The 57,671-nt window shown below is 51.3% G+C and carries 48 protein-coding genes and 14 tRNA genes (2 of these 62 cut by a window edge); 25 read left to right on the top strand and 37 right to left on the bottom strand.

Translation table 11 applies throughout. The annotated features are described in order from the left end of the window. The 5 genes from Q8K39_RS12135 to Q8K39_RS12115 all read right to left on the bottom strand — a co-directional run. Positions 1–333, bottom strand: the 5' end (the start) of a protein-coding gene (locus Q8K39_RS12135) for an SDR family oxidoreductase (RefSeq protein WP_305260495.1). Its footprint begins 435 nt before the window's first position; 333 of the gene's 768 nt are visible here — the first part of the coding sequence; its start codon is at positions 331–333; its stop codon lies beyond the left edge, outside the window. A 632-nt stretch (positions 334–965) separates the two neighbouring features. Beyond that, positions 966–1,982, bottom strand: coding sequence for a TIGR00266 family protein (locus Q8K39_RS12130; RefSeq protein WP_305260493.1), 1,017 nt, complete (start codon positions 1,980–1,982; stop codon positions 966–968). Positions 1,983–1,990: 8 nt separating this feature from the next. Beyond that, positions 1,991–2,674 carry a TIGR00266 family protein gene (locus Q8K39_RS12125; protein ID WP_186955813.1) on the bottom strand — a complete coding sequence of 228 codons (684 nt, stop codon included), beginning with the start codon at positions 2,672–2,674 and terminating at the stop codon, positions 1,991–1,993. Positions 2,675–2,683: 9 nt separating this feature from the next. After that, a complete protein-coding gene (locus tag Q8K39_RS12120) occupies positions 2,684–3,343 on the bottom strand; it encodes a TIGR00266 family protein (RefSeq protein ID WP_186955814.1) in 660 nt (219 codons plus the stop codon). Positions 3,344–3,436: 93 nt separating this feature from the next. Next, a complete protein-coding gene (locus Q8K39_RS12115) occupies positions 3,437–4,660 on the bottom strand; it encodes a M48 family metallopeptidase (RefSeq protein WP_305260490.1) in 1,224 nt (407 codons plus the stop codon). Between the two features lie 213 nt (positions 4,661–4,873). Here Q8K39_RS12115 and Q8K39_RS12110 point away from each other — a divergent pair, with 213 nt between their 5' ends. Continuing rightward, positions 4,874–5,752, top strand: coding sequence for a LysR family transcriptional regulator (locus Q8K39_RS12110; RefSeq protein WP_305260488.1), 879 nt, complete (start codon positions 4,874–4,876; stop codon positions 5,750–5,752). 10 nt (positions 5,753–5,762) lie between these two features. On the opposite strand, the gene Q8K39_RS12105 is transcribed toward Q8K39_RS12110, so the two are convergent. Then, entirely contained in the window at positions 5,763–6,155 is a 393-nt protein-coding gene (locus Q8K39_RS12105; protein WP_305260486.1) for a hypothetical protein, read from the bottom strand. Between the two features lie 225 nt (positions 6,156–6,380). Between Q8K39_RS12105 and Q8K39_RS12100 the strand changes: the two genes are divergently transcribed. Beyond that, positions 6,381–8,705, top strand: a complete 2,325-nt coding sequence (locus Q8K39_RS12100) for a DEAD/DEAH box helicase (protein WP_305260484.1) — start codon at positions 6,381–6,383, stop codon at positions 8,703–8,705. 66 nt (positions 8,706–8,771) lie between these two features. Then, complete coding sequence (locus tag Q8K39_RS12095) at positions 8,772–8,966, top strand: hypothetical protein (protein WP_305260482.1); 195 nt, start codon at positions 8,772–8,774, stop codon at positions 8,964–8,966. On the opposite strand, the gene Q8K39_RS12090 is transcribed toward Q8K39_RS12095, so the two are convergent. The 4 genes from Q8K39_RS12090 to Q8K39_RS12075 form a co-directional block, all read right to left on the bottom strand. After that, positions 8,960–11,158, bottom strand: coding sequence for a C1 family peptidase (locus tag Q8K39_RS12090; RefSeq protein ID WP_305260481.1), 2,199 nt, complete (start codon positions 11,156–11,158; stop codon positions 8,960–8,962). The two genes, Q8K39_RS12095 and Q8K39_RS12090, sit on opposite strands and share 7 nt — an antisense overlap. A 186-nt stretch (positions 11,159–11,344) precedes the next feature. Next, positions 11,345–12,322, bottom strand: coding sequence for a peptidylprolyl isomerase (locus Q8K39_RS12085; protein WP_305260479.1), 978 nt, complete (start codon positions 12,320–12,322; stop codon positions 11,345–11,347). Positions 12,323–12,507: 185 nt separating this feature from the next. Next, positions 12,508–13,008: an SRPBCC domain-containing protein gene (locus Q8K39_RS12080; protein ID WP_305260477.1), complete on the bottom strand. Its 501-nt coding sequence runs from the start codon at positions 13,006–13,008 to the stop codon at positions 12,508–12,510. Continuing rightward, entirely contained in the window at positions 13,001–13,330 is a 330-nt protein-coding gene (locus tag Q8K39_RS12075) for a helix-turn-helix transcriptional regulator (protein WP_305260475.1), read from the bottom strand. Before Q8K39_RS12075 ends, Q8K39_RS12080 begins: the two co-directional genes overlap by 8 nt. A 268-nt stretch (positions 13,331–13,598) precedes the next feature. On the opposite strand from Q8K39_RS12075, the gene Q8K39_RS12070 reads away from it, so the two are divergent. The 6 genes from Q8K39_RS12070 to Q8K39_RS12045 all read left to right on the top strand — a co-directional run bounded on the left by Q8K39_RS12070 (position 13,599) and on the right by Q8K39_RS12045 (position 23,019). Beyond that, positions 13,599–15,260 carry a M20/M25/M40 family metallo-hydrolase gene (locus tag Q8K39_RS12070; protein WP_305260473.1) on the top strand — a complete coding sequence of 554 codons (1,662 nt, stop codon included), beginning with the start codon at positions 13,599–13,601 and terminating at the stop codon, positions 15,258–15,260. A 114-nt stretch (positions 15,261–15,374) separates the two neighbouring features. Further along, complete coding sequence (locus Q8K39_RS12065; protein ID WP_305260472.1) at positions 15,375–15,929, top strand: hypothetical protein; 555 nt, start codon at positions 15,375–15,377, stop codon at positions 15,927–15,929. 24 nt (positions 15,930–15,953) lie between these two features. Beyond that, complete coding sequence (locus Q8K39_RS12060; RefSeq protein ID WP_305260469.1) at positions 15,954–16,694, top strand: hypothetical protein; 741 nt, start codon at positions 15,954–15,956, stop codon at positions 16,692–16,694. Between the two features lie 328 nt (positions 16,695–17,022). Continuing rightward, positions 17,023–21,783, top strand: coding sequence for an NAD-glutamate dehydrogenase (locus tag Q8K39_RS12055; RefSeq protein ID WP_305260467.1), 4,761 nt, complete (start codon positions 17,023–17,025; stop codon positions 21,781–21,783). 112 nt (positions 21,784–21,895) lie between these two features. Next, positions 21,896–22,489 carry a hypothetical protein gene (locus Q8K39_RS12050; protein WP_305260465.1) on the top strand — a complete coding sequence of 198 codons (594 nt, stop codon included), beginning with the start codon at positions 21,896–21,898 and terminating at the stop codon, positions 22,487–22,489. A 77-nt stretch (positions 22,490–22,566) separates the two neighbouring features. Further along, positions 22,567–23,019, top strand: a complete 453-nt coding sequence (locus tag Q8K39_RS12045) for an SMI1/KNR4 family protein (protein ID WP_305260463.1) — start codon at positions 22,567–22,569, stop codon at positions 23,017–23,019. Between the two features lie 86 nt (positions 23,020–23,105). Here Q8K39_RS12045 and Q8K39_RS12040 read toward each other — a convergent pair whose 3' ends face one another. Together Q8K39_RS12040 and Q8K39_RS12035 are read right to left on the bottom strand one after the other, a co-directional pair. Further along, entirely contained in the window at positions 23,106–23,660 is a 555-nt protein-coding gene (locus Q8K39_RS12040; RefSeq protein WP_305260461.1) for a hypothetical protein, read from the bottom strand. Between the two features lie 274 nt (positions 23,661–23,934). Beyond that, positions 23,935–24,459: a hypothetical protein gene (locus Q8K39_RS12035; protein WP_305260459.1), complete on the bottom strand. Its 525-nt coding sequence runs from the start codon at positions 24,457–24,459 to the stop codon at positions 23,935–23,937. 132 nt (positions 24,460–24,591) lie between these two features. On the opposite strand from Q8K39_RS12035, the gene Q8K39_RS12030 reads away from it, so the two are divergent. Together Q8K39_RS12030 and Q8K39_RS12025 are read left to right on the top strand one after the other, a co-directional pair. Beyond that, entirely contained in the window at positions 24,592–26,211 is a 1,620-nt protein-coding gene (locus Q8K39_RS12030; protein WP_305260458.1) for a M28 family peptidase, read from the top strand. 192 nt (positions 26,212–26,403) lie between these two features. Further along, complete coding sequence (locus tag Q8K39_RS12025; protein ID WP_305260457.1) at positions 26,404–28,470, top strand: M13 family metallopeptidase; 2,067 nt, start codon at positions 26,404–26,406, stop codon at positions 28,468–28,470. A 12-nt stretch (positions 28,471–28,482) separates the two neighbouring features. Here the strand turns inward: Q8K39_RS12025 and Q8K39_RS12020 are convergent, their stop codons facing one another. Together Q8K39_RS12020 and Q8K39_RS12015 are read right to left on the bottom strand one after the other, a co-directional pair. After that, complete coding sequence (locus Q8K39_RS12020) at positions 28,483–29,277, bottom strand: LytTR family DNA-binding domain-containing protein (protein ID WP_305260456.1); 795 nt, start codon at positions 29,275–29,277, stop codon at positions 28,483–28,485. Then, positions 29,274–30,419 (bottom strand): sensor histidine kinase, encoded by a 1,146-nt coding sequence (locus Q8K39_RS12015; RefSeq protein ID WP_305260454.1) that lies wholly within the window; start codon positions 30,417–30,419, stop codon positions 29,274–29,276. The genes Q8K39_RS12020 and Q8K39_RS12015 overlap by 4 nt, the downstream gene beginning before the upstream one ends. A gap of 192 nt (positions 30,420–30,611) precedes the next feature. Between Q8K39_RS12015 and Q8K39_RS12010 the strand changes: the two genes are divergently transcribed. The 3 genes from Q8K39_RS12010 (at position 30,612) to Q8K39_RS12000 (ending at position 33,753) form a co-directional block, all read left to right on the top strand. Beyond that, positions 30,612–31,091, top strand: coding sequence for a (2Fe-2S)-binding protein (locus Q8K39_RS12010; protein ID WP_370868601.1), 480 nt, complete (start codon positions 30,612–30,614; stop codon positions 31,089–31,091). After that, positions 31,088–33,268: a molybdopterin cofactor-binding domain-containing protein gene (locus Q8K39_RS12005; RefSeq protein ID WP_305260449.1), complete on the top strand. Its 2,181-nt coding sequence runs from the start codon at positions 31,088–31,090 to the stop codon at positions 33,266–33,268. Before Q8K39_RS12010 ends, Q8K39_RS12005 begins: the two co-directional genes overlap by 4 nt. Positions 33,269–33,357: 89 nt before the next feature. Next, the gene (locus tag Q8K39_RS12000; protein ID WP_186956905.1) at positions 33,358–33,753 is read left to right on the top strand and encodes an MAPEG family protein; all 396 of its coding nucleotides are present in this window, start codon (positions 33,358–33,360) and stop codon (positions 33,751–33,753) included. Position 33,754: 1 nt separating this feature from the next. Here the strand turns inward: Q8K39_RS12000 and Q8K39_RS11995 are convergent, their stop codons facing one another. Further along, positions 33,755–35,263 (bottom strand): tetratricopeptide repeat protein, encoded by a 1,509-nt coding sequence (locus Q8K39_RS11995; protein ID WP_305260446.1) that lies wholly within the window; start codon positions 35,261–35,263, stop codon positions 33,755–33,757. Positions 35,264–35,303: 40 nt separating this feature from the next. Here Q8K39_RS11995 and Q8K39_RS11990 point away from each other — a divergent pair, with 40 nt between their 5' ends. Next, positions 35,304–35,570, top strand: a complete 267-nt coding sequence (locus Q8K39_RS11990) for a hypothetical protein (protein ID WP_186956907.1) — start codon at positions 35,304–35,306, stop codon at positions 35,568–35,570. Positions 35,571–35,575: 5 nt separating this feature from the next. Here Q8K39_RS11990 and Q8K39_RS11985 read toward each other — a convergent pair whose 3' ends face one another. Next, positions 35,576–36,124: a GNAT family N-acetyltransferase gene (locus tag Q8K39_RS11985; RefSeq protein WP_305260444.1), complete on the bottom strand. Its 549-nt coding sequence runs from the start codon at positions 36,122–36,124 to the stop codon at positions 35,576–35,578. Between the two features lie 155 nt (positions 36,125–36,279). Between Q8K39_RS11985 and Q8K39_RS11980 the strand changes: the two genes are divergently transcribed. The 7 genes from Q8K39_RS11980 to Q8K39_RS11950 all read left to right on the top strand — a co-directional run bounded on the left by Q8K39_RS11980 (position 36,280) and on the right by Q8K39_RS11950 (position 44,717). Next, positions 36,280–36,786 (top strand): low molecular weight protein-tyrosine-phosphatase, encoded by a 507-nt coding sequence (locus Q8K39_RS11980; RefSeq protein ID WP_305260442.1) that lies wholly within the window; start codon positions 36,280–36,282, stop codon positions 36,784–36,786. After that, complete coding sequence (locus Q8K39_RS11975) at positions 36,786–37,013, top strand: hypothetical protein (protein WP_305260440.1); 228 nt, start codon at positions 36,786–36,788, stop codon at positions 37,011–37,013. The genes Q8K39_RS11980 and Q8K39_RS11975 overlap by 1 nt, the downstream gene beginning before the upstream one ends. A 9-nt stretch (positions 37,014–37,022) precedes the next feature. Beyond that, positions 37,023–37,985 (top strand): M23 family metallopeptidase, encoded by a 963-nt coding sequence (locus Q8K39_RS11970; RefSeq protein WP_305260438.1) that lies wholly within the window; start codon positions 37,023–37,025, stop codon positions 37,983–37,985. Between the two features lie 122 nt (positions 37,986–38,107). After that, positions 38,108–39,259 carry a sensor histidine kinase gene (locus Q8K39_RS11965; protein WP_305260435.1) on the top strand — a complete coding sequence of 384 codons (1,152 nt, stop codon included), beginning with the start codon at positions 38,108–38,110 and terminating at the stop codon, positions 39,257–39,259. A 24-nt stretch (positions 39,260–39,283) separates the two neighbouring features. Beyond that, positions 39,284–40,057: a LytTR family DNA-binding domain-containing protein gene (locus Q8K39_RS11960; protein ID WP_305260433.1), complete on the top strand. Its 774-nt coding sequence runs from the start codon at positions 39,284–39,286 to the stop codon at positions 40,055–40,057. Positions 40,058–40,284: 227 nt separating this feature from the next. Beyond that, positions 40,285–41,475 (top strand): efflux RND transporter periplasmic adaptor subunit, encoded by a 1,191-nt coding sequence (locus Q8K39_RS11955; RefSeq protein ID WP_305260432.1) that lies wholly within the window; start codon positions 40,285–40,287, stop codon positions 41,473–41,475. A gap of 2 nt (positions 41,476–41,477) precedes the next feature. Next, the gene (locus Q8K39_RS11950; protein ID WP_305260430.1) at positions 41,478–44,717 is read left to right on the top strand and encodes an efflux RND transporter permease subunit; all 3,240 of its coding nucleotides are present in this window, start codon (positions 41,478–41,480) and stop codon (positions 44,715–44,717) included. Positions 44,718–44,929: 212 nt separating this feature from the next. Here Q8K39_RS11950 and Q8K39_RS11945 read toward each other — a convergent pair whose 3' ends face one another. The 3 genes from Q8K39_RS11945 to Q8K39_RS11935 all read right to left on the bottom strand — a co-directional run bounded on the left by Q8K39_RS11945 (position 44,930) and on the right by Q8K39_RS11935 (position 48,491). Beyond that, positions 44,930–46,459 (bottom strand): S41 family peptidase, encoded by a 1,530-nt coding sequence (locus Q8K39_RS11945; protein ID WP_305260428.1) that lies wholly within the window; start codon positions 46,457–46,459, stop codon positions 44,930–44,932. A 122-nt stretch (positions 46,460–46,581) separates the two neighbouring features. Then, complete coding sequence (locus tag Q8K39_RS11940) at positions 46,582–47,592, bottom strand: LLM class flavin-dependent oxidoreductase (RefSeq protein ID WP_305260426.1); 1,011 nt, start codon at positions 47,590–47,592, stop codon at positions 46,582–46,584. A gap of 80 nt (positions 47,593–47,672) precedes the next feature. Next, complete coding sequence (locus Q8K39_RS11935) at positions 47,673–48,491, bottom strand: nucleotidyltransferase domain-containing protein (RefSeq protein WP_305260425.1); 819 nt, start codon at positions 48,489–48,491, stop codon at positions 47,673–47,675. Positions 48,492–48,556: 65 nt separating this feature from the next. Here Q8K39_RS11935 and Q8K39_RS11930 point away from each other — a divergent pair, with 65 nt between their 5' ends. Both Q8K39_RS11930 and Q8K39_RS11925 read left to right on the top strand, forming a co-directional pair. Next, a complete protein-coding gene (locus tag Q8K39_RS11930; protein ID WP_305260423.1) occupies positions 48,557–48,919 on the top strand; it encodes a hypothetical protein in 363 nt (120 codons plus the stop codon). A gap of 193 nt (positions 48,920–49,112) precedes the next feature. Further along, a complete protein-coding gene (locus Q8K39_RS11925; protein ID WP_305260421.1) occupies positions 49,113–49,274 on the top strand; it encodes a hypothetical protein in 162 nt (53 codons plus the stop codon). A 37-nt stretch (positions 49,275–49,311) separates the two neighbouring features. On the opposite strand, the gene Q8K39_RS11920 is transcribed toward Q8K39_RS11925, so the two are convergent. From Q8K39_RS11920 to Q8K39_RS11840, 17 genes are all read right to left on the bottom strand, one after another. Further along, positions 49,312–50,367 (bottom strand): hypothetical protein, encoded by a 1,056-nt coding sequence (locus Q8K39_RS11920; protein ID WP_305260419.1) that lies wholly within the window; start codon positions 50,365–50,367, stop codon positions 49,312–49,314. 7 nt (positions 50,368–50,374) lie between these two features. After that, a complete protein-coding gene (locus tag Q8K39_RS11915) occupies positions 50,375–51,403 on the bottom strand; it encodes an RNA ligase (ATP) (RefSeq protein WP_305260417.1) in 1,029 nt (342 codons plus the stop codon). A gap of 86 nt (positions 51,404–51,489) precedes the next feature. Next, positions 51,490–51,565, bottom strand: a tRNA-Met gene (locus tag Q8K39_RS11910). Positions 51,566–51,866: 301 nt separating this feature from the next. Further along, a tRNA-Ser gene (locus Q8K39_RS11905) sits at positions 51,867–51,954 on the bottom strand. Positions 51,955–51,959: 5 nt separating this feature from the next. Beyond that, a tRNA-Asp gene (locus Q8K39_RS11900) sits at positions 51,960–52,034 on the bottom strand. A 5-nt stretch (positions 52,035–52,039) separates the two neighbouring features. Further along, a tRNA-Thr gene (locus Q8K39_RS11895) sits at positions 52,040–52,116 on the bottom strand. Between the two features lie 7 nt (positions 52,117–52,123). After that, positions 52,124–52,213 (bottom strand) — tRNA-Ser (locus Q8K39_RS11890). Between the two features lie 77 nt (positions 52,214–52,290). Next, positions 52,291–52,366, bottom strand: a tRNA-Arg gene (locus Q8K39_RS11885). 9 nt (positions 52,367–52,375) lie between these two features. Then, positions 52,376–52,451, bottom strand: a tRNA-Trp gene (locus tag Q8K39_RS11880). A 41-nt stretch (positions 52,452–52,492) separates the two neighbouring features. Further along, positions 52,493–52,569, bottom strand: a tRNA-Ile gene (locus Q8K39_RS11875). A 10-nt stretch (positions 52,570–52,579) separates the two neighbouring features. Continuing rightward, positions 52,580–52,654 (bottom strand) — tRNA-Ile (locus Q8K39_RS11870). A 4-nt stretch (positions 52,655–52,658) separates the two neighbouring features. After that, positions 52,659–52,734, bottom strand: a tRNA-Asn gene (locus tag Q8K39_RS11865). 50 nt (positions 52,735–52,784) lie between these two features. Next, positions 52,785–52,858, bottom strand: a tRNA-Lys gene (locus tag Q8K39_RS11860). Positions 52,859–52,935: 77 nt separating this feature from the next. After that, positions 52,936–53,011: transfer RNA gene (locus Q8K39_RS11855), tRNA-Ala, on the bottom strand. A gap of 140 nt (positions 53,012–53,151) precedes the next feature. Beyond that, positions 53,152–53,236: transfer RNA gene (locus tag Q8K39_RS11850), tRNA-Tyr, on the bottom strand. 304 nt (positions 53,237–53,540) lie between these two features. Then, positions 53,541–53,614, bottom strand: a tRNA-Gly gene (locus Q8K39_RS11845). Positions 53,615–53,906: 292 nt separating this feature from the next. Then, positions 53,907–54,164, bottom strand: a complete 258-nt coding sequence (locus Q8K39_RS11840) for a hypothetical protein (protein ID WP_305260415.1) — start codon at positions 54,162–54,164, stop codon at positions 53,907–53,909. Positions 54,165–54,913: 749 nt separating this feature from the next. Here Q8K39_RS11840 and Q8K39_RS11835 point away from each other — a divergent pair. Continuing rightward, positions 54,914–57,067 carry a carbohydrate-binding module family 20 domain-containing protein gene (locus Q8K39_RS11835; RefSeq protein WP_305260413.1) on the top strand — a complete coding sequence of 718 codons (2,154 nt, stop codon included), beginning with the start codon at positions 54,914–54,916 and terminating at the stop codon, positions 57,065–57,067. Between the two features lie 78 nt (positions 57,068–57,145). Here the strand turns inward: Q8K39_RS11835 and Q8K39_RS11830 are convergent, their stop codons facing one another. Further along, positions 57,146–57,671, bottom strand: the 3' portion of a protein-coding gene (locus Q8K39_RS11830) for a hypothetical protein (RefSeq protein ID WP_305260411.1). It continues 644 nt past the right edge of the window; only the last 526 of its 1,170 coding nucleotides appear in the window; the start codon falls outside the window, past its right edge — the gene reads right to left on this strand; the stop codon is at positions 57,146–57,148.

The raw sequence follows: 57,671 nt of genomic DNA, 5'->3' as shown, positions 1-57,671 counted from the left end.
AGTGGCAAATTCCACATCTGTGGTGCTGCCAAACTGATTGTGGATGGCGATGCCGGCATTGGCGAACAGGACATCAAGTTTGTCGCCGTTGGCGGCAACTTTGGTATGCAGGGTTTGCAGGTCGCTGATGCTGGCGACATCGGCCTCAACAGGGATTGCCCTGTCGCCGAGGATTTCTCTGGCTTTTGTCAGTCTGGCTTGTGAGCGGCCTGTGATGTAGACGCGTTTGGCACCGGCATTGATGAAGGCCTGGGCGCTGGCCAGGCCTATGCCTGAGGAGCCACCAGTGATGAGGATGACTTGTTCACTAAAATCATTGGATGTTGCTGACATTTCAGTTTCCTTAATAAGGGGTTGGAAATGGCAGTATCGTGGATAGGGATTGGTGAAACAATCCATGTTTTGTTCATGATATTGGTGAGTAAATTTCAGTAATTGATGCTTTTTTCTTTATGTGAATGTTATGCAAACATTTCACCGGGCTGGCGCCCTGTGGCTTTCATGGATATCGTGAAGGCATTAACTTCTGAATCGCAGCGTTTGGGATGACTTGATTTGCAAGTGTCGGTATCCGTATTCTAAGATTGCTGGCCGGTGGTAGACCGGCAGCTACCCACCTCTTTGCTTCGCCAAAAAGGTGGGCCAAAAAGGCGACCCAGGCGTCACCGCCTCCTAAAGGGGGGGCGTTTGTGCAGTACAACAAATGGGGCAGATCCGAAACTCGCTGCGGCCATGCCCTTAGGAAGTTGCGCTTGCAAGCCCATGTCGTTACGCAGGCGTGCAGCATGCGGCACGAAACCCCTGCTACACCTCAAACAGCGGCTCTTCTTAATCCATTTTCTGCACTGCACAAACGGCGGTTACACATGGGAACTGCTAAAGTCAAAAACAACTGCAACCGCAACTGCAACGTCATCACCACCATCTACCAAATTTCTTCGATCCTGGATGGTCAGAGATTGAGCTTACCCCTTTACCGGACGATATTGCTTCGCCCATCCAGCAAACGCGCCCACGCTGCGTGTCTGTATCCACAGCTTGCCTTCACCCTTGAAGCGGCAGACAAAGCCTTCGCCGGAGAAGAACAGGGATTTGTAGCCGCCGACTTTGCTGATGCTGTATTCCAGACCTTCGGTGAAGGCGACGATGTTGCCGGTGTCGACGACGTAGCCGTCCTTAACGTCGATTTCTATGATGGCACCATAGCTGTTGAGCCACAGGTCACCTTCGCCAGAGGCGCGGATCAGGAACAGGCTTTCGCCGGAGAAGAAGCCCTTGGTCAGGCCCTGCCATTTGGTTTCGATATTGATGCCAGGTGTACTGGCAAGAAATGCACCGCTCTGCAGGTACAGCGTTTCGCCGCGTAGGTAGCGGTGGATCAGGTCGCCGGGAGTAGCGGGGGCGATGCCGATTTCACCTGGGCCGTTTTCCGCAGTGAATTCATTGAGGAACAGGTTTTCACCAGCCAGCATGCGTGAGATGCCGCCTTTCATCTTGGTCTTCATGACCAGGTTGGTGTCCATGGTGGCCATGGCGCTAGCCTCCACTTTCAACATTTGTCCGCGTGGCAAATCGACTGTGACAAAGCCAAAATCAGGGCTGCCGTCTATCCTGAATTTCAAACCTGCGAAATCTGTCGCTGCGACTGGCTGAGGTGCCATGCTTGTGCTCGTCGTGGTGACATCGGGTTCTTGTTTGAGTATGGCAGGCGGTGCTGTGTCAGGAGCTGGCTTGCTGACGGCAGCATCGCCCTCATTTTGCAAGACTACCTTCAAGCCATTTTTTTCTATGGTCTGGCGGTATTTTTCGGCAGTTTCGGTGTCGAGGCCACGCTTGATAACGCGTGGCGCGGTTTCCAGTAATTGCCTGGCTTGTTCAGTTGGCAGCTTGAACAGTTTTTCTATAGCCGCGCATGCTTGTTCAAAGCTGACGCCTTCGGCCAGCTCACCGGTGAGGACGATATCTATCATAGTGTTATTCATGGCTGTCCTTAGCGTTTGCCAGCTTTGAGATTGGGGCCGAGCAGGCTGCCAAAGCTGCTTTCATTATGCGATTGGCACCATACTGTGCCACGGCCAGAAAATTTACAGACCATGCCTTCACCGCCGAGTATGGATTGCAGCCAGCTCTTGCCTGCCTTGGTGATGGAGAATTGCAGGGTTTCGCTGAAAGCGACTATATGGCCGGTATCGACGATGTAATCACCATCCACTTCTACTGGATAAATGGCACCAAATGAAGACAGCACGGCAGTGCCCTTGCCCTTTAATTTAAGCCAGAAAATGCTTTCGCCAGACAGTATGGATTTGAAACCCTGCCAGCCCAGATCAACTTCTATGCCTTCGTCGCAGGCCAGGAAAGAGCCGCCCTGAACGATCAGGTTATCGTTATCCAGCGGCATTACCAGCATGTCGCCTGCCAGGTCTGTACCCAGCCAGACTTCTCCCGGCGTATTTTGTGGTTCAAAATGGTTCAGGAACAGTGATTCACCACCGAGCAAACGCTTGGCTGCTTTCAACAGGGAGCCGCGCTGCTTTTTATGGGTGGTCGTGGTAATTTGCATATTGCTGCTCATGGCCAGCATGGCACCTGATTCAGCGGTGCAGACTTCACCAGGACGCAGGCTGACTTTGGCTGCGGTATTGCCTGGCTGATTGACTAATTCTACATGCATGATGCGTCCTTACAGTTTTGGATTGAGCCAGCCAGCCAGGCTGGAAATGCTGCGCGTCTGGATGATGATCTTGCCCTGACCACTGACGCGCGTTACCAGGCCTTCGCCGCCAAAGAAGCTGGAAAAAATGCCACCAGCCAGTTGCAGGTTGAGGCGCAGCGATGGGTCGTAGGCCACCAAATGGCTGGTATCGACGATGTATTCACCGTTCACTTCTTTTTCCAGCAGCGCACCATAAGCACCAAACCAGACCTTGCCATTACCGCTGACCTTGATACGGAATAAGCCTTCACGGGCAATCCAGGAAGCAAAGCCGGCAAAGCTCAGGCCTATATTGACGCCTTCTTCGCAGGCCAGGAAGGCACCGGGCACCAGGAAATACTCTTCATCTTTGAGTTCCCGGCACAGGATTTCACCTGGTGTGGGTTGCACAATCGTGAGGCGGCGTGGTGCAGAGGTGGCATTCTTGAAGCGGCTGATGAACAGAGACTCATCCCCCAGATATTTACGCAGCAAGCCCTTGATCACGCCGCCATTGAAATGCGCAGTCAAATCCAGGCTGGCATCCATGCTGGACATGGCATCAGGTTCCGTCATGATGCTTTCACCAGGCTCGAGTTCTACTTCGACATAGGAGAAGGCATGGCCTCCTTTGATATTGGTTTTCACTACTAACTCCTCTTGGTTTTGAATTCCTAACAGTTACCCAGGCTGCCTAGCAGCTAATTGCCGGGGCAATTCTGCGGACTTCTTATTTGCGCTTCAGGATTGCGTTGCTGGTGCTGGTGACGGTGTTGTCGGCGCAGGTTTTTTTATTTCGTTGGTCGTAGACTTGGCAACAAATTTTTTGACTGCTTCCTGCAAATCCTTGAATGCAGCGTCCTGATTAATGTAGGGTCCCTGGGATTTGACTATCAGTGTGCGCAAATGGGCCATGCGTTTATCGCTGGCAGGATGGGTACTGAGCAAACCCATGGCTTGTTTGTAGGCTTCGCGCGCCTGTTTATTATCGATTTTTTCCAGCGCGGCTTTTTCTTCAGCAATCATGCGCTCAAAGAAGACCGGCAAACCTGCAGGATTGATGCGGGCCCGAATTAATAGCAATACCCCTTTTTCATCGGCATCGGTTTCGAAACGACGCGAATATTGTTGACTCAGCAGCATAGGAGCCGCATTGCCAAATACCGCCAGCAAACCGCTGACATCGCCAAACACTGCGCTGGCAACCAGGTAAATCCCGGCATTGCCTATAATGCTGCGGGTGCCATGACGTTCTTCGACATGACTGATTTCATGGGCTAACACACCCAGCAATTCTTCGGCACTACCCGCTTTTAGTATCAGGCCAGAATGAATCGCGACATAACCGCCGGGCAGGGCATAGGCATTGGTGGTGCTATCGTTGACGATGTTGATGGAATAGCGATACGGTGAATCCGGCAAGGCTTGCAGCAGAGGTGCGGTTAGCGGCTTCAAGACCGCGTCAGCTTCGGCCTTGGGCATGCGCTTGTTTTTCAGGTCATCCTGGGCCGCGACACTGGCACCGAGTTTTTCTTCCCATTCCACTGGCACTTGCTTGGCTACATAAGCAGACAAACCATCCATTTGCCATATTAAACCTGCAGGCAATGCCAGCAGCAGCAAGCTAAAGCCAACAAGCAGACCCCAGCCGAGCATACGTTTGCGGCTCAGTGCTGCAATCTGGCGCGAGCACTCCGGATGGGCCAGTAATGCAGGGTTTTTCAGGATGCTAAGATCACTGGTGTAGAGCACCAGGTCAGGTTTATGGGCATGCTTGATGAAGACCAGAGTATTGTTGGAGCCACCCATGGTCAGCTCCATGTGGGCAAATGACAGCGTTCCCAGCAAGGATGCCACATGATAACTGAGGCCAGATTGCGACAAACTCAGTTCACCGACATCACGGCCACCTGGCAGGGATGCATGAAAAGCGTGGCAAGCATATTTACTGGAAGCTAAGTCCATGAAGGTCCTGGGGGTGATATTAAAATTTGGCCGCAGTTTGTCAGAGTGTGAGAAATTGCAAACAGGGCGACAGAATTATAAATCAGTGACCCATACTTTTTGATTAAGTTTTTTGCAGAACATACCTTGGTATCGGCATGGTGAGGAAATGGCAGACAATACTTGTATTCAAGGAAACCTTATAATGTCAGCAAATAATGAGCGAATAGCAGTATGTCACCAGACTTGAATGATTTATTGGCTTTTGCCCGTGTTGCCGAATGCCGCAGCTTTCGCCAGGCCGCTCAGGAATTGCAAATCACGGCTTCTGCCCTTAGTCACACGCTGACCAGGATGGAAAAAAAACTGGGCATGCGTTTATTGCAACGCACGACCCGCAGTGTCAGCCTGACCCCGGCAGGCGAACGTTTACTGCAGAGTCTGCAGCCAGCGCTGCAAGAAATCCAGGGCGCACTGGAAAGTCTGAATGAACTCAGGGATAAACCGGTAGGACGCCTGCGCCTGAACGTGCCGCGTCCGGCTGCACAGCTCACGCTGGCACCGTTGATGGCGGCCTGGCATGCCGTCTATCCTGAAGTGGAACTGGAAGTCGTCAGTAGCGATGCGCTCATTGATATCGTTGAGCAGGGCTTCGATGCCGGCCTGCGTTTCGGTGAAAGCCTGCAGCAAGATATGGTGGCGATCCCGGTGGGGCCGGAAGTCCGTTTCGTCGTTTGCGCTGCACCTGCCTATTTGACAGAGCATGGTATTCCTGTAACGCCACATGATTTGCTGCAACATCAATGCATACAATTTCGTTTTCCCAGCGGACAAAGGTATCGCTGGGAATTCCAGCGTGGACAAGAAAAAATGGAAGTCGCCACCACCGGCGCGCTAGTGGTTGATGATTTTTATGTGGCCACCCGTGCTGCCAGTGATGGTGCCGGGATATGCTATACCTACCGTGGCTATGCCGATGAACTGGTGCAGCTGGGGCAATTGCAGTATGTGCTGGAAGACTGGTGGCCAGCGGCCGAGCGTACTTATTTGTATTATCCCAGCCGCCGCCATCAATCGGCGGCTTTGCGGGCTTTCATCGATTTCATGAAATGAGCTGATGCATTTACTTTGGGGTTGTCGCTACGTCCCAGGAAAAACTGCCACTTTTTGATTTGACAGTTTCGTACAGGGTACTGACCTGATTATCTACATTATTGTCCTTAAGGTCGACTTTGTTGCTGGTTTTTAGTTTCCACTTTTTTGATGTGACTTTATTGCTCGCTGTAGTAACGCTGAATTCCATCTTGTAGGCAAGTCCCAGATCGGCAAGAGCCTTACGAAATGCGTCTATGGTTGCCAGGTCTTCAGATTCATATGAAATATTTAGTAGTACATCGACCTTGGCGTTTTTGGCATATAGACGGACGGCGTCAGAAGGTAAATCTGCGGCGCTGGCAATTGGCAGTGAGTTCATCGAGCAAATAAAAGCAGATACCAATAACAGGTATTTTTTCATGGTGTAGAGGATTCTTGAGTCTGGTTTATTCGGGACTACGCATTAGATAAAGTACTAAATACATAATGAATAATATCAAAAATATAATTTATAAGTAAGCAAAATTTGTATTTTTTGTCAAGTGTCGCTGGCAGGAAAATCCCCTGAGATTGGCGTAGAAGAGTAAACTATAGGGATAACCATCTTGTCGCATCCTGCGATACGAAAGAACGAGCGAGCATCGCCATGTCAGAAAACACACCTCCGATTACCTTTGAAGACCTGCAACTGAGTGCGCCTATTCTGCGCGCCTTGCAGGATGTAGGCTATGAAACACCGTCGCCGATACAGGCAGCAACCATCCCGATTTTGCTGTCTAACCGTGACGTCCTGGGTCAGGCCCAGACAGGTACAGGCAAAACCGCTGCTTTTGCCCTGCCTGTTCTGTCGCGCATCGATATTCGCCAGACTACGCCACAGGCGCTGGTGCTGGCACCGACACGCGAACTGGCAATACAGGTCGCGGAAGCCTTCCAGACCTATGCGCGCCATATCCCCGGTTTCCACGTCTTGCCTATCTACGGTGGTCAGAGCTATGGCCCGCAACTGTCGGCACTGCGCCGTGGCGTGCATGTGGTGGTGGGTACGCCTGGTCGCGTCATTGATCATCTGGACAAGGGCACGCTGGATTTATCCGCCCTGAAAACCCTGGTGCTGGATGAAGCCGATGAAATGCTGCGCATGGGCTTTATTGATGATGTAGAGCGCATCCTGCAAGAAACGCCAGAAGGCCGCCAGACGGCGCTCTTCTCGGCCACCATGCCTCCTGCCATCAAACGCATTGCCCAGACTTACCTGAACAAACCGGCAGAAGTAACAGTCGCTGCCAAGACTGGCACTGCCGACAATATACGCCAGCGCTACTGGCTGGTCAGCGGCATGCACAAGCTGGACGCCCTTACACGCATACTGGAAGCCGAGACTTTTGACGGGATGATCATTTTTGCACGTACCAAACTGGGTACAGAAGAACTGGCAGCCAGGCTGGGTGCAAGAGGCTTCTCGGTAGCCGCCATCAATGGCGACATCAACCAGCAACAGCGTGAACGCACCATCCAGCAACTGAAAGACGGCAAGATCGACATTTTGGTCGCGACTGACGTTGCTGCCCGTGGTCTGGACGTAGAGCGTATCAGCCATGTCATCAACTATGACGTACCGTATGACCCTGAAAGCTATACCCACCGCATAGGCCGTACTGGCCGTGCCGGTCGCAGTGGTGAAGCCATCCTGTTCATCACACCACGCGAAAAGAACTTGTTGAAAGCGATTGAGCGGGCAACCCGTCAGCCAGTGTCACCGCTGGAATTGCCGACTATCCAGACAGTTAATAATGTCCGTATCGCCCGCTTCAAGGACCAGATTTCTGCCACGCTGGCACAAGGTGGTCTGGAAGAATTCACTTCCCTGATCGAAGATTTTGAGCGTGAGCAAAATATCCCTGCGGTGGAAATTGCTGCTGCACTCGCCAAAATGGCGCGTGGTGATGAACCTTTGCTGCTCGATAAAAACCGTAAAGAAACGAAAAACGACGATAGCTGGCGCGATGAGCGTCCGGCCCGTGCTGAGCGTGGTGACCGTGATCGGGGCGACAGGGGTGACCGGGGCGATAGATTCGAACGCGCACCGCGTGAAGACCGTGGCGCACGCCGTGAACACAGTCCGCGCACACCAGAGCCTGGCATGCAGACTTTCCGTATCGCAGTTGGACATGATCATGGCGTCAAGCCCGGCAATATCGTTGGTGCGATCGCCAATGAAGCCAATATAGAATCCAAGTTCATCGGTCGTATCGATATCTATGATGACTACACCATCCTTGATCTGCCAGACAATTTGCCTGGCGACATGATGGAACATCTGAGTTCAGTACGTGTCGCTGGCCAGGCCCTGCGCATCAGTGCAGAAAAAGGCCACGGCAGCAGTGCTTCAGCATCCCGCCCTTCACCACGTGCGCGTGAAGAAGCGCCTCGTGAACGCGCCCCACGTGCCCCTAGTGTTGCCGAAGCAGCACCAGGCAGCAAACTGAACCAGGTAGTAGACCGCGCCGCCCGTGCACCCCTCGATGAAGAACGCCCGGCCAAGCCCAAGAAAGACAAGGCTGACGGCAAAGGCAAGGTCAGCATCCCCATGCTGACTTACCGTATCGAAGTCGGCAAGGCAGATGCAGTAACGCCTAGCAATATCGTCGGTGCGATTGCCAATGAAGCCGGTTTGGAAGCCAAGCACATAGGCCGTATCGATATTTTCGACGACTACAGCACGCTTGATTTGCCAGATGGCATGCCCAAGGAATTGCTGAAACAGTTGAAAGGTGTCTGGGTCGCAGGCAAGCAAATCCAGATCAGCCCGGTTGGTGAAGACCACGTGCGCAAGCCTCTGCCAGTCAACCAGCCATCCCCTTTCGGCCCCAAAAAAGCTGGCGGTGATCGCCGCGTGACAGAAAAAGCCAAGGGTTATGGCGCTGGTAAACCAGCAGCAGCCAAGCCACATCGCAAAGGCCCTAAATAAAGTCTGAGTGAGTTCTCATTGAGTTAACTCGCAAGCCAAACCCCGCTTTCATGCGGGGTTTTTTGCATGAAGGTCATCATAGAACAGGCGGTCAATCACTGCGCCTGGAATTCTTTGAGCGTGACACCATCCAGTGGCAAACCGTCCTTGCGTGGCAATTCATGCAACGCAGTTCCAGTTGAAGAAAACCAGTCAGGCTTGTTCACTGGCAAGAAAGAGGTTATTAAGCAAGATCGTCGCGGGGCGTTTCGATCTCAATAATCCAAATTCTCCACCGTCACTGGCAAAGCATCTGCTGATTCCATGCCCAGGACGCGTGCCAGGGTTTGCGAGATGACAGCTACATCATTATCAAAAGTGCCGTGGGCAACCCGTATCAATTCTTTGCCGTTACTGATGTGAGTGTCGTTGATGATGTGCAGATTGGCTTTTTGATCCGCCGTCAGTCCTGCGCCATTCTCTGCAAAATCACTGGGCAGGTCTTTGCCCCAGTAAAATTTATTCCAGCTTTTCAGCGTAGCGATGGTGGCTTCGTTCCAATGTCCATCCCGGGTTTTCTTGCCGATGAAATAGGCGGCATCCAGGCTGGCAGCCATGCCCAGCAAAGGCGTTTTGTGGCGGGTTTCAAAGGCGCGTGCGACCAGGTATAGCAAGGACTTGCGGTAGATGCCTGCGACATTGTCATCCCGCTCGCGCGCATCCGACAGCAGATGGATGTGGAAATTTTCGCGCGCCAGGATATCGTTTTCCATGGCGGGGCGATACGTGTTTTCAGCAAATTCCAGGCTGCAAGCCGGTGCATACAGGCTGCAAGTGCTGACGGTCAGCTTGCGCGTTGTCAGCAGGTTCAGCAAATGACCATGCACGATAGAGCCAGCCGAATGTCCAATCAGATGGATTTCGAGTTTGCCCTTGCCCAATGCCTTGTTCAAGTCCTTGAGCCGGTCGGCAATCGCCAGCAAGCCGCGTGGTGGGTTGTCATCTTCGATAGCCAGTGCAGCATTTTGCTTCATCTGCATCCATTGCGCTTTGCCACCCAGACTGGCAGCCATGCTTTCTACCGTGCGGTCCATGGCATCGACAGTGGCATTCTTGAGTTGCTGCAACCAGCCACGAGACAAAACAAATGCTGGCAAATGGTCTTTCAGCTTGTCTGTCAGGATATCGCCCATGGTTTCACTGAGCCCGGTCTTCCAGGTGATGAAAACGGGGTAAATGCCATTCGCCAGAAAGTAGGGGGCCATGGCTGCAATGCGCTTCAGTGAATCGTCTTCACTGTTCAAGCCACCATGGGCATACAGAGCCAGTTTCAATACCTTGCTTTTGCCTTGTTGCTTGAGCCATTCTTGCGGTGCCTGCAGCAAGACTTTGTCCACTGTTGCCGCAGCATTGGCAACTTCCAGCAATCTTTGTATCAGGCCACCATCATTTCCCATGACCACAGTCAGGCTATACGCCTGGTCCATGCTTAATGCTGGCTGTCCGGCCTTGCTGGATGCGCTGGCACTATTTGGTATCAGGGCTGAACCACTGGCTTTGAAGGCGGCAGAGGGTGGGATATCGGCTTGCGGTGCCAATAATTTTGCAGCTCGGGTACGATTCACGGCATCCACCTGACGCACTGGTACGCCCAGGGAAACAGTCCAGGCATCGCTGCCATTCACCAGCCAGTCGTCATAAGTGAGAATGGCAAAGCCTTGCAAGCCCCAATCCCTGCCCCAGGAATTCTGTACGACAAAACCCTGATCGGTATAGCCTAGCAAGGCAAAGGCATGGCCACCGGCCTTGATTTCACTGAAGTTGACGATGGGCAGTTGATCCAGCTTGCTAAGGCTTGCAGTCTTGGCTGGACTTACTTCGCCCCAGCCCCGGTGTACTTTGCAAGAGACATAGATGGCACCTATCTCAACGATGGCAGCCTGCATGTCGGTGATGGATTCTTTGTCTATGCGGTAATACACACCGAGGGCGCGACTAAGTGCATCTTTCTCCCAGCCTGGTTTGGGTGCTTCGAAATCGGGCACTTTGTCATTCTTGTCTACCGTGTAAGGCCAGAGTTCGCGGCTGCAAACACCGTGCTTGTGCCAGCCCTTGAGCGCGCCACGGCAACTGGAACCGACATAATCTTCCCCTGCCCACTCATCATACAATTGAGCCAGATGATAAATCATGCGGGGGCTGCTTTCCTTGCTGCTGGAGTCACGTAGCCAAAACAGATAATTGATGACGGCAGCCAGCCCAAAGCCGGTACAGGCACCATCCTTGCCCTGATTCAAGACCATATTTGACTTGATGTAATTGGCCAGCTGTTTTTTGACGAAATCCGGTTCGGGATAGGCAATCGGCAAATTCCGCACCCTGGGGGTGTACATGCGGTCACGTATATCCAGTCTATCAGGGCGGGCATCCAGTGCCAGTTCACTGCCGTTGAAGGGGATGGTCTGGGTTGGCATGAGAGCCTCCTGAGCTGGGCAAGGTAGGGGAAATTGCTTGCTTGTACTATTGATAATAATAGTGTCTCAAGAATTGCAATTATTGGCAATAATTTAATTATTTTGTGGTGCCAAATAGACGTTGCGGGTAAAGAAAAAGGCCATCAAGCCTGGCTTGATGGCCTTGTTACTCTGCAGGACCAGGACTTATTTTTTGGCTGCGTCAGCAGAAGCTGAAGCGGATGCAGATGCAGATGCTGCTGGTACAACAGTTGGTGTCACAGTCAGCGGTGCTGTTGCTGCCGGAGCAGAAGCTGCGGCTGGTGCTTCCTTGATTTCTATCTTGGCTTTTGCCTTCATGTCATCCAGCATTTTCTTCAGATTTTTTTGTTGCAATTGCTGAGTCAGGCCTGCTTTGACTTCTTCCAGTGGCGGGACGGCGACAGGACGGGAATCGTCAAGAACGATGACGTGGTAACCGTACTGTGATTTGACTGGCTCTTCTGTGAATTTGCCTTTTTCCAGTTTGGCAACTGCTGCGCCAAATTCTGGCACCATGCCGCGTGGATTGAACCAGCCGAGGTCGCCGCCGCTGACTTTGGAACCTGGGTCCAGGGATTTGGATTTTGCCAGACCTTCAAAAGCTTTGATGTCTTTTTTGATCTTGACGATGATGTCTTTGGCTTCGTCTTCTGTTTTTACCAGGATATGGCGTGCCTTGTATTCATTACCGCCATTCTTGGTTTTGAAGTCTTCGTATTCTGCTTTCAGGCCTTCATCAGTGACAGCTGCTGTCTTGATGTAATCCTTGACAAAGGCATTGGCCAGGATGGATTGACGTGTCATTTCCAGTTGGTCAGCAACGTCAGGGGTTTTTTCCAAACCTTTTTTGACGGCTTCTTTGGCAACCAGGAGTTGCATGGCCAGGTTGTCGATGATCATTTTGCGTGTTTCAGGCGTATCAGGCATGCCTTGGCCGGCTTGCTGTTGCATGATCTGGTCGAGTTGCTTCTTGCTGATCGCTGTGCCATCAACAGTGGCAGCAACTTCGTTGCTGCTGGCAGATGCCGAGGCTGAGGCTGAAGCAGAAGCTGATGCAGCTTTATCTGCATTTTTATCATTACAGGCGCTGAGTACCAACAAGGCAAGCGCGCTACCCAGGACTACACGGGATTTAATTGACATACACATTCCTTCAATATTGAGCTGACTTTGCAGCAGATATCATGCCTGTCGGCATACGACGATTTAAAAAATGACGCTGAATTCTACTCGCGATTTTACTTGTCATGCTAGTTATTCACTTTTACTTACTAAAATTCAGTAAAAATGTCTGCGTGTTCCCCTGTGAGACTGAAGCCCCGAAAATATTAGAGTCTGGCGAGGTAAGCCTGCAACTGATTCAGGGTGGCACCAAAACCCTGATCCATGCTGCCAAAGGTCGCGTGGAATATGCGTCTTTCTTCATCAGTGGCATTGTCGAGCAGGCTCCAGCGTATCGTCAGCAGGGTGCCGTCAGCATGTTCATCAAAACTGACCGTCGATAAAATCTCCAGCGGCCAGGTCGGACTCATGGGGTGATGGGACAGATTGCCTTCTTCGTCAGAAAAACTATGGTGATAAACCAGTTTTTCAGGACGAATTATTTCCTTGTAAACAAATTTAGCCCACATCATGCTGTCATCCGGGCCGCGCATGCCAAAGTGATAGCTGCCACCGACGCGCAAATCCATGCTGGACTGGACTACGCTAAAGCCTGTCGGCCCCCACCATTTCGCCAGGTGATCTGCTTCACTAAAGGCAGTAAATGTCAGTTCACGCGGCGCTTTCAGGACGCGGGTAATGACAAAATCTGGTTTGTTTTCATTCATGTTTGTTCTCCGGTGACGGTAATTGCTGCAGGTCTTGCAGATAAATTTCAAGCCTGTCGAGGCTCTGCTCCCAGTGCTGGCGGTATTGATCAACCCAGCCTGATGCTTCTTTGAGTGGTGCAGCCTGTAACTGGCAAGGGCGCCACTGGGCACTGCGGCTGCGCGTGATAAGGCCAGCGCGCTCCAGCACTTTCAAATGCTTGGTAATGGCGGACATGCTCATCTCAAATGGTTGCGCCAGTTCACTGACTGAAGATTCGCCCGTGGACAGTCGGGCCAGGATGGCGCGGCGGGTGGGGTCGGCCAGTGCCGAAAATGTCATGCTGAGGGCATCTTGCTGCATAGGATGGCGGTATTTCTTTATTTAACTAATTGGTAAAGTATGATAATTTTATTGCCTTGTCAAACTGGATGTCAGCAAATTTTTTTCAGGTATTCCTGTTAAATATAAGAAATATTTCCTAAATGCACGGAAATCAAGGAACAATTCCCGGTTTGCCTGCTCAAACCCCAGACAGCAAGTCCGGTATAAGAATGATAATTAAGACCCCTGCCGGCATTTCAGAAAAATATTCCAACAGGAGACATTAATGCGCATGCTTCAGGTTTTATGTAGTACCGCCCTCATCGCCAGCAGTTTTTCCGGTCAGTTTGCATTTGCTGCGACCGTCAATGAAGAAAAAATTGATCTCGACCTGATCACCAAATTGCGTGATGAGGCCATGAACCGCTCCAAGGCGCAAGAAATAATGGGCGTACTGACCGATGAAATCGGCCCCCGGCTGACAGGTTCGCCCGCCTTGCGCAAGGCGGGAGACTGGACCCGCAGTAAAATGAGTGAATGGGGCCTGCAAAACATCCACAGCGAGAGTTTTGCTCCGTTTGGCCGTGGCTGGACACTGGAAAAAACCACACTGCGCATGGTCGTCCCTTCACAAGTCGATCTGTATGCCATCCCCAAAGCCTGGACGCCTGGGACAGATGGATTGCAACGCGGTAAGCTGGTCATCGCAAAAATAGCGGCTGAGGAAGATCTCGCCAAATGGAAGGGCAAACTGGCTGGTGCCATCGTGATGCTGGATGATCCCCTGCCCATCAAACCACGTGTGAAGGCAGATGCCCACCGCTATTCCCATGATGAGCTGGGTGAGCTCAGCAAGATTGATTTTGACCCTGCTCCTTCACGCCGTGGCGATATGCAGACCTATGTCAAGCGATTCATGTTTGCTAAAAAACTGCGCGCATTCCTGATGGAAGAAAAAGTCCTGGCGACACTGAATGTGACTCGTGGCGAAGACGGCACCATCTTTGTACAGGACGGTGGCTCGTACAAGAAAGGGGAGTTGACCGGACCACCTAACCTGGTTGTTGCCACGGAAACTTATAACCGTCTGTATCGCCTGGTGGAAAAGAAGAAAACCGTGGAACTGGAGATCGACGTCAAGGCAACTTTCAACGATGAAGACCCGGAAGCCGCCATCAATGTACTGGCAGAAATTACGGGCACAGATAAAAAAGATGAAATCGTCATGCTGGGTGCGCATCTGGATTCCTGGCATGGCGGTACGGGTGCTACAGATAACGCTGCCGGTGTCGCCATGGCCATGGAAGCCATGCGTCTGTTAAAAGCCAGCGGCTTCAAGCCGCGCCGCACCATACGCATCGCCCTGTGGGGCGGTGAAGAGCAGGGTTTGCTGGGTTCACGTGCCTATGTCAATAAATGGGTCGCTTCACGACCAGAACCCACTGATCCCAAGGAACTGGAATTGCCCAGCTTTGCCCGCAAACCTACCGGGCCTCTGAGCATCAAACCCATGCACGGCAAGATTTCTGCCTACTTCAACCTGGACAATGGCGGCGGAAAAATTCGTGGTATTTACGCAGAAAATAATGCCGCCCTGAAACCGATCTTCGATGCCTGGCTGGCTCCTTTCCATGATGTGGGGGCAACTACAACAACCTTGCGTAGCACTGGCAGCACCGACCATGTCAGTTTCGACCGCGTCGGCGTGCCCGGTTTTCAATTCATCCAGGATGATATGGATTACTTCAGCCGCACCCATCATTCCAGCGTAGATGTGTATGACAAGGTACAAAAGAGTGACCTGACCCAGGCTTCCATGGTATTGGCCAGCTTCGTCGCGCATGCGGCGAACCGCAATGACATGTTGCCGCGCAAGCCCATGCCTAAGGACCCACCGCAGGACGAGAAAAAAGACGAAGCCAAGGCAGCCGAAGAAACTGCAAAGTAAATCCGGTTTTCTGAGATAGCTATCCGGTAATCCGTCTGCATTGTCAAAGGAAAGGACCGTTTGTGCATACATAGGAATACAATGCACGAAGGTCCTTTTTGACAGAGATAACAAATGAGCGAAGTGAGCATGACGGGCATGGAAAGCGTGCCAGATAGTTTGGCGGAGATGTTGCCTGTTGGTATGATTGCTGGTGGTGGCATGGCAGCCGCAGCCATGGCCATCGTGGCAAATCGCAAATTTCTGTCAGGTCAACCAGTTGAGCAGCAAAACAGTGATTGGCAAGCCTTTCATTACGAGCGTATTTCAGTGACAGAATTTGAAATCACCGGGGGCATTGCCGATGCCAGTTCCAGTGGGCGAAAATTTCATGGCAACCATGATACGGTCGTCATCAGTGAGGCTGAAATCCTGGCTGAAATGCACCTGCTACTGCCACAAACCATACCCGACCCCGTAAGGCCAGCGAGTCAGAGCACAGCACAAACCGCAACTGCCAGCAGTGCGACTTCTGCCGATGCCACCGTGCTCAAAGTAATATTCACGCTGCCGGACGATGAGTTGGGGCGGCAAAGAATATTGCGTGCCTTTCAATTACAGGCTGACTTTTTTGGAGCAAAAGTGCAGGCTTGTTCTCTGCATGATGCCAGCTTGTTGAAGCTCGACTAGTCCTAGCCAAATTAATCGTCCCCTATGCTGCGCACCCTGTTGAAGTGGATGGTCTTATCCAGCTTTTGCCTCTTGCTGCTGGCCTTGTGGAAAGGCAAGGTTTTGCCGCCTGTGGCAGAGGTGGATAGTGTGCTGCTCAATGAACCACGGCAAACACAAATCACGCAAACAGCGTTTACAGCCAGCAAAGGTGGTGTTACTTATAAAGTGCAGCCGCTCTACGACTACGACCTTGTTGGCCTGGTTGTCAGCAAGCATGATGCCAAAACCTGGTGGGATCACCTGCACCGTGACTGGAATGACCATCTGAATATCATGGATATCTGCGTGGTCTGGGGTAAAAATATTAGCAATGGGGTGTACAACGATCTCAGTTTTTCCAGTGGTCAGTTTACTTGCAATATCCGCGCCAATTCAGCCGAGGCGTTTGCTGCCTTTGACCAGACGGCCCTCTCGAATAATCATTTGCTGACCGACCAGCCCGCACTGGTAAAACTCATACAAAAAGTCGAGATTGGCGACCAGATACGCCTTCGTGGCCGCCTCTCGGAATATGCACATGACCATGGTTTTCCCTTCAAGCGCGGCACCAGCATAGTCCGCACGGATACAGGCAATGGCGCTTGCGAAACCATCTTTGTCGACAGCTTTGAGATCATCAAAAGCGGCAGCCAACCCTGGCGCAAGCTGATGTGGCTGGCGGCCATCATGCTGATTGCCAGTATAGTGGGATGGTTTATACAGCCTGTGCGGTTTAATGATTGAGCCAAGTTGATGCTGCACTGCACACTGCTTTTCATGTGCAAAAGCTGTCATGTCCTGGACTGGGACATTTGAGAAAAAGCAAAAAAACAGCATTTAAGGTCCTTGATGCAATGTTGCATTTTGCCAGCATTTTTGTGTAAGTAAGCAACACTTGACGTGAACTGGTCTTAAACCGTGCTCATACTCCTGTCTAAGTAGTATTTTTCCGTACGCTCGTAAGGGAAATCCCGTTTGTTTCCATCTGCATAATGGAGGATACTTGCACAATATGGTGCAAAGACAGACTTGCATCTTTATCTCTCGTTATCTTCCAATAGAAGGAGAACGTATGACCTCTTCCCACTTCGCTGAGCTGATCGCTTATGCGCAAGCGCACACTGGCCCGGCGTCTGAACGCCAGGGCTCTTTCATCACTGCCTATTTTGAAAACACTGACCCGGATGAAATCATCAGCCGTGGTCCGGCTACCCTGTTTGCCCAGGCCAATGCCCACTGGCGTTTGCTGGATGCACCGCGTACTGCTCAGACACCAAAAATCAGGGTATTCAACCCCACCCTGGCAGAAGATGGCTTTGTCAGCGACCATACTGTCGTGCAAATCGTCAATGACAATATGCCTTTCCTGGTGGATTCAGTGACCATGGCAATCAATCGCAGTGGCCGTACAGCGCACTGGATAGTGCATCCGCTGATGAGCGTGGCGCGTGATGCGAATGGCAGCGTGTCTGCAGTGAGCACGGTGGCAGCGGCGAAGGCGGCTGGGCGTGATGATCCGGTAGAATCCCTGATTCTGGTGGAGTGCGACCGCATCGTTGATCAGGCTGCACAGCAAGCCCTGGTGGAAGATCTGAAAAGTGTCTTGTCCGATGTCCGTGGTGCCGTGGTTGACTGGCAACCCATGCTGGCCCGTGTGCGCGAAGTGCGCACCGCTTGTGAAAAATATACCCAGGCACCGGAAAAACGCGATGAAGCGATCGCTTTCCTAGCCTGGCTGGAAGACCGCCATTTCACCTTCCTTGGTGTACGGGACTACGATTTGAAGCGCGAGGGTGGCAGTGTCAGCCTGGTGGCAATCGCTGAATCTGGCCTCGGTATCTTACGTGGCTCTGTCAAAACAGCAGAAACCCGTTTGCCGCCAGAAGTCGTGGCCTTGATAGATTCCACAGAAATGGTCATGGTCACCAAGGCCATGACCCGTGCCACCGTGCACAGGCCTGCCTGGCTAGACTATATCGCCGTCAAGCGGTTTGATGATGCTGGCAATGTCATTGGTGAATCACGTTTCCTGGGTCTGTACACCTCCACGGCGTATTCTGAACCAGTAGGCAATATCCCGCTGGTGCGCCAGCGTGTGACGAATGTCATGAATACTTCTGGCGTCGTACCTGAGAGCCATGCTGCCAAATCCTTGCAAGCTATCCTTGATGATTATCCGCGTGACGAGTTGTTCCAGATCGATGCTGCTACCCTGGCTGATCATGCGATAGGCATCTTGCGCCTACAAGAACGCCAGCGCACCCGCTTGTTCTTGCGTCGTGATCCCTTTGGCCGTTTTACTTCGGCCCAAGTATTTGTGCCGCGTGATCGGTACAACACGGAGTTGCGCGTCAAGATAGGCAATGAATTGATGATAGCCTTGAATGGGCTATCCATAGAATTCACGCCCATGCTGACCGACAGCCCATTGGCGCGCATCCATTATCTGGTCAGGGCCAAGGACGTCGCGCCGCAAAACGTCAACCTGGCTATGCTGGAAGCGCGTATCGCCAAACTTGCCCAGCGCTGGGAAGATGATTGCACGGCAGAGTTGTTGCGCTCGCATGGTGAAGGTAATGGCCTCAGCCTGGCAAACCGTTTTGCCCATGCCTTCCCGACAGCTTACCGGGAAGATTTTTCTGCCCTGGTCGGTGCAGAAGATGCAGACATGCTGGCCAGCCTGAATCAGAATGCACCCATGGTGGTCAAGCTGTATCGGCCACTCGATGCCGGGCCTGGCATGTTGCGCTTCAAGATATACAACACAAGCAAGGTGGCGCTGTCTGATTCGCTGCCAGTGCTGGAACATATGGGAGCCAGGGTGCTGGATGAGCATCCCTATCACATAGGTAGCGGCAGCGGGACTTTATGGATACATGATCTGGGCCTGCAATTACCAGTCAATACGGATTTGTCTGCTGTCAAACTTCGTTTTGAAAACCTGTTTTCGCAAGCATGGAGTGGTGAGGTTGAAAGCGATGACCTGAATCGCCTGGTACTCAATACCACGCTGGATGCACGCTCTATCGCTGTCTTGCGCGCCTGTTCACGTTATTTCAAGCAACTGGGTTTTGCCTACAGCCAGAACTATATCGAAGCGGCACTCAACAAGAATGCGCCAATTACACAATTGATTGCCGAATTGTTCGGTGCTCGCTTCAAGCCCGATTATGTCGGTGACCGTGAACAGGCGCAAAAACATATACGCGAGCAATTGGAAACCCAGATGGGCAATGTCGCCAGCCTGGATGAAGACCGTATCTTGCGGCAGTTTATCGCCACTATAGTCGCCACCCTGCGCACCAATCTGTGGCAAACCACAGACAGTGGGGCATTCAAGCCTTACATGAGCTTCAAGCTCAATCCGCGCGAAGTGCCGGGCGTGCCCGAACCCAAGCCGCTGTTTGAAATCTGGGTGTATTCCCCACGTGTTGAAGGTGTGCATCTGCGCGGCGGCAAAGTGGCGCGTGGTGGTTTGCGCTGGTCCGACAGGCGTGAAGACTTCCGTACAGAAATCCTGGGCCTGGTGAAAGCCCAGCAAGTCAAGAACACGGTCATCGTGCCTGTTGGTTCCAAAGGCGGTTTTGTACTCAAGAATGCACCGCCAGCGACTGACCGTGAAGCCTATCAGGCCGAAGGTGTGGCCTGCTACAAAATCTTCCTGTCCGGCTTGTTGGACTTGACCGACAATATCGTCAAGGGCGCGGTAGTACCGCCCAAACTGGTCATCCGCCATGATGTGGATGATCCTTACCTGGTGGTTGCGGCCGATAAGGGTACGGCAACATTTTCGGATATCGCCAATGGTGTATCGGCAGATTATGGCTTCTGGTTGGGTGATGCATTTGCATCTGGCGGCTCAGTCGGCTATGACCATAAGAAAATGGGGATCACTGCACGTGGTGCCTGGGAATCGGTCAAGCGCCATTTCCGCTCAATGGGTGTGAATACGCAAGATACGGCATTCACCGTGGCAGGTATTGGTGATATGTCAGGCGATGTATTTGGCAATGGCATGCTGCTTTCAGAGCACATCAAACTGGTGGCGGCATTTGATCACCGTCATATCTTCATCGATCCTTCACCAGATGTGGCAACTTCATTTGCCGAGCGCCAGCGCCTGTTCAACCTGCCGCGCTCCAGCTGGGATGATTACGACAAGAGCCTGATTTCTGCTGGTGGCGGCGTGTTCCCACGCACCGCAAAATCCATCAGCCTGAGTCCGGAAGCCCGTGCTGTGTTAGGCATAGAAACTGCCGAGCTGGCACCAGTTGAATTGCTGCGTGCCATTTTGCAGGCACCGGTTGATTTGCTGTACAACGGCGGCATAGGCACCTATGTCAAAGCCAAGTATGAAACCCATGCCCAGGTCGGCGACAAGGCCGGCGACGCCTTCCGCGTCAATGGCAATGACTTGCGCTGCAAGGTCCTGGCAGAAGGCGGTAACCTCGGTTGCACACAAAATGGCCGTATAGAATTCGCACAAAAAGGTGGCCGTATCTACACTGATGCGATTGATAATTCTGCCGGTGTTGATTGCTCTGACCACGAAGTCAATATCAAGATTTTGTTGGGTAGCATTGTTGAAGCAGGTGATCTGACACTCAAGCAACGCAATGATTTGCTGGCCTCGATGACGGATGAAGTTGGCCATCTGGTGCTGACCGATAATTATTACCAAAGCCAGGCGCTGGATATCGCTGCCCACAGGCCGTTGTATGTACTTGATGGCCAGCAAAGACTGATGCAATCGCTGGAAAAACAGGGTCGTCTGAACCGCGCCATTGAATACCTGCCCAGCGATGATGAAATCTTCCATCGTAAGGCCTTGAAGCAGGGCCTGACTGCACCAGAAGGTGCGGTCGTGCTGGCCTATGCCAAGATGTCAGTGTTTGATGAACTGGTCGCCAGCAATTTGCCGGATGATCCTTTCTTCAGTCGCGCCTTGAAGGCTTACTTTCCGCAAGTCTTGTCCGAACGTTTTTCCGAAGCGATTGCTCACCACCCGCTGAAGCGCGAAATCATCGCCACCTTCATCACCAATACCGTGGTGAACCGTGCTGGTGCTACCTTCGTCAACTTCATTGCATCAGAAGCAGGGGCGACCGCGGCGGATGTGATCCGTGCCTTCACCCTGGCTCGCGAGATTTTTGACCTGGAAGTGCTTTGGGATCAGATCGATGCGCTTGACTATAAGGTTGATTCAAAATTGCAACTTGATCTGTTGTCCAAGTTGATCGCGATTGCCCAAAGGGCTTCACGCTGGATGCTGCGCATACGTGCGCAAAGCACTGATCTGCCAACCCTGATACAGCGTTATCAACCAGCAGCGCGTGAGTTGCGCTGGCAACTTGATGACTGGCTGCCAGTCAATGCCCACGCCAACTGGCAAAAAGAGGCCGAGGCACTGACGCAAGCCGGTGTAGAAGCCACGCTGGCGCAAAACCTGACGGCGCTGGAATACATCTTCCCGGCGCTTGATCTGGTTGACCTGGCGCAAAGCACCAGCAGTGGGTTGGAGCAAGTAGCACGTGCCTATTTTGGTATTGATGATGAACTCGGCCTCACAGGCTGGCGCAATCAGATCAACCGGCTGCCTACCGATACCCTGTGGCAGACCCAGGCGCGGGGCAGTGCTCGTGACGATGTGTATTCGATTGCCAGCCAGATCACCCGTGGCATATTGTCACGCCAGGAAGAGATTGCCAACTGGCGTGCCCAGCATGCACCTGCCATAGACAGACTGACTGCCTTGCTGACCACCATCAGCGCACAGGGACCGGACCTGGCACCCGTGTCAGTGGCGTTGCGGGAATTGCGTCACCTGGCTTAATTACTAGCATTTAGTTTTTTCGAAGGACAATATAGGGCAATCACTTTGACGTGTTTGCCCTATGTTTTTGAAAATTTTATTCTTGTGTTGCACAAAAATGATCAAGAGAAACTTGCAAAAAATCCTTTGCTGTCTTTTATTGCTGCCCAATACCAAGCTTTTTGCTTCTACTTCAGAATCTGTGCTTTTGAAAGAGCATGTTGTTGTTGAATTTCGCGTAGATGAAGGACAAGATAGAAATTTTTACCCATTGGAAGTGTTGGTGCTTATACGGGAAAAGGGTGACCTCAGCTTGGTAAAACGAAGTTTTGAGCATCCCAAGTTTGAAGTGTTCTCTAGTCGTGAAAACGAACTTTTGAAACAAGCTGTTTGGATTGCAAGTAGCAAACTGATGAGAGCAAAAAAATTTCGAAGAGTATCTAGGTGGAATGGTCAGGATATGTTGGTATATTGCCTGGCAAGCTGCGATTCTGGGACAGATTATGTATTTGCCAAAGATGGAAGCTTCAAGTCTACGTTTGAGTATGGAAATTTCAGCGAAGATTTCAAACCTGTCGTTTCATCCGGACATCTATACCAAGTTGGAAATTTTGTTTGGGCAAGGCCAAATATAAGTAATCCGAAATTTTTTCATAATGCCGTTTTCATATTAGGCCCTGACAACAGTTTGTGTGACTTCGTGTCTTGTTCCGCACCGTTTAAGTGATGGCAGAGATGCGTTGTACATGTGCAATATTTTTCAATTGATTCAATTTCGCGGCAGTCTAAAAAAACAGAATTACGATGAACTACATTAGCGTATTAACAGAAGCTGGCTTAGATTTTGAAACGCAGATCAAAGGTATAGCGGAGCCTGATCTAAATGAAATGTGCCAAGCACAAAATGTCACTCACTTACCAGAGACATATAAGCAATTTATGCTTCAATGCGGAAGAGGTGCTGGACTCTATGCAAGAGATTCTGATTTTACTTTCCCTCGTGTGTGTAATTTAAAAAATGAACTGGAGCGAGAGCTCGCTACTGAGGGTATAGCGCTGCCTGACAATGCATTTGTTTTTGCCGCATATCAAGGGTATCAATATAAGTACTTTATCTGCGATGAAAATGAAGACCCGGCTGTGTTTCTTGTAATGTTTACGGATGAGGAAACCTCACCAACTTTGGTAAATGTTACTCTTTCGCAAGAGTTATTAGAAGGCATTAGTCAGTACAAATCTGCTTTTTACGAGTCTTAAACGGGTTGTGAGCATAGCGAAGACTCATTGAAAATCAATGAATTAAGATGTTTTCTTAAGATGTCTGAGGCCGCCGTGTCGGGAGGTTAGAATGGACGCCACTCGATATCTTGCTTCAATGAAAGACCTGAGAAATTTTCCCTCTCAATACGCTCTGCTAGTACATCGCAAATGCAGAGAACCCACTCAATGGAATCCAATAAAAATATTGACTTATTTTTGGCTGCAAGTCCGTCAATGCGAATGCGATTGATCGAGTCGACTACGCCATCCAGTTCAGTGAATGTTGATCTCTTTCGGTCTAGTGCGTCACAAATCAAGCGTACATTTATGAATCCGTATTCGCCTTGAAGCTTTCCATTGAAAAGCACGTCCACTGGAAGAAATTCAATATCATCTTTTGACGCAAACTCAAAAAGAACATCGGCTAGTGGTTTTCGTACAATTAGCATTGGCCCGCATAGAAAACTATCTGCAGGGGGGTACTCTGACAAGATGTCGATTACGACATTTGGCCATATCTCGGCCAATTGCACCCCTCCAGTCAGATTAATGCCCATGAGTGCCTTCATATCCCGAACTTGCGATTCGGTAAAGTCATGATTGGTATCGACTTTGTTTGTCCAGATTCTAAATGTCATATTCAATTTCTAATTCCCAATAAGCATCGAGGCGGATATTCTTTTTTGGCACATCAAAAAATTCAGTGCTTGGCCACCGCATTCATAAATCCTATCTGAAATAATGGAAGCGAAGTCAGGTCGTTCATTCATACATTGGCGCGCGATTGTCCTTCCGAAGTAGTACTCTTTGTCTATGTCTGGAGAAGTACTTTTTTTGCATTAACTCACATCTTCAACAAGCAAGACTCACGGCAATTAATCCCGTGCAATCGCTCGCCCCTACGCATTGGATTTATTGTCTATTTGCAGGTATGCAGTTTGCATCCAGTACATAATGCCTGGGTCGTCGGTTTTTCATTGTACCTTCCATGCTCTGCACGCTTATCCTATTGCCAGTGATTTTCCATCTGGAGGCAGATACATTCAGTTCATGCAGCTTGCTGCAATCGCCTGTCTTGTAAAACACTAAAAAGTCATTTGAGCCACTGAATTCATGGGTGACCAATACTTGCTCATCCTGGCTCAGATAGGCATCCTTTCTGACCCAGATACCGCTGTTGATTTCGCACTGGCTCTGGTTTGCGCTGTGCAATACCTGCAAGGGTGGTTCAGGGAAAGCATCTACGTCAGGATCATTAGTATCGCTGCGGAAGCGCAACTCCACGGATTTTGCCTTTGCATGGAATGTCTCATACTGCCCAGGCTTGAGCGGGGTAACCGGGATACTCTCCAGCTTGCAACTGGCGGCATGTACCTGTGTCGCCAGGGTACAGCTCAGTGTCATGACCAACGAGGTGGTCTTAATTGTCGTCTTCATTTTAGTTGTGCGGTGCAACCCGACTTTACAGGGAATAGATTTATAGGAAATTTTATACGTAGATGTTGAACGTATTCTGATTTTCTTGCTCTAAACTGGCTGCCTTATTCTCTCATCTGGTCTCGAATAATAATGAAAAAACATTCCGCATACTATTTATCTTCTGCCTTCCTGACATTTGTACTGGGGTTTCCTGCACATGGCTTCGCCCAGATGCAGGCAAACCAGGTAAATGAAACCGCCTTGCGCGCTCATCTGGCTCTTCTTTCTTCTGACCTGTTTGAAGGCCGAGGCACAGGTCAGCGCGGAGGTGACCTGACTGTTGCTTACCTGGAAACCCAGGCTGCAGCGCTGGGGCTATTGCCAGCCAATGGCAATAGCTATAGGCAGGCGGTTAGCATCAGGGGTATCAAGTCTTTGCCAATGGAAAGCTCTGTCAATATACATCTTGCCAGGTCGCTCAATCTGACTTTTGGCACTGACTGGATATGGAGTGCAGGTGATGCCATGAGCTCGCATCGGTTTGATCATGAATTACTGTTCGTCGGTTATGGCATCAATGCGCCAGAAGAGCAATGGGATGACTTCAAAGATGTAGACTGCAAAGGCAAAATCCTGGTCGTTATGGTGAATGATCCTCAACCGACTGCTGAGCAGCCAGACCGCTTTGGTGGCAAGGCCTTGACTTATTATGGTCGTCGTTCTTACAAGACTGAGGAGGCCTTGCGGCGCGGTGCTGCAGGCGTCTTGCTGATACACACTGACGCTTCTGCCAACGCCAACTGGGATGTCTTGAAAAACGGTGGCATGGGTGAGCAATTCCAGTTGGTGAAAAAGGATGCTCAAGGCCTGGCGATACAGGGCTGGATCACCGATGGTGCCGCAAACACCCTGTTTGCGGCATCGGGCCTGGATTTGAATGCCCTGCGCCAGGCTGCCGAGCGCAGGGATTTCAAGCCTGTCGCCATCAAGGCCAGGCTCAAGGGTGAAGCAAAGTCGCAAGTACGCCAGCTGGAGCAATTCAATATTGCTGGCATCGTGCCAGGTACAGACGCGCAACTGAAAGATGAACTGGTGATCTACAGCGCACATTGGGATCACATGGGCAAGCAGGAGGGAGCTGGTGATGTCATTTATAACGGTGCCGTTGACAATGGTTCAGGAACCGCAGCCTTACTGGCGATGGCAAAAGCAGCAGTGCAGCAACCGACAAAACGCAGCCAGATGTTCTTGTGGGTAGCCGCAGAAGAACAGGGCCTGCTCGGTAGCGCCTGGTATGCCGCGCATCCAATATGGCCACTGAATAAAACGGCAGCCGCATTGAATCTGGATACCCTTAATTTTGTCGGTCGCACCAAAGACATCAGTGCCTTTGGCGCAGACCGCAGTGACCTCATCGTCGCTGCCAACAAGGTGGCGCAAAGCATGAATATGGTAATTGCCCCTCCTCGTGTCGATGTGGCGGGCGGCTATTTTCGCAGCGACCACTTCAGCTTTGCCAAGGCTGGCGTACCGGCATTCTCCATAGGCAGTGGCCGTGACTATATCAACGAGCCGCAAGCTTCGCTGGAAAAAGCCCGTGGCTATGGCAAGCGCTATCACCAGGTCACTGACGAATATGATGCCAGTTGGGACTTGTCTGGAATGACCGAACAGGCGCAGTTTACCTTGAATCTGGGGCGAGAAATTGCCAACGCTAAATCGATGCCCGCGTGGAAGGAAAATGATGTTTTTTCCAAAGTGCGAAAATAGGAAAAATCAAAGAAACACTTGAACTCGTTGTCGTCGCCAGCCTCAAAGCTGTGCCACTCACATGTGGCTTTCAGGCCCGATTTTATGATCAAGCAAAACGCTTTTCATTCATTGAAAAGGAAAATAAATAGTCTTGATATCGGCAGGCTTAAGCAAGGCTTACAAGCCACTTCATCTACAAGAAAGAAAATAATGAGTAAGACAAAGTTCGCATTAAAGCCAATTGCCAGTGTATGCCTGCGAGTCATGCTGGCCTTGCCATTGATGCACAGTATGGCGCATGCCGCCGAGACCTCTCTTGCTGCTGTAAAAAAAGAGGCGGGCATGGATACTTCGGTCGCACCGGGAGATGATTTTTATCGCTATGTGAATGGTGGCTGGTTGAAGAATGTGGTCATCCCTGACCATAAAGTCGCAGTAGGGAATTTTGATAGCCTGATAGAACAGTCTGACACCAAAGTTTTGAAATTGATCGAGCAGGCCACCACGGCAGCGCCAGGCAGCCCGGTACGCAAGGTCGGCGACTTTTACTCCGCACATCTGAATATTGATGCTATCAATCAGCGTGGCCTGGCACCATTGCAAGGCGAGATGCAAAGCATTTCTGCAGTGCAAGATAAAACCAGTCTCGCGACCTACCTGGGCAAGCATTTGCGTGCCGATGTTGACCCACTTAATACTGCCAACATTTTTACAGAAAATCTGTTTGGCCTGTGGGTGGCACAGGGTTTTCATGACCATAAAAAATACATGCCCTACCTCTTGCAAGGTGGGCTGGGTCTGGCAAATCGTGAATATTATTTGTCCAGAAGCCCCAAGATGGTCGAGCTCAGGAAAAATTATCTGGCTTACATTGCTGCGACACTGAAGCTGGCCGATGTTCCTGATGCAGAGCAAGCTGCCAAGCGGGTATTTGACCTGGAAATGGCGATTGCCAAAGGTCACACCAATCGTGAAGCAACTTCCGATGTGATGCAGGCTGACAATACCTGGAGCATGGCCGATTTTCACAAGAAAGCACGTGGCCTGGACTGGAAGGCTTACTTCAAGGCGGCTGGTCTGGATGGGCAAGAAAAATTCATCATCTGGCATCCCAGTGCATTGAAAGCCTCGTCCACATTGGTCGCTAATACGGCACTGGCAAGCTGGCAAGACTATTTGCGTTTTCATGTCATCAACCAGCGCGTCAATGTTTTACCGCAGGCTTTCTTTGAACAGAAATTCAAATTCTATAGCGCCCTCACCGGTGCCAAAGCACCGCAGCCGCGCTGGAAGTATGCAGTCACCGCAACCAATGAGGCGCTCGGTGAAGAAGTCGGCAAGCTCTATGTCGCCGAGAACTTTTCACCCGAGGCCAAGACCCGTGTCAACGGCATGGTGACGAATCTGCTGACAGCTTTTGGCGAACGTGTGCAGGCACTGAAATGGATGACGCCAGCAACCAAGCAGGAAGCACTGGCGAAAATCAAGGCTACTTATGTGGGGGTTGGTTATCCTGACAAATGGCGTGACTATTCTGGTTTGAGCGTCGATGTAAATGATGCATACGGCAATCGCGAACGTGCGCAAGAATTTGAATATCGCCGTGCTTTGGCAAAATTTGGCCAGCCCGTCGATGCCACTGAATGGTGTATGAATCCGCAACTGGTGAACGCGGTTAACATGCCTATGCAAAATGCCATCAATTTTCCTGCGGCTTATTTGCAGTCACCAAATTTTGATTTGAATGCCAGTGATGCGACTAACTATGGCGCGCTGGGCGCCACCATAGGCCATGAAATCAGTCACAGCTTCGACAATTCAGGTTCCATGTTTGATGCGAAAGGTGAATTGCGCAACTGGTGGAGCAAGGCTGATATGGCATATTTCAAAACTTCATCCAAAGCCTTGATCGCGCAATTTAACCAGTACCAGGCTTTCCCTGACCTGGCTGTCAATGGCGCTCAGACACTGGGTGAAAATATTGCTGATCTGGCTGGCTTGATGGCCGCCTATGATGCCTATCACGCTTCCATGAAGCAAAAGGGACAGGCGATCACCAAGGAAGATGACAAAGAATTTTTCTTGTCTTATGCCTATAGCTGGCGTCGTAAAATGCGTGATGAAACTTTGCGTACAGTCATCATTACCAATGAACATGCACCAGTACAATACCGGGTGTTGACGGTACGTAACCTGGATGCCTGGTACGATGCATTTGCCGTACAACCTGGGCACAAGCAGTACCTGGCACCAAAGGATCGCGTCAAGATCTGGTAAGGCAAGATGAGTTCAGGCTGGCCGCATGCCATCATGCATGCGTCGCCTGACTTCGGCAACATAGCGCTCGCTGACGGGGACTTTATCCTGGTTGGCGAGCACTAGCTGATACACACCATCCCCCAGCACTTCAAGCTGGCTGAACTGGTCGCAGCGCACGATGGCACTGCGGTGTACGCGCATGAAGTGCGCTGGATCGAGATGTTTTTCCAGCTGACTCAGAGCAACCCTGTGCAATACTTTTCTCTGCACCATGTGTAACTGCATATAATTTCCTGCTGCTTCTATCCATAATACATCCGCCAGTTGTATGCATTCTATGCGGCCTACCGAGCGTACACTTATTTGTTGCCAGTAAGCTGGTTGCTCTTTCTTCGCTTCATCTTCTGCCTTGACGTAATGCCCCATGGCTTGTGCATAACTGGCTTGCTGACGCTGCTTGAGCATGGCAGCAGCGCGTTCCAGAGATATCGCCAGGCGCTGGTCGTCAAAAGGCTTGAGCAAATAATCCAGCGCATGCAAGTCAAAGGCTTCTATCGCATGGGCGTTAAATGCAGTCACAAATATCACCAGTGGCGGCGAGGTTTGTGTACTCAGTTCACGCGCCAGCGCCAGGCCGGTTTCGCGTGGCATTTGTATGTCGAGGAAGATGATATCGACGGCGTGGGCATGCAGTGCTTCGCGCGCTGTGGCAACACTGGGACACTCGGCGACGATGCTCCAGCCAGGATGATCCTGCAAGGCATAGCGCAAATTGGCGCGCCCCGGTTCTTCATCATCGACGATCAATGCACGTATAGTGTTCATGCGGCGGCGCTTTCCGGCATATGCAAGGGCATGCGGATTTCCACTTCGTAGCGAAGCTGACCATCACCTTGTGTACGTTCGCTATGCATGCTGGCGCGTCCTGCATAAATCAATTCCAGCCTGGCGCGTGTCTGAGGCAGGCCCAGTCCCAGGCCGGGGTTGGCAGCGATGCCATCGGTGACGGTATTGCTGACTTTGATGCTGAGTTCTTCTGCTTGCAGGCTGAATTGCATGCGGATATCGCTGCTGCCTTCATGGCAATCCAGATCATGGCGCAAGGCATTTTCCAGCAAGGGTTGCAGCAGCAGGGGCGGGCAATCACCCGCCAATACGTTTGCTGTATCGCCCGCGATGCTGATCTGCAGACGCTGACCATAACGCAGCCTTTGCAATTCCAGATAATCGCGTATGAATGTCATTTCATCTTCCAGGCGCACCCAGTCCTTGGTGCTGGCGGTCAGCGCATAACGCAGCAAATCACTGAGCCGGTTCAGGCCGGTCAGGGCAATGCGCTTGTCGTCGGCACGTACCAGGGCGCTGATGGCATTGAGGCAGTTGAAGATGAAATGCGGCTCCAGTTGCCCGCGCAAGGCATCCAGTCTTTGCTGTTCCAGATCCAGCCGCAGATGCAATACATCGTTCAAGGATTGCTGCAAAACTTGTTCACGTATTCGTGCCTGTCGCCAGGTGCAGATTGCCAGCACGGCAATGAAGGTGCCGGTAGACCAGGCAAATTCGAGGAAGATAGTAAAACCACGCAGATTGAAAGCGGTGCTCACTATGTCCTGCAAGCCGAAACCGGGTTTGTCCCTGAGCAGATCAAGGGTGGCGATATACATCAATTCCAGCGGCAGAAAGCCCAGTAGCATCACGCCATAGGCCAGCGCGATGCCACCCGCTTTGCTGAGAAGTCGTTCACGCCGCATGAAAATCAGGTAAAGGCAGGTGCTGAAGACCATCATCAGCAGATGGCTGCTGACCCAGGCCCACAGTATGTCGCTGTAGCTACGCTGGGTACCATGCTTGACCAGATCACCATAATTGCCCAGCGCACCGACCGCGCACAAGCTGGTCCATATCAGGATATTGTTCAGCAAAAGCTTGAGCAGACTGGCTGCCGTATAGGCTGGAGGCTGGGTCATCGCGTAGTGTCAGGGCTGGCATTTTCCATATTGAACAGTATAGCAGTCAGTACGGCGGTATTTGCTGGCCTTCAGTGGGAGTAGAAACAGGGTTTCGGGGTTTCGTCACAAGGTCTGCCATGGCATTTACCGTTGCCAGATAATCGCCTGCAGCAGTCAATCTCAGCGTGGGCAATGGAGGGCAGGATGGATGTGAATCTGAAAGTGAATGGACAAGTACGCAAGTGTCAGGCAGATGGCGATACTCCGCTGCTATGGATATTGCGCGAAGACCTGGGCCTGACCGGCACCAAGTTTGGTTGTGGTGCCGGGCAATGCGGTGCCTGTACCGTGCATCTGGATGGGCAGGCTCTGCGCAGTTGCGTCATGCCGGTGGCAAGCCTGAATGGGCGCAATATCACGACGATAGAAGGTTTGTCCCCCGACCGCAGCCATGTCTTGCAACAGGCCTGGATAGAGCATCAGGTGCCACAATGTGGTTATTGCCAGTCTGGCATGCTGATGGCCGCCGCCGCTTTGCTAAAGACTACGCCACATCCCAGCGACCAGCAAATTGACGCCGCCATGACCAATCTGTGTCGCTGCGGTACTTATCCGCGTGTCAGGGCGGCCATACACACGGCCGCAGGCAAACTCAAGCCGCTGGCAGGCAAGAAAGGCGGGAAAATATGAATACCGTAAATTCACCCACACGCAGGAATTTCCTGAAATCTACTCTGGTAGCCGGTGCCTGGGTATTGGGTAGCAGCAGCCTGCCCATGCTCGACAGCCTGGCGGCAGAGGGAAAAAACAAGGCAATATCTCCTTTCGATTTCTGGCTCAGCATGGATGCTAGCGGCCTGGTAACGGCTTACACCACAGTCACCAATCTGGGGCAGGGCACGCATGCAGCCATTGCCCAGATCGTCGCAGAAGAACTTGAAATGCCACTGGAAAATGTGCGCATAGAACATGCACCCGTCATCAAACAATTCCATCGGCAATGGCCGCCCGGTATCACGACTTTCGCCAGCGCCGGCTTCAATTCGGCACTGGCGACGATAGCACCAGCCTGCGCAGCAGCCAGACAGATGTTGCTGCAAGCTGCAGCCTTGCAATGGCAAGTCGATATCAAAGATTGCGTGGCTGGCAATGCACAAGTGGCTCATGCTGCCACAAGCCGCAGCATGCCCTACACCGCTTTGATCAAGGCAGCGGCGCTGCTGACGCCACCAGAAAAACCCGTGATCAAATCACCCAAGGACTGGAAGGTGCTGGGGCAGTCAGCGCAACGCCCTGATATCCCGGCGCGGGTAGATGGCAGTGTCGTGTTCGGTATCGATGTGCAACGGCCCGGTATGCTCATGGCCGCTGTCTTGCATGCACCGCGCTTTGGCAGCAGTTTGCAAAGTGTGAATGATAGCCCGGCACTGGCCGTTAATGGTGTACGCCAGGTAGTGCATCTGCCGAATGCCGTGGCGGTAGTCGCAGAGCGCTACTGGATCGCGCACAAGGCTATGCGATTGCTCAAGCCAGTCTGGCAAGATGGTGCGCATGCCAGCATCAATACCGCAGAGATGCGCGATAGCTTGTTGAAAGCTGTCGCCGCCGGTGAGGGCAAGCCCTTTCCAGGCCCGAAAATACAAAAAGCTGAAGCGACCCAAACGGCCATGGCTTCGGCCACTACTGTCATCGACACCAGCTTTGATGTCCCCTTCCTGGCGCATGCAGCCATGGAACCCTTGAATGCAACAGTCGAAGTCACTGCAACAGGTGCGCAAATCTGGCTGTCCACACAAAGCCAGACTGATACGCAAAAAGGTGTGGCCAAGGCCCTGGGTTTGCAGCCTGAGCAAGTACAAGTCCATACTCAACACGTCGGTGGCGGTTTTGGCCGCAGGCTGGAACATGATTTTGCCATCGAGGCAGCATTGATCGCCAAGGCTGCCGGTGCCACTGTGAAAACCATCTGGTCGCGTGAAAATGATATGCGGGCTGGCTATTACCGGCCCATCACTGCGGCCCGCGTACAACTGGCACTGGATAAAGATCATTTGCCGCTGGCCTTGCGGCTCGATACCGCTGGACCATCGCTGCTGGAATATACGCGTGTCACGAATAGTCCGGCCAGTGACGGTTTTGACTGGACCTTTATCATGGGCTGGTTTGGCAGCAGCTACAAATTCCCCTTGTTCGATACGCGCTGGACCAGGGTGGACTTTGGCGTGCCCTGTTCTTACTGGCGTTCGGTAGGCAATTCGCAAAACTGTTTTTTCCTCGAACATACGCTGGAGCAGGCAGCACGCAAGGCAGGCATGGATAGCCTTGAATACCGCCGCCGCTTATTGCAGCATAATCCCAAGGCCATTGCTTTCGTCAATGCATTGGCGGAACGGGCAGGCTGGAGCAAGGCCTTGCCCAAAGGACATTACCGTGGCTTTGCCATGAATGGGGATGGCGACAAATTATTCAGCGGCCATATCGTGGAAATTGCTGTCAATAAACCGGGACAATTCCGTCTCATTAAAATCACTGCTGGCATCAACCCCGGTGTGGTCGCCAATCCCAAGGCAGTCGAAGCGCAAATGATGGGCGGTACATTGTTCGGTTTATCAGCCGCCTTGTTTGGTGAAATCAGCTTCAAGGATGGGCAGGTGGAACAAGGTAATTTTGATGGCTATCCTCTGGTCACGCTGGCGCAGACACCCGTACTGGATGTGCTGGTCATCAGCACCGGCGATAAACCTGCAGGTGCAGGTGAAGAAGGCCCACCATCGATAGGCCCGGCGATTGCCAATGCCTTGCTGGCTGCCAGCGGCAAGCCAGTTACACGCCTGCCTTTGGTGCAGGCGGGCTGGAAGCTGGTGTAGAGACATATTTTTCTGCTAATTTATTTTACTGCTGGTATTGTGAGGTCCTGGAAAAACAAATTTGAATTCACATTAATCCGGGAGACAAGATGAACATAGCAAACTGGTGCGTATTAGCTGCATGTGTTTTACCAATAATGACGGTGGGCATAGCCAAAGCACATTCCGCGAAAATGCCGCGTGATGCAGGCCGGTATGATAATAATAGTCCCAGGGAATGGGCCAAGGGCTTGAGTGGCTGGCAGCAGCGTGCCAATGCGGCGCAGCAAAATGGTTTCGAAGCCCTGCCGCTGTTCATTGCAGCCGTCATCCTGGCCCAGCAAGCCCATGCTGATCAGGCGCGCATAGATCAACTGGCAGTCTTGTTCATCGCCTTGCGCATTGTCTACACCATCACCTATCTGATGAACCAGGGTACTTTGCGTACCCTGGTCTGGAGCGGTGGCCTGGCTACCAGTATCGCAATTTTGTTAATGGCGGCCTAGTTTATTTTCTTATCATCACCAGGATATGGGCGAGTATGTCTTCGCCTTTGTCCTGGCGTGCGACTTGCTGGCTGGCGTCAGCAATGACAAAGCCGTGTAATCGCGCCAGGCGCTGTAGATAGGCATGGCTGTGTGCATAGCGTTGCGATGGGAGTAAAAGATAGTCAGCACTGTCGTCAGTCATTTCCACAGAAAATCCCAGCACAGCACCTGCAGGCATGACACGGCTGGCGGCAGCAAATACCGGGTCAAGATCACCGATATACACAAACACATCGGCCCCAATGATAAGATCAAAATCCTGGTCTTGTAATGGCAGCCAGTTGCCTATTTCTGCACAATGCAATTCATCATATAAGCCGGTATATTTTGCCTTGGCCAGCATCTTTTCTGACAAGTCTATGCCAGTCAGTTTGCGTGCCTGCGCCCGCAAATACGGGGCGCATAAACCTGTGCCGCAACCCAGGTCCAGGTAATTGCCGGGTTCTGCTTTGACATGTCTGTTGACGGCTTTGCTCAACAGGGCAGGCACTTGATAATGCAAGACCTCCAGCAAATGCTGGTCGAAATGCGTGGCGTACTGATCAAACAAGTCAGCGACATAGGCGGGTGGTGACATCACAGGAGTGTCAAACGCTCCCAATGCGGCCAGTGCATAATTGATTTGAGTCAATTCTGTCTCGTCGCTGCAATGTGCCGCTGCTGTTTGATAAGCTTTGATGGCCGCATTGTCTTGCCCCATCTGGCGCAATGTATTGCCGTATTGCAGATGGGCTTTGGTATACGCAGGCTTGATTTTTATCGCCTCTTCAAAGCTATCGAGTGCGGCTGTCAGATGTTGTAGTTTTTGCAGACAGATACCACGGTTGCACCAGGCTTGTATGTGCCCAGGCTGTAAGCGCAAGACATCTTCATATCCGGCAATGGCATCTTCCTCAAGGCGCAAGCATTGCAGACTAAAAGAGCGGGCAAAAAGTAGTGCGATATCTTTCGGTTTTAGTTGCAGGGCTTCATCAAAATCCTGCAAGGCTTGCTCATGCTCGTCCATATCTTGTAGAGCGATACCACGGTTTAGCAAAGCTTCGGCATAACGTGGATTGAATTCCAGCGCTTTATCATAATTGTGCAAGGCAGCAGCCAGCTTGCCCAGGCTGCGCAGGGTATTGCCCCGGTTATTCCAGGCCATGGCGTAATCCGGTTTTAATAGCAAGGCTCGGTCATAACTGGCCAATGCTTCTTCTGCCAAGCCCAGGTCTTGCAATGCCGCACCCAGATTGCCATGGGCAATAGCTTGCTGCGCATCGACAATGATAGCCTGGCGCAAACGGGTCACTGCCAGCTCGGCGTCGCCGCTCTGCCTGGCGATCACGCCCAGCAATTGCAGTGCATCAAAATGTTCAGGTTCTATTTTCAATACCTGTTGGTACAGGGTTTCTGCTGCATCGAGCCGACCTTGCTGATGGAGGGCGATTGCCTGCTGCAATATGTTGCTTATCTTTGTTGCGCTCATTTTCCTGTACTATCAGGGCTATTCTAAAAGGATGGATGTCATGGACCAGCAAGAACTCTTGGAACTATTGTGGAGCCTGCTACCCTCACCCGCCTACCTGATTGCCGCTTTTGCTTTTGGCTTGCTGGGTATGGCGGCGTTTTACTATGGCAGGAAGAAACCCAACAAGAGAGTCAAATGGCTGTCTGTGGGTTTGATGTTTTACCCCTACTTCATCGGTAGCGACATACGCATGCTGTATGGCACAGGCATCGCTTTTTGCATAGCCATTGCTGTCAGTATTTATTATCCAGCTACTCACAATTAAGCGCTTCAGTTCAGGATTTTTTCCATCTCTTCAAATTGCAGATTTTCAACCAGCATTTGTTCTTTGCCATTGTCGGAAGGGAAGGGCTTGAAACGGCCGGTGCGCGCATAGCCTCGGCGTTCATAGTAAGCGATGAGTTCTTTACGAACGCTGATGACGGTCATCCAGATTTTTTGTATCCCCCATAATTCTTGCGCATATTTCTCAGCAGTTTGCATGAAGTGTTTGCCTATGCCATTCCCCTGCAGTACCGGGCGCACGACAAACATGCCCAGATATGCCGCACCTTCAGTTTTTTCGAGGTTGACGCAGCCTATGATGTCTTCACCCTGCAGGCATAGCAGGATGACGGAATTGGGGCTGGCGATCAGCTCGCGCACTTCAGGCGGGAATATGCGCGAGCCTTGCAGCAAGTCTGCCTCTGTGGTCCAGCCCTGGCGGCTGCTGTCGCCACGGTAGGCGCTGTTCACCAGGGCAGCGATAATGTCCGAGTCTGCCTCAACTGCAGGTCGAAAGCTGATGGCTGTTGTATTGCTTGAAATATTTTCTGTCATACGCGTCTATGTAGGAGAGGATTACCGGCTAGCTTTGGACTGAAATAATAACATGTGTCTTTCTCACGCCAGAATCTGGCTTTGCCGATGGGAAAACCCCGTGTTAGCATGTCATGATTATATGAATTCCCGCCATCAGGAAATTTTGATTTTCGATGAAAAAAGCAACGACCAGGGCAATATTGTTTGTCTGCATGGGCAATATTTGCCGTTCACCCAGTGCAGAAGGGGTATTTCGCGCCCATGCTGAAGCGGCGCGGCTGGATCTGCATATCGATTCTGCTGGTACCCATGCTTACCACATAGGCGAGCCACCAGACCCTCGCTCGCAGGAATTTGCGGCACGCCGTGGCATAGACTTGTCGCAGCAAAGAGCGCGCAAGCTCATCACCGAAGATTTTGAAAAATTTGATTTGCTGCTGGCCATGGACAAAGAAAACCTGGCCAGGATGAAGGCCGCCTGTCCGCCAGCGCAGCAGCACAAGCTGAAACTCATGATGGCCTATGCCAGTCAGAGTGACAGCGACATTGTGCCTGACCCTTACTACGGTGGCCCGGACGGGTTTGACCAGGTCCTGGACTATATTCAGGATGCCAGTGCCGGGCTGGTCCTCGCCATACAGAAAGAAAGACAGCAAGAGATCACGAGGGAGGAAGGTTGATGCAAGCCCAGGATCTGGAGTTTGTCAGGAACTCCATACTCAGTTATTTGCAGGCACGTCCAAACAGTGCTGACACTGTAGAGGGGATACAGCAATTCTGGATACAATGGCGAGATGATGCTCTTCCCTTATCCGTGGTCTCAGGCATACTCGAAACTATGCGCAATGCTGGTGAACTGGAGATTGTGAACCTGGGTGGCCGTACGATCTGGTGTGCAGCACGCTGAGTTGTGAGCATGCCAGCTAGCCGTTTATTCTTTTTGTTGCTATGTGGTTTCGCGCTGTTTTTCAGCTGGCCCGGTTTTGCCCAGAGCGGTAGTGAAATTGTCAGAATAGAAACAGTAAAAAAAGCCCACTCCCATGCTGTGCTGGCAAGTAATCATGGGCGCATGCCTGCGACCGTGACGCTGCAACTCAGCAGTTATAGCAATCTCGCATCCAGCCGGGCCTGGCCGATACAGGTGCAACTGGCCAGCGGGCAAAGCATGGAGCTGGTTGAAGTCTCGGCTGCCGACCAGCAGTTTGGCTATACCTTTGATTTTCAAAAGCATTATGTGCAGGGTGACCCCAGGGCGCAGCATGATGAGAATGTCAGTTATCGCATCCCCTTTATGGCAGACCAGGCATACCAGATCTTGCAATCGGCAGATGGCCCGCTGTTTTCGCACCACACCGTTGCCACCCGCTATGCGGTGGACATCAATATGCCCATGGGTACCACGGTCATTGCGGCACGGGCTGGTAGTGTGGTGGAAGTTGCCAGCGGCTTCACTGACAATGGCAAGCCTGAACCTGAATTTTTTGACAAGGCTAATTATGTCCGCATCTTGCATGATGATGGCAGTTGGGCAGATTACTTCCATCTCATGCAGCACGCCATCCAGGTCCAGCCTGGCATGCGGGTAGAAGCTGGCCATGTCCTCGGCCTGTCGGGTAACAGCGGTTACTCGACCACGCCGCACCTGCATTTTCATGTGCAGGTGAACCAGAACGGCACCATCATTTCCCTGCCATTCCGCTTCCACAATAGCCACGATGGCATGTTTGCACCGCGTTACCAGAGCTGGCTCATCCCCGATCAGCAGACTATCAATGCCAGCAATGCCAACAAAGGCAAGCCCCGGAAAACCCTGCGCGAATGCCTGCCAGCACGCAAGGCAGTGGATGATGCCGTGATACGTTGCCTGTCCAGTTCCTGAACCTGGTTTCTGAATCAGACTGCTTCGCCTGCCATGTCACTTAAGTGATGAAAGTCAATTTTGCAGTGATGGAAATCCAGTAGGCAAAATTTTCAGGCCTGTGGCGCTGATATACTGCATTCATGGATACCACCAGCATGCATCTACCTGTCAAACCACCCTCAGCGCCAGGCTCCTGGCGGGCGGCTATCAAGGTATTGCTGTTGAATGTGTTTATCTGGACCACGCTCAGCCTGATCGGTGCGCTGACATCCCTCAACGATGATTTGCGAAAAGGAGTCCAGGGAGATTTCTGGCTGATTTTCTTGAGCTGGGGACGTTCAGCAATTGCCCTGGCCTTGCTCAGCTATATCCTGATGCATTGTTTGACGCGCTGGCCCTGGTTTTTCAGTAGTGCAAGGCATATTGCCCTTGGCTATGTCTTGCTCTTGTTCATCGTCTTGCCTGGGCAATTACTGTATGTAGGTAAGCTGTTCACCCTGGATGGTCCGCACGATGTGAACTGGGGGCAAATTGAAGCAGAGCTGCAAGTCTTCGACAAGTTGGCAGCCTTGCTGCGCTTGTCTTCCATCAGTGCCGTGTATTTCGCTGTGGTTGCCATCAAGATCTGGCAGCAAAGCCAGGAGCGGGGCCGTGCCTGGGCGCTGGAAAGGGCAGATGCCCTGGCCTTGCGGCTGGAGCTGGAACAGCAAAAATCCCTGGCCTTGCGGGCGCAGCTGGAACCCCATTTTATGTTCAATGCCCTCAATGCCATCAGCGCCCTGGTGATTTCAGATAATAAGGATGTCGCCCTGAATGGCATCCATGGCTTGAGCGAACTCTTGCGCTATGCCCTGGCGGCGGGGGACAAAAACTGGGTCAGGTTTTCTGAGGAGATGGCCTTTGTGCAGGATTATCTGGCCCTGCAACGCCTGCGTTATGGCGAGCGCCTGCATGTTGCCATCGAGGGAGTGGATGAACAGGTGCTGGCTTGTGATTGCCCACCCTTGCTATTGCAACCTCTCATAGAAAATGCCTTGCGCCATGATCTGGATTGCCACGAAGACGCCAGTGATATCCTGTGTCGTTTTGATTGCCAGTCCCAGAGCTTGCTGATACGAATCAGCAACCCTATTCATGGCGAGGCGGCTGCCAACCCCGGAGTCGGCCTGGGTTTGCGTAATACCCAGGCGCGCTTGCAATTGGCGTATGGAGATGCTGCCTCCTTGCAGACGGTGACCAGTGCTGGGCGCTTTGTTGTAACGATCAACATGCCAGTGCACAGACCAGCATGATAGCGTCAGAATGAAAGGGAATACATGACTGCCGCTATACGCAGCATCATCGTTGATGATGAAGAGCATGCCTGCATTACCTTGCGCTATGCACTCAGCAAGTTTTCGGAATGGAGTGTGCTCGCCGAGTTGAAGAATGCCGCCACCGCCCGCGAATATCTGGCGCAACATACAGTTGATGTGGTGTTTCTCGATATACAGATGCCCAAAGAGTCAGGTCTGGAACTGGCCCGCAGCCTACTGGATCACGACAAGCCGCCACTGATTATCTTTGTCACAGCCTACAATGCCCATGCCATTGATGCCTTTGACTTGCATGCACTGGATTACCTGCTCAAGCCCTTCAGCAGCGACAGATTTGCCAAAACCCTGTCCAGAGCCACAGAAATGCTGAGCCTGATCCGGCCCCCGGCGTATGGTCAGGCGATGGCGGCATGTCTGGCCACGGGTCTGCGTCCTGCTTACCTGCAACAAGTGATAGTCAGATCAGTTGGCGAGATGGAAAGTATTATGCTCTCTGAAGTCAATTGGGTGGGGGCAGCAGGCAATTATGTAGAGCTGCATCTGGACAAACGGGTGGTGTTGCACAGAGTAGCCATCAGCAAGCTGGAGGAATATCTCGATCCCCGTCAATTTATCCGCGTTCACCGGGGCTTCATCGTCAGGGCAGACCAGCCCACCCATTTGCAGGCGCTGGGAAATGGCGGCTATCAACTAAGACTGCGTAGTGGTGCCGAAGTGCCTGTCAGCAAGAATTATGTCGATGCAGTCCGCCAGTTATTGCTGAGCCCTGGCTGAATCCATGTCACGCTCGTGCAAAAAATTTCCTGCACTGGCCTGAACTAAGCACCGTTATCTGGGTCTGAATTCCCGTAATACAAGCAGTCGGTTTGCATTTCAAGCCGCCAAATCCGCATTTCATCCATAAAAAAGTGCACTTCAAAACCTGGGCGATTGAACTGGACAAGACTACAGGGAATACTCTCTCATCCAATTTCCCCATATTGATAGCGACAGGGACCATTATGTTACGTAAAACTTTACTTGTTCTTGCCATTGCTTCTGCCCTGGCAGCTTGCAGCAAAGACAAAGCCACAGAAAAAGCCAGCGCCAGCGCAAGTTCCAGCGCCAGTGCAGTAGCAGACAAGGGCGATGCCAAAGACAAGAAAGACAAAACGCCGGTCAAGCTGGTGATCGCGCCCGAAGACGTGATGACGGTACAAAGCAATGCCCTGGCGTCCGGCCCTGTCGTGACTGGCTCGATACAGCCAGAACGCAAGGCAGATTTGCGTGCCGAGGTGGGGGCAGTGGTTTTGCAGGTATTGAAAGAAAATGGCGATGTTGTCAAACGTGGCGATATCCTGGTCAAGCTGGATGAAACCTCTATCCGCGACAACCTCAATTCGGCGGAAGACAATGCCCGTAACGCTGCCATGGCGCTGGATCAGTCTGACCGCGCCCTGCAACGCCTGAAAACCCTGCGTGCCTCAGGCATGACATCCTTGCAGGCACTGGACGATGCTGAAGTGCGCCGCAACAGTGCCCAAAGTGAATTGTCCGCTTCCAGAGCACGCGCCGTGGTGGCACGCCAACAGCTGCAACGCACCGTCGTGCGCGCACCATTTGATGGCGTCGTCAGCGAACGCAAGGTGTCTGCGGGTGATACTGCTGGCATAGGCAAAGAATTGGTCAAGGTCATCGATCCGACCAGCATGCGCTTTGCCGGTCGCGTATCTACTGACAAGATCGCCATGGTCAAAGTTGGTCAGCCTGTGGGCTTCCGTATCAACGGTTATGCCGGGCAAGAATTCCGTGGCAAGGTTACCAGGGTTGATCCGGCCGCCAATGATGTTACCCGCCAGGTGGAAGTGCTGGTGGCTTTTGCAGACAGCAATCAGCCGCGGGTATCCGGCCTGTATGCCGAGGGTAATATAGAAGCGGCGACTGTCAGTGCCCTGATGTTGCCTGAAGCGGCGGTCATCAAATCCGGAGACAAGTCCTATGCCTGGAAAGTTGCCGGCAAGACCCTGAGCAAGGTTGATCTGCAAATCGGCAAACGTGACCAGCGTACCGGCAATTATGAAATCCGCAGCGGCCTGGCCGCAGGCGATGTCGTCATGCGCAGCCCCAGTTCCAGTTTCAAGGATGGCCAGAACATAGAATTGGCTACCGCCAAAGTCGCAGTGGCTGACGCGACTAAAGCGCAAGGGAAATAATCATGTTCTTATCTGACTTCAGTATCAAAAAGCCGACTGCAACCATCGTTTTGATCGTCGCACTGATGGCTTTGGGTTTGCTGGCACTCAGCAAACTGCGCGTTAACCAAAACCCTGACGTCGAAGTACCTGGCCTGTCGGTGATCATTACTTACCCTGGTGCTTCGCCAGACACGGTAGAACGTGAAGTCATCAACCGCCTGGAAAAATCCCTGCAAGCGGTAGCTGGTGTCGAAGAAGTCTGGGCTACGGCATCAGAAAATAGTGGCCGCTTCGACATGCGTTTCAGCTTCAAGAAAAACATGATCGAGGCTTCAGATGAAGTCCGTAATGTCATCTCTGGCCTGCGCTATAAAATGCCGACAGAAATGCGTGAGCCCATGATACGCCGCTGGGACCCGGGTGCGCAGCCTATCGTTAACATGGCCCTGTCATCCAACAAGCAGACTCATGCTGAGATTTCCCGTCTGGCAGAAGATAGCCTGGCTGATAAATTGCGCAGCATCAGCGGTGTGGCGACGGTAGAAGTGACGGGTTCTCTGAAGCGTGAATTGTCTGTGCTCTTGCGTGCAGAAAAACTGCGTGAATTCAATGTTTCGGTTGGTGAAGTTGTGAATGCCTTGCGCAACCAAAATACCAATGCCCCGGTAGGCAAGATACGTGGCAATCTGGATGAAGAAAGCATACGCCTGGTGGGTCGCATAGAAACGCCAGAAGAATTCCAGGCCATCGTTGTAAAACGTACTGGTGACCAGATCGTGCGTCTGTCACAGGTGGCAACCATAGAAGACAGCTTTGCCGACGTCAATGGTCTCAGCATACGCAGTGGCAAACCAAATGTCGGTATCTTCGTCACCCGTGCCCGTGATGCCAGTACCGTCAGTGTTGCCAAGGCTGTGCGTGACAAGGTCAAGGAAATCAATACAGAGCTGGAAAAAAACCTGCCCGGCACCAAGCTGGAAATCACCCGTGATGGTGGTGAAGATGCCCAGCGCAGTTTGAACAACGTCATAGAATCCCTGGTGCTAGGCGCTGGTCTGACTATTTTCGTAGTATATGCCTTCCTGAATTCCTGGCGCTCGACGCTGATCACGGCACTGAGTTTGCCAACTTCGGTGATCGCTGCTTTCATTGCAGTCTGGTTGTGTGGCTTCACGCTCAACTTCATGACCTTGCTGGGCCTGTCGCTGGCGATAGGCGTGTTGATTGATGATGCGATTGTGGTGCGGGAAAATATCGTGCGCCATATGCAAAAAGGTTCTGACCGCCGCACAGCTGCGCTCGAAGGCACGGCAGAAATTGGCATGGCCGTGGCCGCAACGACCTTCTCCATCATCGCCGTATTTATTCCTGTCGCCTTCATGCCTGGCATGCCGGGTGAATGGTTCAGGCCGTTTGCACTGACCGTGGCTTGTTCTGTGCTGGTCAGCCTGGGTATTTCGTTCACGCTTGACCCTATGTTGTCGGCTTACTGGGGAGATCCTGCAGATCACCATACAGCTCCCAAGAAAGGTATCAGCAAAGTGCTGGCACGTTTCAATGACTGGTTTGATCATCAGTCTGACCGTTACGGCAATCTGATTGCCTGGGCTTTGCATCACCGCCGTTCCATGGGTGCAATTGCCCTACTCAGCCTGGTAGCTGCATTGGGTGTGCAAATCAAATGGGGTGGCACCAGCTTCTTGCCTGCTGCTGACTCAGGCAACCTGATGATCACTGTGCGTACACCAGCATCATCTTCGCTGGAATATGCACGCCTGAAAATGGAAAGAGCAGCAGAAATCGCCCGCACAATACCAGAAACCAAAGAAACCAATAGCAATATCACGCCTGCAGGTGGCCGTATTTATGTGGACATAGGCAAGCGCACCGAACGCAAGCGCGGTGCCAAGGAAATTGCGGTCGAATTGCGTGAAAAAGTGCGTGTCCTGGTGGGGGCAGAATATGTAGTGCTGGATGACCTCAACAATGGTGCACAAAAACCGGTACAGATAGAATTTACTGGCCCTGATTCACGCAAGCTGCTGGAAATTACCAGTGCCTACATGGATAAACTGCGTCAGGTACCAGGTGCAGTCGACGTGGGTTTGTCTGAACAAGACCCGAAAAAAGAACTGAAGATAGAACTCAATCGTGGCCTCGCCAATTCCATGGGCATCTCATCCAATGATGCCGCCCAGGCCCTGCGTGTTGCCTTTGCCGGTATCGAGGTGGGTGACTGGGTAGATCCGACTGGGGAGACTCGCGATGTCGCTGTGCGTCTGCATCCGGATGACCGCGTCAGCAAGGAAAACATCGAACGCCTGCCTATCGCTGTATCCGGCACCAGCCAGATGGTACCACTCGATCAGATCGCTACCATCACAATGGGCAAAGGGCCGTCAGGTATCGAACATGCCAATGGCAAGCGCACGATTACCGTGTCTGCCAATGCCCAGGGTCGCTCCAACGGCGAAGTGATTGACGATGCCATGAAGCTGGCAAAGTCTTTTGATTATCCACCCGGCTATGGTCTGTCACTCGGTGGTTCTGGCCAGGATCAGCAAGAAGTATTTGGTGCCATGCTGATCGCCCTTTTGTCTGGCATAGGTTTGATGTATCTGATACTTGTGATACAGTTCGGCTCCTTCACGGCGCCACTGGGCGTCATGCTGTCCTTGCCACTGTCTTTGATAGGCGTGGTACTGGCTTTGCTGGCAACCGGCAGCACCCTGAATCTGATGAGCTTTATCGGCATCATCATGCTCATGGGCCTGGTTGCCAAGAATGCGATTCTCTTGCTTGACGCGGCTCGCAAACAAGAGGCCGAAGGTTACGATCGTGAAGAAGCATTGATGCATGCTGGCCGTGTGCGCCTGCGCCCTATCCTGATGACGACCTTTGCGCTGATTGCAGGCATGTTGCCAGTGGCACTGGGACTGGGCGAGGGGGGGGAATTCTACCGACCGCTGGCGATTGCGATTATCGGTGGCACCATCACTTCGACGATCCTGACCCTGCTGGTCGTGCCCACTTTCTATGACAGCATAGAAATATCACGTGACCGCATGATGGCAAAAATGCGTATGCGCATGGAAGTACGCAATCCTCTGGTCGGTTTTTGCATGACCATGCTGGAAGCAGTATTTACCTTGCTGTTTATTCGCTTTATTTATCGCATGTTGATGAAACTTTTTGGCATCGTTACTGGTCGAAACCGTAAATCGCATGCAGCATTGAATATCAAGGCTGAAAATGCCTGAAGAATATGACGGAGAAATCTGAAATTAAATTGTAAAGAATAGTAGTAGTAACCCTTCCCTCTTGCTGATAAGACCCATTGTTCTCTGGTCAGCAATTTTGACAGCCTGCGCAACGAGGTGTGCGCAGGCTTTTTTTTATGGGTAATCATTAAATCTTCATTAAAAAAGCCTGCATATTTATCATGCAGGCTTTTGATGGGAGAGCCTTGAATTTACTTGCGCTTGACCAGGTCTTGCTCCACGATTTTCAGGAAATTGCTGGCCGACCAGACCAGGTCAGTTGCGGTGATGGCAGGCTGGTATACCTGTCCGGCGGCTCGCTGGCGGTTGACATAAACCTTGGTGGGAATTACAACGCGGGCCAGGCCCGAAGGCAAGGGCTGTATCCTGACTTCCATATAAGTTGAGTCTGCTGCACTTGGCGCGCCTATCAGCGTGGTATTGCCAAAGCGGGTGAAAACGTCCAGCGCATCCAGACAGGCGCTGGCACAGTTTCCAGCCACGATAACATAGACCGGCGTTTTTAAGACTGGTGGATCAGTCGGCAGGTCGGTGATGTTTACGGCTGGTTTATCAGCCGGGGGCTTTGACTGCTGTATGTAGAAATTCTCTTTTTTTACCAGCGCAGCTTGCATATTCTCACCGTGCCGCTTTGCCCAGGCAGCCATGTCACTGCGATTTTCCTTGGCGAGTTTTTCTGCCAGGTCCAGCATGTGCCTGGTGTTGTCTGGCGAAGCACGCCACCATACTTCTGTATTGGGCGAATAGGCATTTAGTTGCCGGGTAACCCTGTCTTTACCCCACAGGGCATAGGCAAATTGCTTGCTCCATGCCGATGAACCGCCCTGGTTGTGACGCAAATCGATGACGATCGCATCAGCATTCAAGGCACGTTCCCTGTGCTCTGTGATGTCTTGTGTCATGTCATCATAGATTTTTTGTTCCGCTGCATTTGGCTGGAATGTGGGCATGGCGACCCAGAGTAAATTTTTCCTGGGTTCGGTGATGCCAACGGGCAGTTTTTCTCCAACGTAGGCAGATCTCGCCCAGTTCTTCAGATTGTCATTCCTGGCCTGCCACTCGATTTTTTGCGTTGTGATTTGACCCTGATGTTTGAACTGACATGATTGAGGTGCATGGACAAACGGATTGCCGTTATCGATGAACAATTCACCGCTATAAACCCACCAGTGACCAGCCTCGTCACTCCGGCCTTTATAGGAAAATACATTGTCTTCTATCATTTGCCTGACAGGCTTGCCATCACAACTGATGACTTCAGAGCCGGCTCCCGGCTTGCCATCTTCTGCGGCATACACATATAAACCATTGCCGCGCCAGACCGTGATGAATCCAGGCCAGCGTATCGCAGGAGCCGTCGTCGCGGGAATGGAAGTTCTTACACCAGCATGGCCATCATGCAAGCTGACATTGAAGCGATCCATCACTGCAGTATAGGCTGCGGCATCATTGACCTGGTCTGCAAGTGCAAGTGCATTATCACGCGCCAGGTCCAGGTTCTTTTTGAAGTCCGGATTGTGCTTGTCGTAGGTGCCTGGATGATTGTCCAGCGTGAGCTGATAGGCTTCGTTGATATCTTGTTTGACTGCTTTCACCCAGTTTGCTGCGGTGTCTGGCAAACTCACATTATTCATTTGCGCATATGCATTACTGCAAAGGCCTGCAGCGGTGAAAGCCATCATCAACATCGTATATTTGAAACGGCCAGAAAGGGCTTTCATTGTCTGTGATCTCCATAAATATTTGTATAGTGATACAGACAAATGCCGAGATTAATTAGTTCTACACACTATTTATTTTCCTGATAATTTTTTGATGCGCGACATTCTTTAGAAATGGCGAATTAAATCTTGAGTGCCTGTTTAATTTTCGAGCGTGCCTGTGCCGCGATTTCATAAGAATGCAGGCGTGCAGCATGATGGTGGATCTGTGCCGTGATCATCAATTCATCGGCGCCTGTATATTCAATGAATGCCTGCATTTTTTCAGCAACAGTATCAGGCGCACCGATGGCAGAGCAAGATAGTACCTGTTCTAGCAAGGCATGTTCCTGCGGTCCGATTTTTTGCAGGAAGCCATGCACAGGCAAAGGCAGCTTTGCCGGACGGCCACTGCGCAAATTAATGAATGCCTGCTGAGCAGAACTGGCCAGATAATAAGCTTCATCATCCGTATCAGCCGCAAACACATTAAAGCCCAGCATGACATAAGGTTTAGCCAATTGCGCCGATGGGCGGAAGGTGGCACGGTAAATTTCTATTGCCTGCATCATTTGCTGTGGCGCGAAATGCGAGGCAAAGGCATAAGGCAAGCCCATGGCTGCCGCCAGTTGCGCACCAAACAGGCTGGAACCCAGAATCCAGATGGGCACTTTCAAACCATGCCCGGGCACAGCACGTACCGCCTGCTGCAAATCATCGCTCAGGTAATCCATCAGTTCGGCCACATCCTGTGGGAACTCATCTGCATCGCTGGACAAGTTACGCCTCAAGGCGCGGGCAGTGCGCTGGTCTGAGCCTGGCGCGCGCCCCAGACCCAGGTCTATGCGGCCAGGGTAGAGTGATTCCAGTGTGCCAAATTGTTCAGCGATGACGAGCGGTGAATGATTCGGCAGCATAATGCCGCCAGCCCCCACGCGTATGCTTTTGGTGCCACCAGCAATATGGCCTATCAGTACAGATGTGGCAGCACTGGCAATGCCGGGCATGCCATGATGTTCTGCCAGCCAATAACGCTGGTAAGCCCAGCTTTCGCCATGCTGGGCCAGGCTGAGAGAATTGCGGAAAGATTGCGCAGCATCACTGCCTTCGGCAATCGGTGACAGATCGAGTATGGATAAGGGATAAGAAGACATAAGCCTGCAATTTCAAATTTGAAGAACCCATTATGGTTGAAATCGCGTTTTTCTGTTTGCAGGTCCAAATGCCGTGTTTTTTAAGCAGTTTTTTTCATGACAGTATCAAGCAATAGCCTGTCCAGTACCGAGAAATCCATATCTCCCGTGCTATTAGTCCGGACACCATCCAGCCTTTGCAACTGGCTTTCGATGAAGCTGTTGATGACAGGCATGGGGACTGATAATTCAGATTCCTTGGCGCGGCGCTTGATGACGAGTAATTCGGCGATGGATGCCAGCAATTCCTTGTCTTCAATTGTTGCATCCACCATGTCCTGAAAGCGCATGGGCACCGGACCCAGGTCTTGCTCTATCCACAAACAAGCCAGCAAGGGACGCAATACGTAAAGGTATTTTTTCAGTTTGACCATCTCTCCTTGCAAGTGCTCGCGATAGTTTTTGCTGGCCATGTGCAGGTAATGGTAGTAAGCGCGCTCCGGCCTGTGCACTTCGCGTGACGCTGCCTGCAAGGCTTGCAGGAATACCGGATCAGCAGCATACACTACTGGTGAAGACAGCCACTCTATCAAGGTCGCATTACCATTGCGCAGCAAGCCCAGAGCCTTGCGCACATCCCAGCCGCTGACATCATAGATTTCATTGACAGGCAATTCGATGACATCGCGACCAGGGAAGACAGTCAGGTACCAATCGAGTTTGTTGGCATAGATAAAACGTACATCGTAATCACTGTCAGGCGAAGCAAAGCCCCAGCCACGGCTGCCTGATTCGCACGCGAACAAGACTTTGACATCGTGCATCTGCTCTATGCGCTGTAAAGTCGCATTGATCTCTGCGCGTATGACAGGATCTATCGGATGTTCTTGTTCTTCCAGTGGCAGGGTAGTCGTGTTCATGATGATCTTTGATAATGGTTTTGCATAAAATGATACCTGTTTTCAGTCTGACAATTTGTAAGGAAATGCAATTCGTATTGTCGGCTCAGGATTTCAAGACTAGTCTGATTTTCCCGTGCCGTATGCCAAGAGTAAAACCATGCAACCACATTCCTTGTCAAAACTGCCTGCTTTTCCCCGTCAACATTGGCTGGAACACTGATATAACGGCTGTTTCTGTTGATCCTGCCTCTGACGACCTGGTTGCCAGCAAAGGATTAAGTACAGGTTTGCATCCTGACTTTGGCGCCGGCTTGTATGACGGCGCACCGATAGGCATCCCCTATGTTGTCGTCGCTGGCAGCCAACCCAAGGTCAAGTGGCAAATCAGGCTGAACCAGTGCCGATACCGCAGGCTAACCCATCTTCACCTGCCTGGTAAGTTATGAAGAAGCTGCCAGCAGTGGCATACGTCATGCCTTCTGTTTTACGGTCAGCCGCATACGCCGCCCCTATGTGCCACCAGCGGTACACTGGCATCATCGAAAACCATTAATACTATGCCACCCATGGGCATTTGCGTGAGCCTGAAAGTCAGTTACCAGCAAATTTTCTAATGAAAGCAAAGCCATTCTTCAAGCCATGAAAACCTTTGGCATGCTAGTGGCCGACAATGGCTCCAACTGGTACATCAGCGGCGCACCCGATGCACGCTGGAATAACGATAAACTGGTGTCAGAACTGGGCAGTGTCAAAGGCAGCAGTTTTGAAGTGATCCGTATGGATGGGCTGGTGACACCTTAGTTATGCAAGCGGCTTCTTTGTAGCTTATTTGAGAAGTTCATGATGACGTGAGTACCGCCGCTTCCTTTAAGAATCTGGCTTTGACAGCGTCAGAGTCAGCTTCAAGAAAGAAGTTTTCAAAGCTGGCTTCATCAGCAAATGAATGACGCACTTGCGCCATTAATTCACCTAGCCGTTTTCCTGACAGGCCGGTAATTTCTGCCGCAAGCTCACCATTGAATTGCTGCTTCAATCGTTTCTTTCGGGCGTATTTTTCCAGCGCCTGTACATAAGCCAGCCTGAAATCAGGAAAGAGCATGAAAGTCGTTTCCAGAAAATTCTCTTTTTGTGCATCACGCGCAGCCGTGCCAGCTTCTGCCCAGGGATAGGCTGGCAATGTGATTTCTTTCTGCTCATCCAGCCACAACAAAAAGGCATTGTAAGTCGTCCGCTTGGCATCGCGTATCCTGGCCTTGTGATTGCGGTTATCCAGCAGGTAGATCTCCCGATTCACATAGGGTGAAGACACGACATAGCGAAATATATCTTGCAGGTTTCTGAATTCCCCATTCACGCGCATGTTCTCATACAGCAGGGCATCATAGCCCAGCAGCTTCAGTGCCTCACTAAAATCCCTGGTGATGCACAATTCAGCAATCAAATGATCTTTGTCATCCGGTGCACGTAATGGATACAGCAAGCCCAGATGTCCAAACTTGGCACCAAATTTATGCGCGATGCGGCCTATAAGATTGCCAAAATCATTCAAGCCAAAATAGCGGGAAGCAAAATCAAATGAGCCAGATTCTGTCCTGATCAGATCAAGCTGGAATACACCTTCTGCTATAGCCAGGCCTATGCTGGTGACATCACCATTCGCGACAATTTCTATCGCTCGCAATGCATCTGCAAATTGCCTGGCATCGTAGCCGGTATCAGCTTCGATCAGGATATCGAGATCACCAAAGTTTGCCTTGTCAGCATAAGCGATGACAGCCTCGATACGGCGTTGTGGAAAATTCCGCTGCAATATAGCGACGGCTTCATGTTCCACTTCGCGATAGCGTGCAGCAGGCAAACGAACTGACTCAGCTTTTAATGCATTACCACCCATGATCTTCCTACCTGTTTCCGTGTTTCAGCAAATATGTGTTTGAAATCGCCTTGAACGACATGCTGCCATCCAGACGTTTGAAGACTACGCCTTCCCTAGCCGTAGCTGGGTTCAATGAACCGCCCTCAGCATAGTCAAGTACTTTGGCGACTTCACCGCCAAATCTTTCCAGCGTCATGTTTTCCAGCCAGGGTACTTCATTCACAGTAGCCCCCAGGGCGCGTAGTCCGGCCAGTACCTCCTGACGTTCTGTCCTGCCCAGATATCTACTGGCATCAATATCAAAAATATCGAACAGGTAAAAATCCTGACCTCGCATCTTTTCAGGGTTGCCCTGTATGCCTTCACCGATAATCTCACCTTGCAATGCAAGGTTGCGGCCATAGGCAAGCAGCGCAGTCAGTATTTGATTTTGCTTTGCCACGCGCCACAGGCTATTGGCTTCAGATTCCCTGATCCACCAGTTCCTGCCGCACACACCAGAGACACCTGCATTGTGAAAGACTGTCATGCTGGAACCATCTAGTTTGATTGTGACTTCAAATTTTTCCTGTGTCTGAATGCTCAAGATTTCAGTCAGGTTTTGTATACGCTCCTGATCCGTCTTGCGTATGTATTCAGGGAACGCTCCCTCCACTTCACCAGACAGTGAGGCTGGAATGACGGGTTCCCATTTTTCTATGCCCAGCATTTCACTGAAATCCATATCTTTGGCATTGCTGTGTTCAGTCAGTTCCGGGAAACTTTTCAGCGGCAGTATCATGCCCTGTGAAACCTGACCACGCAGTTTAATGGTGCGCAGCCTTATTCCGGTTTTTTCATTCCAGATGATTTTGTTTTTTTCAAGAAAAGCAAAGCGTGCATCGCTCAAAGGCAAAAAGGAATCGATCTCAAAATAGACACAGGCATCGCCAACCTGGAATTCATTTTTCTTGACGACTACAGACCAGCCATCCATGCTGGCGCATTCTATGGCATCTGCATCAGGGATAGGCCTGATGCTGCTGACGGTTCTGATAGTGACTAATTTTCTCATGGGGATTCCTTTTTATTTTTATGTATTTTTGAATGACGGCAATTGTAAGCGAATGGAATTAAGTGGGGGATGAAAACTGGAAATAGTGGACGAGATTGCTGGATTTGAACCAGCGACCGCTCGCATATGAAGCGAATGCTCTGCCAACTGAGCTAAATCTCGTATGGTCAAGGGATGGGGAAATGACCGCCACGAATCGGCAAGGCCGAAACGGGTCTGTGTGTGGCGATCAAAGATGGTGCGTCACGCAGGACTTGAACCTGCAACAGTCGGTGTAGAAGACCGGGGCTCTATCCTTTGAGCTACTGGCGCGTAATGATATGTGCTACCAGGCAGATAAACTTTCGAAATGCCTGGTGGCCGGAAGAGCATCAGAATAATCCCTGAAACATGAAACGATATGGAGCGCAACCTATATGGAGACTGCTCCGTAAACATGAATCATGTGATGCTACTTACTAAATGGAGGAAGCGGTGAGATTCGAACTCACGGGCCCCATCGGGCCTACTGTTTTCAAGACAGTTGCAATAAACCACTCTGCCACGCTTCCATATATGGCGCCCTATAGCGGAATCGAACCGCTGGCAACCCGCTAGACAGGCGGGGACTCTACCATTGAGTTAATAGGGCAAAACTGGTGCCGGCTGCAGGACTCGAACCCGCGACCCACTGATTACAAATCAGTTGCTCTACCAAACTGAGCTAAGCCGGCAAAAAACTGGCGGAAGATGTGCGACTCGAACGCACACAGGCTCGGGAGAACCATGCCGGGTTAGCAACCCGGTGCAATACCATTATGCGAATCTTCCTTCAAAAAATACCGCGCATGTGCGTCTGCACATCCCACTGGTGAGGTAGTGAGGATCACATGATCACACGGTAAAACTGGACCCGCCTGCAGGGGTCGAACCTGCGGCCTCAACATTCGTATTGTTGCGCTCTTCCAACTGAGCTAAGGCGAGAAAAATGTTTGGCATCCCAGGCAGGACTTGAACCTGCAACCTTCGGTTTTGGAGACCGCGACTCTGCCAATTGAGCTACTGAGATAATGGCTATGCATTTCATACTGATGAAATGCATACAAAAACTGGTACTTGCAGATGGAATTGAACCACCAGCCTCTGCCTTATCAAGGCAACGCTCTGACCAATTGAGCTATGCAAGTAAAGATAAAATGGTGCCCCTTGCTGGTTTCGAACCAGCGACCCACCGGTTATGAGCCGGTTGCTCTCCCACTGAGCTAAAGGGACAAAATGGCTCCTCGACCTGGATTCGAACCAGGGACATGCGCATTAACAGTACGCCGCTCTGCCGACTGAGCTATCGGGGAATTCTTAAAAATATCGGTTAAAACGACTGCGCTTTAATCGGTATTCTTACTGGTCGGGATAGAGAGAATCGAACTCTCGCCGTTCGGTTAAAAGCCGAATGCTCTACCTTTGAGCTACATCCCGCGTGATGGTGAAGTGTGGCATCTGAAGATGCCTGGTCTTTCGTTTCATGATTTACTCCTGTTATTGAAATGAGAAAATGGTGGAGATGGACGGAATCGAACCGTCGACATACTGCATGCAAAGCAGGCGCTCTCCCAACTGAGCTACACCCCCGCAATCTGTAAGGCAATTGCACATGACTTGTAAATGCCATGTTATTTACCGCGAATAATATGGTGCGTCCCCGTGGTAACGATCCACGCTCTCCGATTTTTCAAAACGGCGCTTTCACCTGTTTAGCTTGAGACACAAAATGGTGGATGGTGATGGAATTGAACCACCTATGTCTGGCATGCTTGCGGGTTACAGCCGCACCCCTTACCGTTCGGGCAACCATCCGTAAAACTGTTGATACTGGAGTCTCTGAGCGGAATCGAACCGCCATTAGCTGATAGAAAGTCAGCTGTCCTAACCTAAGTGAACTGTCACAGTGAAAAGCAGAAGTGTCTGCCATGTGCGCGCCGACCATGGCGGCGTTGCAAATACTCGCGATAGCACCGCTATCGCTGTGTTTTGCGCCTTGCCCTGGTTCGCCGGGCACATGTCCTTCACTTCCGCTTTCAGTGTGACAGTCCACTGGACGACAAAGACATCATGAAAAAAACCTCGGCAAGAGTAAGTACTTGTAAAGTCACTTTCATGATGGAGCGGGAGAAGAGAATTGAACTCTTACCGTAAGCTTGGAAGGCTTCAGCTCTACCTTTGAGCTACACCCGCATATAAACGTGTTTCATCTTCAATGATGAAACGAGTTTTTGTATTCAGCCTTACCCCAAAAGCAGATGTTCCTGCCCTTGGGATAAAACTGTTGAACTTCCCAAATTGTTAAAGAGCTTCCATGATCCGGTGTTGTCCGGTCACGACCGCGTTGGCGGGTTTAACTGCTGTGGTTTGCCTTGTTGTGCTGCAAGCAAACAAAAAATCTAAAATAGAAAAAGACGCCAAAAAATCAAAAAGCCCGGAGCTTTTCAGGGCATCCGGGCTTTTCAGCGCTAGGGTCTTGGTGGCTTTATCTGCCGCCTGTGACCTTTAGGGTTTTCCCTCGAATGCTTGTGTTGCTAAACCATGTGGCCGCAAAATTAATTGGGCTGACATCATTGAACATCTCACTATCTGTATCTTTAATTGTGCTTGTATCCGTGCGATACGAGGCTTCATAGGTATTCCATGTGTCGCCTGCTGCACTGCCAACTTTGGCAACCGACGCCAAAGCCCGCGCTGTCTTGCGCAAGTTTTGTATCAATTGTTGTGTCAAAGTTGTTTTCACGATCATTCCTAAATAGTGTGGTGTTGCTTGGTTGATGTACGTATCTTGCCACAGCTTTTATATAAAAACAAGCATGGCATGAAGAATTTATTCAAATTTGTGATGTTTTTTTGCGACGCATGCAAATGTGGGACTTATTGTTCTGTTTGTTCAGCAGCCCTTGCTGACCCAGGCTGCACTATGAAAATCGAGCTCAAATCTCATCTCATTTATATTGCCAGCCATCAATTGATATTGATGATTTTGAAGTGCCGATTGCCGCAAAAGGTTTTAAGTAGATTTTTCGACCTCTTATCTATAGACACGGTCTGCCAGACACCCATATTGGCAGAACTCATTCAAAACAAACAAAATGTAGTCAAATTACTGAACGCGTATTGTTGTGTGTTAGCAACCGTGAATAGATGCAACTTCCGTGAATACCTAGAATGATTTACTGAAAAATCTAATTGGCCTGTGCTGCACAACAGCATGAATATATTTATATTTTAATAGTTTTTGTATTAAAACTACTGCACAATTTTTAAGCTTATCAAAAACTTATGTAGCAAATCATGAGCGATAAGGGCTGGTAAGCCTTGCAGGCATGGTGGATTTTTCACCCTGGTTTGCCATCAATGGTGTCGTCAGGCAAGACGGGCGGTGAGTTTGGGGCTGTTGAGGCAAGGCATGAATCGAGCTGCATGAAATTGGGGGCAATTCAAATCTTCAGGATTAGAGTTTGCCAAGGCAAATAGTGAGGGGACAATATGAATCAAAATACAAGCACAAAAAGTATCAAAGGCGGTATCAGGGGCGCATTACAAAGAGCATTTCTTTGCAGTGTGGCTGGCATGACTATTGTGGCGGCAAGTGCACCTGCTCATGCCTTTAATCCGCGTGACACGTCGGTGCAGATGTTTCACTGGAAGTGGACCGATATCGCAAAAGAATGTACCAATTTCCTTGGTCCGCAAGGCTATGGTGGCGTGCAGATTTCACCACCCAGTTCTGCCAATCGTGGCAGTAACTGGTGGGATATTTATCAGCCTGTCGATTACACCAATCTGACCAGCAAGATGGGCACAGGTGTTGAACTGCAAGCCATGATCAATACTTGCCACGCAGCCGGTGTGCGTGTGTATGCGGATATCGTCGTCAATCACCTGGCAGCAGGCAGTGGTACTTCTACCGCTGGTGCAAACTGGGTCGCGGGCAGCAGTTACCCGCGTTTCAGCGCCGCTGATTTCCATCCGGCCTGTGATATCCAGGGTAGTGATTACAGCAATAACCGCAATGCCGTCACCCAGTGCCGACTAGTTGGTTTGCCCGATCTGGATACGGGGGCCAGCTATGTGCAGGGCCAGATCAGGAATTATTTGACCAGCCTGATAGGCATGGGCATAGATGGCTTCCGCTTTGATGCAGCCAAACATATACGCCAGAGTGATTTGCAAACCATCGTGAATGGCGTGACACATACCACCACTTCGGGCGAGCCTTTATGGATTACCCAGGAAATCATCACTGATGGCACGGTAGATCGCAATTCTTACCTGAGCATAGGCACCATCAATGAATTCAAGTATCCAACGGCGATGAAAGAAACTTTCCGCAACCTGAATGGCGCCAGCATTTCACAAATACGCAGCATCATGGGCACGCCCGGCAACTGGGGTGGTACCTGGGGCTTCTTCACAGACAGCAGCAAGGCCACCGTGTTTATCAATAACTGGGACACTGAGCGCAATGGCGATTCCATGAATGCCAGCAACCGCAGTGGTGCCGCCAATGACACGCAAGGCAGCAAACGCTATGACCTGGCGAATATCTTCATGCTGGCCTGGCCTTATGGTGAGGCGCAAGTGCATTCCGGTTTTATCTTCACGGACACCAATGCCGACGCACCAGCCGCCAGCCCCTTTGATGCGAATGGCAATCCACTGATCAACCAGCAATGGGATTTCATCCATCGCTGGGCTGACATCGCCAATATGGTGGCTTTTCGTGCGGTGACATCGGGCCAGGGTGTCGATAACTTTACCAGCGGTAGCGCCAACCAGATCGCCTTTAACCGTGGCAGCAAAGGCTTTGTCGCCATCAATAATGAGTTCAGTGCATGGAACCAGAGCTTCCAGACCTTGCTGCCTGCCGGTACTTACTGCAATGTCGTGCATGGTGTCGCCAACGCTGGCAAAACCGCTTGTACTGCCGATGCAGTGGTGGTGGCGGAAAATGGCATGGTCACGCTCAGCATACCCGCGAATGGCGGCAGCACCGTACCCGCAGTGGCTTTGCACATCAACCAGAAACTCGGTGGCCCATCGAATGACACTACCGCACCATCTGTTCCGGGCGGGTTGACAGCAAATGCTGCCAGCAGTAGCAGCATCAACCTGAGCTGGAGTGCAGCAACAGACAATGCTGGTGGCAGCGGCATGAAGGGCTACAACATTGCACGCAATGGTGGCAGCTCAGTATTCAGCACCAGTACCAGCTTTGTTGACAGCGGCTTGTCACCATCCACCACGTATAGCTATACCGTTGCGGCAGTCGATAATGCCAATAATGTGTCAGCCAACAGCATTGCGGCCAGTGCGAAAACGCTGGCAGGTGCTTGTCAGGTACAGGTGAATTTCCAGGTGACCAATAACATGACCGTGGTGGGGCAGGATGTGTATCTCACCGGCAGCGGGGCAGAACTGGGTAACTGGAATACTGCAACGGCCACCAAATTGTCAGGTAGCCTATGGCCTCTGTGGACGGTGTCGCGCAATCTGAATGCCAGCACCACTTATGAATACAAGTACATTACCCAGGGCATTAAACCCCTGGCTTGGGAAGTGGGGGCAAATCGTGTGATTAATGTACCTGCCTGTGGCAGTGCACCGGTATCCATACCGGCCAGCACTTTTCGTCAGTAAGCTATTTCAGATAGCAATATCGTCCGGCAGGACAGAACATAGACCAAGGTGACTGTGAGGATCAATGACAAATTTTTGTCATTGATCCTTATATTTTTGCAATGCGTCTATCTGCTTTTGCAGGGATTGGTCAACGGTGAATGCCGGATAGATAACACGGAATTTGCGCCACTCATCCAGTGCCTCCTTGTTACGGTGGTTCTTCAAGAGTTGCTCGATTTTCTGCAACCAGTCATAGGCGCCAGGATGCGGTTCCGGTGCCAGGGCTGCGGACAGCGGTGGTGCAGCTGCCACAGGCGGTGCTGCCATGACAATGCTAGGCGCTGGCTGAGCGGCAGGGAATGGTGCTGCCGCAGGTAGATCAGATTTTTTATCTGTCGACGCTGTTTCACTGGATTTTGCCAGCATGCCTGCGGCCTCTGCTTTGGCATGGCTGGCATTCGCAGTGAGTGCCCGCATTTTTGCATTACTGGCGTAATGGTTTTCTGCGGCTTCTTTTTCTTCAGCGCCCGCGACATTGCTGTTTGTTTGCACAGGGGCGGCTGAAGACACTTCTTGTCTGCGTATCGCTGAGCCTGTGATCGTCACCTTCGTGGGTTCCGGT

Source organism: Undibacterium sp., from assembly GCF_030683615.1.
GTDB classification, from domain to species: Bacteria; Pseudomonadota; Gammaproteobacteria; order Burkholderiales; family Burkholderiaceae_D; genus Undibacterium; species Undibacterium umbellatum.
This window is presented reverse-complemented; position numbering and strand designations above follow the sequence as displayed.

What these genes read in the sequence shown, in the direction of transcription:
- Q8K39_RS11970 (WP_305260438.1), top strand. Translation starts at nt 37,023, where the DNA reads ATGCCAGCTAGCCGTTTATTCTTTTTGTTGCTATGTGGTTTCGCGCTG.
- Q8K39_RS12015 (WP_305260454.1), bottom strand. Translation starts at nt 30,419, where the DNA reads ATGACCCAGCCTCCAGCCTATACGGCAGCCAGTCTGCTCAAGCTTTTG.
- Q8K39_RS12035 (WP_305260459.1), bottom strand. Translation starts at nt 24,459, where the DNA reads ATGAAGACGACAATTAAGACCACCTCGTTGGTCATGACACTGAGCTGT.
- Q8K39_RS12030 (WP_305260458.1), top strand. Translation starts at nt 24,592, where the DNA reads ATGAAAAAACATTCCGCATACTATTTATCTTCTGCCTTCCTGACATTT.
- Q8K39_RS11985 (WP_305260444.1), bottom strand. Translation starts at nt 36,124, where the DNA reads ATGACAGAAAATATTTCAAGCAATACAACAGCCATCAGCTTTCGACCT.
- Q8K39_RS12025 (WP_305260457.1), top strand. Translation starts at nt 26,404, where the DNA reads ATGAGTAAGACAAAGTTCGCATTAAAGCCAATTGCCAGTGTATGCCTG.
- Q8K39_RS12040 (WP_305260461.1), bottom strand. Translation starts at nt 23,660, where the DNA reads ATGACATTTAGAATCTGGACAAACAAAGTCGATACCAATCATGACTTT.
- Q8K39_RS11835 (WP_305260413.1), top strand. Translation starts at nt 54,914, where the DNA reads ATGAATCAAAATACAAGCACAAAAAGTATCAAAGGCGGTATCAGGGGC.
- Q8K39_RS11935 (WP_305260425.1), bottom strand. Translation starts at nt 48,491, where the DNA reads ATGAACACGACTACCCTGCCACTGGAAGAACAAGAACATCCGATAGAT.
- Q8K39_RS12055 (WP_305260467.1), top strand. Translation starts at nt 17,023, where the DNA reads ATGACCTCTTCCCACTTCGCTGAGCTGATCGCTTATGCGCAAGCGCAC.
- Q8K39_RS12085 (WP_305260479.1), bottom strand. Translation starts at nt 12,322, where the DNA reads ATGTCAATTAAATCCCGTGTAGTCCTGGGTAGCGCGCTTGCCTTGTTG.
- Q8K39_RS11990 (WP_186956907.1), top strand. Translation starts at nt 35,304, where the DNA reads ATGGACCAGCAAGAACTCTTGGAACTATTGTGGAGCCTGCTACCCTCA.
- Q8K39_RS12060 (WP_305260469.1), top strand. Translation starts at nt 15,954, where the DNA reads ATGCTGCGCACCCTGTTGAAGTGGATGGTCTTATCCAGCTTTTGCCTC.
- Q8K39_RS11965 (WP_305260435.1), top strand. Translation starts at nt 38,108, where the DNA reads ATGGATACCACCAGCATGCATCTACCTGTCAAACCACCCTCAGCGCCA.
- Q8K39_RS11940 (WP_305260426.1), bottom strand. Translation starts at nt 47,592, where the DNA reads ATGTCTTCTTATCCCTTATCCATACTCGATCTGTCACCGATTGCCGAA.
- Q8K39_RS11980 (WP_305260442.1), top strand. Translation starts at nt 36,280, where the DNA reads ATGAAAAAAGCAACGACCAGGGCAATATTGTTTGTCTGCATGGGCAAT.
- Q8K39_RS12045 (WP_305260463.1), top strand. Translation starts at nt 22,567, where the DNA reads ATGAACTACATTAGCGTATTAACAGAAGCTGGCTTAGATTTTGAAACG.
- Q8K39_RS12005 (WP_305260449.1), top strand. Translation starts at nt 31,088, where the DNA reads ATGAATACCGTAAATTCACCCACACGCAGGAATTTCCTGAAATCTACT.
- Q8K39_RS12020 (WP_305260456.1), bottom strand. Translation starts at nt 29,277, where the DNA reads ATGAACACTATACGTGCATTGATCGTCGATGATGAAGAACCGGGGCGC.
- Q8K39_RS12095 (WP_305260482.1), top strand. Translation starts at nt 8,772, where the DNA reads ATGAAGGTCATCATAGAACAGGCGGTCAATCACTGCGCCTGGAATTCT.
- Q8K39_RS11960 (WP_305260433.1), top strand. Translation starts at nt 39,284, where the DNA reads ATGACTGCCGCTATACGCAGCATCATCGTTGATGATGAAGAGCATGCC.
- Q8K39_RS11930 (WP_305260423.1), top strand. Translation starts at nt 48,557, where the DNA reads ATGCAATTCGTATTGTCGGCTCAGGATTTCAAGACTAGTCTGATTTTC.
- Q8K39_RS11975 (WP_305260440.1), top strand. Translation starts at nt 36,786, where the DNA reads ATGCAAGCCCAGGATCTGGAGTTTGTCAGGAACTCCATACTCAGTTAT.
- Q8K39_RS12000 (WP_186956905.1), top strand. Translation starts at nt 33,358, where the DNA reads ATGAACATAGCAAACTGGTGCGTATTAGCTGCATGTGTTTTACCAATA.
- Q8K39_RS11915 (WP_305260417.1), bottom strand. Translation starts at nt 51,403, where the DNA reads ATGAGAAAATTAGTCACTATCAGAACCGTCAGCAGCATCAGGCCTATC.
- Q8K39_RS12115 (WP_305260490.1), bottom strand. Translation starts at nt 4,660, where the DNA reads ATGGACTTAGCTTCCAGTAAATATGCTTGCCACGCTTTTCATGCATCC.
- Q8K39_RS12090 (WP_305260481.1), bottom strand. Translation starts at nt 11,158, where the DNA reads ATGCCAACCCAGACCATCCCCTTCAACGGCAGTGAACTGGCACTGGAT.
- Q8K39_RS12110 (WP_305260488.1), top strand. Translation starts at nt 4,874, where the DNA reads ATGTCACCAGACTTGAATGATTTATTGGCTTTTGCCCGTGTTGCCGAA.
- Q8K39_RS11925 (WP_305260421.1), top strand. Translation starts at nt 49,113, where the DNA reads ATGAAAACCTTTGGCATGCTAGTGGCCGACAATGGCTCCAACTGGTAC.
- Q8K39_RS12075 (WP_305260475.1), bottom strand. Translation starts at nt 13,330, where the DNA reads ATGACATTTTCGGCACTGGCCGACCCCACCCGCCGCGCCATCCTGGCC.
- Q8K39_RS11955 (WP_305260432.1), top strand. Translation starts at nt 40,285, where the DNA reads ATGTTACGTAAAACTTTACTTGTTCTTGCCATTGCTTCTGCCCTGGCA.
- Q8K39_RS12100 (WP_305260484.1), top strand. Translation starts at nt 6,381, where the DNA reads ATGTCAGAAAACACACCTCCGATTACCTTTGAAGACCTGCAACTGAGT.
- Q8K39_RS12065 (WP_305260472.1), top strand. Translation starts at nt 15,375, where the DNA reads ATGAGCGAAGTGAGCATGACGGGCATGGAAAGCGTGCCAGATAGTTTG.
- Q8K39_RS12105 (WP_305260486.1), bottom strand. Translation starts at nt 6,155, where the DNA reads ATGAAAAAATACCTGTTATTGGTATCTGCTTTTATTTGCTCGATGAAC.
- Q8K39_RS11995 (WP_305260446.1), bottom strand. Translation starts at nt 35,263, where the DNA reads ATGAGCGCAACAAAGATAAGCAACATATTGCAGCAGGCAATCGCCCTC.
- Q8K39_RS11950 (WP_305260430.1), top strand. Translation starts at nt 41,478, where the DNA reads ATGTTCTTATCTGACTTCAGTATCAAAAAGCCGACTGCAACCATCGTT.
- Q8K39_RS12130 (WP_305260493.1), bottom strand. Translation starts at nt 1,982, where the DNA reads ATGAATAACACTATGATAGATATCGTCCTCACCGGTGAGCTGGCCGAA.
- Q8K39_RS12070 (WP_305260473.1), top strand. Translation starts at nt 13,599, where the DNA reads ATGCGCATGCTTCAGGTTTTATGTAGTACCGCCCTCATCGCCAGCAGT.
- Q8K39_RS11945 (WP_305260428.1), bottom strand. Translation starts at nt 46,459, where the DNA reads ATGAAAGCCCTTTCTGGCCGTTTCAAATATACGATGTTGATGATGGCT.
- Q8K39_RS11920 (WP_305260419.1), bottom strand. Translation starts at nt 50,367, where the DNA reads ATGGGTGGTAATGCATTAAAAGCTGAGTCAGTTCGTTTGCCTGCTGCA.
- Q8K39_RS12125 (WP_186955813.1), bottom strand. Translation starts at nt 2,674, where the DNA reads ATGCATGTAGAATTAGTCAATCAGCCAGGCAATACCGCAGCCAAAGTC.
- Q8K39_RS12080 (WP_305260477.1), bottom strand. Translation starts at nt 13,008, where the DNA reads ATGAATGAAAACAAACCAGATTTTGTCATTACCCGCGTCCTGAAAGCG.